Origin of the sequence: Streptomyces sp. NPDC052773 (assembly GCF_044547145.1) — a bacterium.
Classification (GTDB): domain Bacteria; phylum Actinomycetota; class Actinomycetes; order Streptomycetales; family Streptomycetaceae; genus Streptomyces.
In genome coordinates, this window is sequence record NZ_JBITZX010000007.1 from 283,631 (window position 1) to 340,223 (window position 56,593).

Annotated in this window: 45 protein-coding genes and 2 pseudogenes (1 of these 47 only partly in view); 22 read left to right on the top strand and 25 right to left on the bottom strand. The window is 72.6% G+C overall.

Going from position 1 to position 56,593, the window contains the following annotated elements:
* Positions 1-147: 147 nt before the first annotated feature.
* Positions 148-809: pseudogene (locus ACIG0D_RS18625) on the bottom strand (response regulator).
* A gap of 322 nt (positions 810-1,131) precedes the next feature.
* On the opposite strand from ACIG0D_RS18625, the gene pdhA reads away from it, so the two are divergent.
* Genes pdhA through ACIG0D_RS18640 form a run of 3 tightly spaced genes read left to right on the top strand, consistent with a single transcriptional unit; the run spans position 1,132 to position 4,739 of the window.
* Positions 1,132-2,322 (top strand): pyruvate dehydrogenase (acetyl-transferring) E1 component subunit alpha, encoded by a 1,191-nt coding sequence (pdhA, locus tag ACIG0D_RS18630; protein WP_399801792.1) that lies wholly within the window; start codon positions 1,132-1,134, stop codon positions 2,320-2,322.
* A gap of 1 nt (position 2,323) precedes the next feature.
* Positions 2,324-3,304, top strand: coding sequence for an alpha-ketoacid dehydrogenase subunit beta (locus ACIG0D_RS18635; RefSeq protein ID WP_166000567.1), 981 nt, complete (start codon positions 2,324-2,326; stop codon positions 3,302-3,304).
* Between the two features lie 10 nt (positions 3,305-3,314).
* Complete coding sequence (locus ACIG0D_RS18640; RefSeq protein ID WP_399801795.1) at positions 3,315-4,739, top strand: dihydrolipoamide acetyltransferase family protein; 1,425 nt, start codon at positions 3,315-3,317, stop codon at positions 4,737-4,739.
* 63 nt (positions 4,740-4,802) lie between these two features.
* Here the strand turns inward: ACIG0D_RS18640 and ACIG0D_RS18645 are convergent, their stop codons facing one another.
* A complete protein-coding gene (locus tag ACIG0D_RS18645; RefSeq protein WP_399801797.1) occupies positions 4,803-5,360 on the bottom strand; it encodes a hypothetical protein in 558 nt (185 codons plus the stop codon).
* A gap of 95 nt (positions 5,361-5,455) precedes the next feature.
* On the bottom strand, positions 5,456-6,397 hold the full coding sequence (locus ACIG0D_RS18650; RefSeq protein ID WP_399801800.1) for a D-alanyl-D-alanine carboxypeptidase family protein: 942 nt from the start codon (positions 6,395-6,397) through the stop codon (positions 5,456-5,458).
* 184 nt (positions 6,398-6,581) lie between these two features.
* Between ACIG0D_RS18650 and ACIG0D_RS18655 the strand changes: the two genes are divergently transcribed.
* Together ACIG0D_RS18655 and ACIG0D_RS18660 are read left to right on the top strand one after the other, a co-directional pair.
* Positions 6,582-7,235, top strand: a complete 654-nt coding sequence (locus ACIG0D_RS18655; RefSeq protein ID WP_399801803.1) for a GntR family transcriptional regulator — start codon at positions 6,582-6,584, stop codon at positions 7,233-7,235.
* Complete coding sequence (locus tag ACIG0D_RS18660) at positions 7,232-8,533, top strand: nitrate/nitrite transporter (RefSeq protein WP_399801806.1); 1,302 nt, start codon at positions 7,232-7,234, stop codon at positions 8,531-8,533. The genes ACIG0D_RS18655 and ACIG0D_RS18660 overlap by 4 nt, the downstream gene beginning before the upstream one ends.
* A 246-nt stretch (positions 8,534-8,779) precedes the next feature.
* On the opposite strand, the gene ACIG0D_RS18665 is transcribed toward ACIG0D_RS18660, so the two are convergent.
* Entirely contained in the window at positions 8,780-9,604 is an 825-nt protein-coding gene (locus tag ACIG0D_RS18665; protein ID WP_399801809.1) for a maleylpyruvate isomerase family mycothiol-dependent enzyme, read from the bottom strand.
* Positions 9,605-9,809: 205 nt separating this feature from the next.
* Here ACIG0D_RS18665 and ACIG0D_RS18670 point away from each other — a divergent pair, with 205 nt between their 5' ends.
* Positions 9,810-10,604 (top strand): carbon-nitrogen family hydrolase, encoded by a 795-nt coding sequence (locus tag ACIG0D_RS18670; RefSeq protein ID WP_399801812.1) that lies wholly within the window; start codon positions 9,810-9,812, stop codon positions 10,602-10,604.
* A 59-nt stretch (positions 10,605-10,663) separates the two neighbouring features.
* Here the strand turns inward: ACIG0D_RS18670 and ACIG0D_RS18675 are convergent, their stop codons facing one another.
* Positions 10,664-11,158 carry an LURP-one-related/scramblase family protein gene (locus ACIG0D_RS18675; protein WP_399801815.1) on the bottom strand — a complete coding sequence of 165 codons (495 nt, stop codon included), beginning with the start codon at positions 11,156-11,158 and terminating at the stop codon, positions 10,664-10,666.
* Positions 11,155-12,162: a GlxA family transcriptional regulator gene (locus ACIG0D_RS18680; protein WP_399801818.1), complete on the bottom strand. Its 1,008-nt coding sequence runs from the start codon at positions 12,160-12,162 to the stop codon at positions 11,155-11,157. Before ACIG0D_RS18680 ends, ACIG0D_RS18675 begins: the two co-directional genes overlap by 4 nt.
* Positions 12,163-12,214: 52 nt before the next feature.
* Here ACIG0D_RS18680 and ACIG0D_RS18685 point away from each other — a divergent pair, with 52 nt between their 5' ends.
* Positions 12,215-12,601: a cupin domain-containing protein gene (locus ACIG0D_RS18685; protein ID WP_399801821.1), complete on the top strand. Its 387-nt coding sequence runs from the start codon at positions 12,215-12,217 to the stop codon at positions 12,599-12,601.
* Between the two features lie 27 nt (positions 12,602-12,628).
* On the opposite strand, the gene ACIG0D_RS18690 is transcribed toward ACIG0D_RS18685, so the two are convergent.
* The 3 genes from ACIG0D_RS18690 to ACIG0D_RS18700 form a co-directional block, all read right to left on the bottom strand.
* Complete coding sequence (locus ACIG0D_RS18690) at positions 12,629-12,886, bottom strand: DUF6458 family protein (RefSeq protein WP_365756902.1); 258 nt, start codon at positions 12,884-12,886, stop codon at positions 12,629-12,631.
* A gap of 105 nt (positions 12,887-12,991) precedes the next feature.
* Positions 12,992-14,323, bottom strand: a complete 1,332-nt coding sequence (locus tag ACIG0D_RS18695) for a M18 family aminopeptidase (protein WP_399801826.1) — start codon at positions 14,321-14,323, stop codon at positions 12,992-12,994.
* Positions 14,324-14,541: 218 nt separating this feature from the next.
* Positions 14,542-16,368: an acyl-CoA dehydrogenase gene (locus ACIG0D_RS18700; protein WP_399801828.1), complete on the bottom strand. Its 1,827-nt coding sequence runs from the start codon at positions 16,366-16,368 to the stop codon at positions 14,542-14,544.
* 162 nt (positions 16,369-16,530) lie between these two features.
* Between ACIG0D_RS18700 and ACIG0D_RS18705 the strand changes: the two genes are divergently transcribed.
* Together ACIG0D_RS18705 and ACIG0D_RS18710 are read left to right on the top strand one after the other, a co-directional pair.
* The gene (locus ACIG0D_RS18705) at positions 16,531-17,004 is read left to right on the top strand and encodes an SseB family protein (RefSeq protein ID WP_399801831.1); all 474 of its coding nucleotides are present in this window, start codon (positions 16,531-16,533) and stop codon (positions 17,002-17,004) included.
* Positions 17,005-17,140: 136 nt separating this feature from the next.
* The gene (locus tag ACIG0D_RS18710) at positions 17,141-18,067 is read left to right on the top strand and encodes a Bro-N domain-containing protein (protein ID WP_399801834.1); all 927 of its coding nucleotides are present in this window, start codon (positions 17,141-17,143) and stop codon (positions 18,065-18,067) included.
* Positions 18,068-18,149: 82 nt separating this feature from the next.
* On the opposite strand, the gene ACIG0D_RS18715 is transcribed toward ACIG0D_RS18710, so the two are convergent.
* Together ACIG0D_RS18715 and ACIG0D_RS18720 are read right to left on the bottom strand one after the other, a co-directional pair.
* Positions 18,150-19,127: a pirin family protein gene (locus ACIG0D_RS18715; protein WP_399801837.1), complete on the bottom strand. Its 978-nt coding sequence runs from the start codon at positions 19,125-19,127 to the stop codon at positions 18,150-18,152.
* Positions 19,128-19,249: 122 nt separating this feature from the next.
* Positions 19,250-19,684 (bottom strand): hypothetical protein, encoded by a 435-nt coding sequence (locus ACIG0D_RS18720; RefSeq protein ID WP_399801839.1) that lies wholly within the window; start codon positions 19,682-19,684, stop codon positions 19,250-19,252.
* A 231-nt stretch (positions 19,685-19,915) separates the two neighbouring features.
* Here ACIG0D_RS18720 and ACIG0D_RS18725 point away from each other — a divergent pair, with 231 nt between their 5' ends.
* Positions 19,916-20,962 (top strand): AI-2E family transporter, encoded by a 1,047-nt coding sequence (locus ACIG0D_RS18725; protein ID WP_399801842.1) that lies wholly within the window; start codon positions 19,916-19,918, stop codon positions 20,960-20,962.
* Here the strand turns inward: ACIG0D_RS18725 and ACIG0D_RS18730 are convergent.
* Positions 20,932-23,058, bottom strand: a complete 2,127-nt coding sequence (locus ACIG0D_RS18730; protein WP_399801845.1) for a SpoIIE family protein phosphatase — start codon at positions 23,056-23,058, stop codon at positions 20,932-20,934. The two genes, ACIG0D_RS18725 and ACIG0D_RS18730, sit on opposite strands and share 31 nt — an antisense overlap.
* 215 nt (positions 23,059-23,273) lie before the next feature.
* Between ACIG0D_RS18730 and aspS the strand changes: the two genes are divergently transcribed.
* The gene (aspS, locus tag ACIG0D_RS18735; protein ID WP_399801848.1) at positions 23,274-25,037 is read left to right on the top strand and encodes an aspartate--tRNA ligase; all 1,764 of its coding nucleotides are present in this window, start codon (positions 23,274-23,276) and stop codon (positions 25,035-25,037) included.
* A gap of 62 nt (positions 25,038-25,099) precedes the next feature.
* Here aspS and ACIG0D_RS18740 read toward each other — a convergent pair whose 3' ends face one another.
* Together ACIG0D_RS18740 and ACIG0D_RS18745 are read right to left on the bottom strand one after the other, a co-directional pair.
* On the bottom strand, positions 25,100-25,465 hold the full coding sequence (locus tag ACIG0D_RS18740; RefSeq protein WP_365756885.1) for a PH domain-containing protein: 366 nt from the start codon (positions 25,463-25,465) through the stop codon (positions 25,100-25,102).
* A gap of 82 nt (positions 25,466-25,547) precedes the next feature.
* The gene (locus ACIG0D_RS18745) at positions 25,548-26,246 is read right to left on the bottom strand and encodes a hypothetical protein (RefSeq protein ID WP_399801851.1); all 699 of its coding nucleotides are present in this window, start codon (positions 26,244-26,246) and stop codon (positions 25,548-25,550) included.
* Positions 26,247-26,472: 226 nt separating this feature from the next.
* Here ACIG0D_RS18745 and ACIG0D_RS18750 point away from each other — a divergent pair, with 226 nt between their 5' ends.
* Together ACIG0D_RS18750 and ACIG0D_RS18755 are read left to right on the top strand one after the other, a co-directional pair.
* Positions 26,473-27,189, top strand: a complete 717-nt coding sequence (locus ACIG0D_RS18750) for a hypothetical protein (protein ID WP_399801854.1) — start codon at positions 26,473-26,475, stop codon at positions 27,187-27,189.
* A 6-nt stretch (positions 27,190-27,195) separates the two neighbouring features.
* The gene (locus ACIG0D_RS18755; protein WP_399801857.1) at positions 27,196-30,576 is read left to right on the top strand and encodes a hypothetical protein; all 3,381 of its coding nucleotides are present in this window, start codon (positions 27,196-27,198) and stop codon (positions 30,574-30,576) included.
* Positions 30,577-30,662: 86 nt separating this feature from the next.
* Here ACIG0D_RS18755 and metG read toward each other — a convergent pair whose 3' ends face one another.
* Positions 30,663-32,378 carry a methionine--tRNA ligase gene (metG, locus tag ACIG0D_RS18760; RefSeq protein ID WP_399801860.1) on the bottom strand — a complete coding sequence of 572 codons (1,716 nt, stop codon included), beginning with the start codon at positions 32,376-32,378 and terminating at the stop codon, positions 30,663-30,665.
* Between the two features lie 120 nt (positions 32,379-32,498).
* Complete coding sequence (locus ACIG0D_RS18765; RefSeq protein WP_399801863.1) at positions 32,499-34,325, bottom strand: VWA domain-containing protein; 1,827 nt, start codon at positions 34,323-34,325, stop codon at positions 32,499-32,501.
* 242 nt (positions 34,326-34,567) lie between these two features.
* Here ACIG0D_RS18765 and ACIG0D_RS18770 point away from each other — a divergent pair, with 242 nt between their 5' ends.
* The gene (locus ACIG0D_RS18770) at positions 34,568-36,643 is read left to right on the top strand and encodes a PhoX family protein (protein ID WP_399801866.1); all 2,076 of its coding nucleotides are present in this window, start codon (positions 34,568-34,570) and stop codon (positions 36,641-36,643) included.
* A gap of 295 nt (positions 36,644-36,938) precedes the next feature.
* Here ACIG0D_RS18770 and ACIG0D_RS18775 read toward each other — a convergent pair whose 3' ends face one another.
* The gene (locus ACIG0D_RS18775; RefSeq protein ID WP_399801868.1) at positions 36,939-38,888 is read right to left on the bottom strand and encodes an FUSC family protein; all 1,950 of its coding nucleotides are present in this window, start codon (positions 38,886-38,888) and stop codon (positions 36,939-36,941) included.
* A gap of 309 nt (positions 38,889-39,197) precedes the next feature.
* A complete protein-coding gene (locus ACIG0D_RS18780; protein ID WP_399801871.1) occupies positions 39,198-39,974 on the bottom strand; it encodes an alpha/beta fold hydrolase in 777 nt (258 codons plus the stop codon).
* A 79-nt stretch (positions 39,975-40,053) separates the two neighbouring features.
* On the opposite strand from ACIG0D_RS18780, the gene ACIG0D_RS18785 reads away from it, so the two are divergent.
* Entirely contained in the window at positions 40,054-41,538 is a 1,485-nt protein-coding gene (locus tag ACIG0D_RS18785) for a PLP-dependent aminotransferase family protein (protein WP_399801873.1), read from the top strand.
* Positions 41,539-41,561: 23 nt separating this feature from the next.
* Here the strand turns inward: ACIG0D_RS18785 and ACIG0D_RS18790 are convergent, their stop codons facing one another.
* The gene (locus ACIG0D_RS18790) at positions 41,562-42,509 is read right to left on the bottom strand and encodes a hypothetical protein (RefSeq protein WP_399801875.1); all 948 of its coding nucleotides are present in this window, start codon (positions 42,507-42,509) and stop codon (positions 41,562-41,564) included.
* Positions 42,510-42,731: 222 nt separating this feature from the next.
* A pseudogene (locus tag ACIG0D_RS18795) lies at positions 42,732-43,190 on the bottom strand (hypothetical protein); the annotation flags it as partial.
* A gap of 149 nt (positions 43,191-43,339) precedes the next feature.
* Here ACIG0D_RS18795 and ACIG0D_RS18800 point away from each other — a divergent pair.
* Positions 43,340-44,557, top strand: coding sequence for a PP2C family protein-serine/threonine phosphatase (locus ACIG0D_RS18800; RefSeq protein WP_399801878.1), 1,218 nt, complete (start codon positions 43,340-43,342; stop codon positions 44,555-44,557).
* Between the two features lie 96 nt (positions 44,558-44,653).
* Complete coding sequence (locus ACIG0D_RS18805; protein WP_399801881.1) at positions 44,654-45,721, top strand: hypothetical protein; 1,068 nt, start codon at positions 44,654-44,656, stop codon at positions 45,719-45,721.
* Between the two features lie 36 nt (positions 45,722-45,757).
* Here ACIG0D_RS18805 and ACIG0D_RS18810 read toward each other — a convergent pair whose 3' ends face one another.
* Complete coding sequence (locus tag ACIG0D_RS18810) at positions 45,758-47,107, bottom strand: helix-turn-helix domain-containing protein (protein WP_399801884.1); 1,350 nt, start codon at positions 47,105-47,107, stop codon at positions 45,758-45,760.
* A 140-nt stretch (positions 47,108-47,247) separates the two neighbouring features.
* Between ACIG0D_RS18810 and ACIG0D_RS18815 the strand changes: the two genes are divergently transcribed.
* Both ACIG0D_RS18815 and ACIG0D_RS18820 read left to right on the top strand, forming a co-directional pair.
* Positions 47,248-47,424, top strand: coding sequence for a hypothetical protein (locus ACIG0D_RS18815; RefSeq protein ID WP_399801886.1), 177 nt, complete (start codon positions 47,248-47,250; stop codon positions 47,422-47,424).
* Between the two features lie 149 nt (positions 47,425-47,573).
* Positions 47,574-48,299: a GAF and ANTAR domain-containing protein gene (locus tag ACIG0D_RS18820; RefSeq protein ID WP_399801889.1), complete on the top strand. Its 726-nt coding sequence runs from the start codon at positions 47,574-47,576 to the stop codon at positions 48,297-48,299.
* Positions 48,300-48,321: 22 nt separating this feature from the next.
* Here the strand turns inward: ACIG0D_RS18820 and ACIG0D_RS18825 are convergent, their stop codons facing one another.
* On the bottom strand, positions 48,322-49,110 hold the full coding sequence (locus ACIG0D_RS18825) for a hypothetical protein (protein ID WP_399801892.1): 789 nt from the start codon (positions 49,108-49,110) through the stop codon (positions 48,322-48,324).
* A gap of 305 nt (positions 49,111-49,415) precedes the next feature.
* Here ACIG0D_RS18825 and thrS point away from each other — a divergent pair, with 305 nt between their 5' ends.
* Positions 49,416-50,924 (top strand): threonine--tRNA ligase, encoded by a 1,509-nt coding sequence (thrS, locus tag ACIG0D_RS18830; RefSeq protein ID WP_399801894.1) that lies wholly within the window; start codon positions 49,416-49,418, stop codon positions 50,922-50,924.
* Positions 50,925-50,955: 31 nt separating this feature from the next.
* Entirely contained in the window at positions 50,956-51,921 is a 966-nt protein-coding gene (locus ACIG0D_RS18835) for a nucleoside hydrolase (RefSeq protein WP_399801896.1), read from the top strand.
* 135 nt (positions 51,922-52,056) lie between these two features.
* Here the strand turns inward: ACIG0D_RS18835 and ACIG0D_RS18840 are convergent, their stop codons facing one another.
* Positions 52,057-53,004, bottom strand: a complete 948-nt coding sequence (locus ACIG0D_RS18840) for an LAETG motif-containing sortase-dependent surface protein (RefSeq protein ID WP_399801898.1) — start codon at positions 53,002-53,004, stop codon at positions 52,057-52,059.
* Between the two features lie 273 nt (positions 53,005-53,277).
* On the opposite strand from ACIG0D_RS18840, the gene ACIG0D_RS18845 reads away from it, so the two are divergent.
* A complete protein-coding gene (locus tag ACIG0D_RS18845; protein WP_399801901.1) occupies positions 53,278-54,924 on the top strand; it encodes a glycoside hydrolase family 13 protein in 1,647 nt (548 codons plus the stop codon).
* 22 nt (positions 54,925-54,946) lie between these two features.
* On the opposite strand, the gene ACIG0D_RS18850 is transcribed toward ACIG0D_RS18845, so the two are convergent.
* Together ACIG0D_RS18850 and ACIG0D_RS18855 are read right to left on the bottom strand one after the other, a co-directional pair.
* Positions 54,947-56,074 carry an aminopeptidase P family protein gene (locus ACIG0D_RS18850; RefSeq protein WP_399801904.1) on the bottom strand — a complete coding sequence of 376 codons (1,128 nt, stop codon included), beginning with the start codon at positions 56,072-56,074 and terminating at the stop codon, positions 54,947-54,949.
* A 127-nt stretch (positions 56,075-56,201) separates the two neighbouring features.
* Positions 56,202-56,593: the 3' portion of an FxLYD domain-containing protein gene (locus tag ACIG0D_RS18855; protein WP_399801906.1), read on the bottom strand. It continues 85 nt past the right edge of the window; 392 of the gene's 477 nt are visible here — the last part of the coding sequence; the start codon falls outside the window, past its right edge; the stop codon is at positions 56,202-56,204.

Below are 56,593 nucleotides of genomic sequence, written 5' to 3' on the forward strand. Positions count from 1 at the left end.
GGCAGATGCTAGGGCACCGGACGGGGCCCATGAGCTGGGCGTTGTCACAGGAAGTCGCCGATGATCGCTTTCGGTCAGGTCCTGAATAAGGTGCGCGGTCCTTTATAAGGACGCCTTAAACCACTCGGATGTCCTGAACCACTCGGTTCAGTGTTTTCCCGCCTGCATCCGGGCTACGTAAGCCGCCGCCTGCGCACGCCGCTGCATACCGGGTTTCGCCAGCAGGCCGGAGACGTAATTCTTGATCGTCTTCTCGGCGAGATGCAGGTGGGCGCCGATCTGCCGGTTGGTCAGTCCCTCACCGATCAGTTCCAGGATCCGGCGTTCCTGGTCCGTCAGGTGCGCGAGTTTGTCGTCGCCCTGTCCCCCGCTGTCACCGTGCCGCAGCCGCTCCAGCACGCGCGCGGTCGCCACCGGGTCCAGCGGCGACTTCCCCGCGGCCACCGCGCGGACGGCGGTCAGCAGCTCGCTGCCCCGGATGGCCTTCAGCACATAGCCCGCCGTGCCCGCCATGATCGCGTCGAACAGCGCCTCGTCGTCGGCGAAGGAGGTCGGCATCAGGCACTTGACGCCCTCGTCGGCCGAGCGCACCTCCCGGCACACCTCGACCCCGCTGCCGTCCGGCAGCCGTACGTCCAGCACGGCCACGTCGGGCCGGGTGGCCGGAATCCGCACCAGCGCGCGGCCGCCGTGCCCGCCTCGCCGACCACCTCGATGTCGTCCGCTCCGGACAGCAGTTCGTGCACCCCACGGCGGACGATCTCGTGATCGTCCAGCAGAAATACTCTGATTTTTCCGTCTTCGCGCACGCGATCAGTCTCACACAGAACTCTTCCCGTGACCTGGGTGGCCGGGATAACGTGCCCGTGTTCCGGCCCCCTGCAAGGCTGTGACCAGGGTTCCTTCCCGGCTTTTCGATTTACTTGGATTTCCAAGCAAAATCGCAGGTCAGGAGGGGTTTCACAGAAATGTGGAGCACTGGGTAACGTGATGGTTGCAGGGCGCTCGCCGGGGCACCTGTCACGCCTGTTCCCGGCCGAGTGGCACCCACCCCGTGCCCGGTGGTCGAAACAGGTGAGCCGCACTGGCCTTACCGGCGAACCCGGGGGCCGGACCGACGGAGGAGCACACGTGACCGTGGAGAGCACTGCCGCGCGCACACCGCGACGCAGCGCCAGTACGAAGAGCACGGCCGGCAAGCGCACGACGGCGAAGAAGGGCACCGGCGCCGACAAGGGCACCGACCCCCAGCTCGTGCAGCTGCTGACACCCGAAGGCAAGCGCGTCAAGAACGCCGAGTACGACGCGTACGTCGCCGGCATCACCCCCGAGGAGCTGCGCGGGCTGTACCGCGACATGGTGCTCACCCGCCGCTTCGACGCCGAGGCGACCTCGCTCCAGCGCCAGGGCGAGCTGGGCCTGTGGGCCTCGCTGCTCGGCCAGGAGGCCGCCCAGATCGGCTCCGGCCGGGCCCTGCGCGACGACGACTACGTCTTCCCCACCTACCGCGAGCACGGCGTCGCCTGGTGCCGCGGGGTCGACCCGACCAACCTGCTCGGCATGTTCCGCGGCGTGAACAACGGCGGCTGGGACCCGAACGGCAACAACTTCCACCTGTACACGATCGTCATCGGCTCCCAGACGCTGCACGCCACCGGCTACGCCATGGGCATCGCCAAGGACGGCGCGGACAGCGCGGTCATCGCCTACTTCGGCGACGGCGCCTCCAGCCAGGGCGACGTGGCCGAGTCCTTCACCTTCTCCGCGGTCTACAACGCCCCCGTGGTGTTCTTCTGCCAGAACAACCAGTGGGCCATCTCCGAGCCCACCGAGAAGCAGACCCGCGTCCCGCTCTACCAGCGCGCCCAGGGCTACGGCTTCCCCGGCGTCCGCGTCGACGGCAACGACGTGCTGGCCTGCCTCGCGGTGACGAAGTGGGCCCTGGAGCGGGCCCGCGCCGGCGAGGGCCCGACCCTCGTCGAGGCGTACACCTACCGCATGGGCGCCCACACCACCTCCGACGACCCCACCCGCTACCGGGGCGACGAGGAGCGCCTGGCCTGGGAGGCCAAGGACCCGATCCTGCGCCTTCGCCGCTATCTGGAGGCCTCAAACCACGCGGACGAGGGATTCTTCGCGGAACTGGAGGCCGAGAGCGAGGCGTTGGGCAAACGAGTGCGCGAGGCGGTCCGCGCCATGCCGGACCCGGACCACTTCGCCATCTTCGAGAACGTGTACGCGGACGGGCACGCGCTCGTCGACGAGGAACGAGCCCAGTTCGCCGCCTACCAGGCGTCGTTCGCGGACGCAGAGGGGGTCTGACATGGCAGCGGAGAAGATGGCCCTGGCCAAGGCGATCAACGAGTCGCTGCGCCGTGCCCTGGAGTCCGACCCCAAGGTCCTGATCATGGGCGAGGACGTCGGCAAGCTCGGCGGTGTCTTCCGGGTCACCGACGGCCTGCAGAAGGACTTCGGCGAGAGCCGCGTCATCGACACCCCCCTCGCCGAGTCCGGCATCGTCGGCACGGCGATCGGCCTCGCCCTGCGCGGGTACCGCCCGGTGGTGGAGATCCAGTTCGACGGCTTCGTCTTCCCGGCGTACGACCAGATCGTCACGCAGCTCGCGAAGATGCACGCCCGCTCGCTGGGCAAGGTCAAGCTGCCCGTCGTCGTGCGCATCCCCTACGGCGGCGGTATCGGCGCGGTCGAGCACCACTCCGAGTCCCCGGAGGCGCTGTTCGCCCACGTGGCCGGCCTGAAGATCGTCAGCCCCTCCAACGCGTCGGACGCCTACTGGATGATGCAGCAGGCCATCCAGAGCGACGACCCGGTGATCTTCTTCGAGCCCAAGCGGCGGTACTGGGACAAGGGCGAGGTCAACACCGAGGCCATCCCCGGCCCGCTGCACAGCGCCCGCGTGGTCCGCGAGGGCACCGACCTGACGCTGGCCGCCTACGGCCCGATGGTCAAGACCTGCCTGGAGGTCGCCGCCGCGGCCGCCGAGGAGGGCAAGTCCCTCGAGGTCCTGGACCTGCGCTCGGTCTCCCCGCTCGACTTCGACGCCATCCAGGCGTCGGTGGAGAAGACCCGCCGTCTGGTCGTCGTCCACGAGGCGCCGGTGTTCTTCGGCTCCGGCGCGGAGATCGCCGCCCGGATCACCGAGCGCTGCTTCTACCACCTGGAGGCCCCCGTGCTCCGGGTCGGCGGCTACCACGCGCCGTACCCGCCCGCGCGGCTGGAGGAGGAGTACCTCCCGGGCCTGGACCGGGTGCTCGACGCCGTCGACCGTGCCCTGGCGTACTGAGGAGAGGGTCGTGACGACGATGACGGAAGCGTCCGTACGCGAGTTCAAGATGCCGGACGTGGGCGAGGGGCTCACCGAGGCGGAGATCCTCAAGTGGTACGTCCAGCCGGGTGACACGGTCACCGACGGCCAGATCGTGTGCGAGGTGGAGACGGCGAAGGCCGCCGTCGAGCTTCCCATCCCGTACGACGGTGTGGTCCGCGCGCTGCACTTCCCCGAGGGCACCACGGTCGACGTGGGCACGTCGATCATCGCGGTCGAGGTCGCGGGCGCCGCCCCGGCGGCCGAGGCGCCCCAGCCGGCCCCCGTGCCCCAGGCGGAGGCCCCCCAGGCCGAGGAGCCGCAGCCGGAGGGCCGCCAGCCGGTCCTCGTCGGTTACGGCGTGGCCACCACCTCGACCAAGCGCCGCCCCCGCAAGGGCCCCGAGGTCGCGGTCGCGCCGGCCTCGACGGTGATCCAGGCGGAGCTGAACGGCCACGGCCGGGCGCCCGCGGCGGAGAAGCCGCGCCCTCTGGCCAAGCCCCCGGTCCGCAAGCTGGCCAAGGACCTGGGCGTGGACCTGACGACGGTCGTCCCGACCGGCCCGGACGGCATCATCACCCGCGAGGACGTCCACGCGGCGGCGGCCCCGCCGCAGCGGGCCCCCGAGCAGGTCCCGGCCCAGGCCCCCGCCCCGACGGCCGCGCCGACCGCCCCGGTCGCCCCGGCCACCGCCCCGGTCGGCCACGACGCGGCGCGCGAGACCCGTATCCCGGTCAAGGGCGTCCGCAAGGCCACGGCCGCCGCGATGGTCGGCTCGGCGTTCACCGCGCCGCATGTCACGGAGTTCGTGACGGTCGACGTCACGCGCACCATGAAGCTGGTCGAGGAGCTGAAGCAGGACAAGGAGTTCACCGGCCTGCGGGTGAACCCGCTGCTGCTGATCGCCAAGGCCCTGCTCGTCGCGGTCAAGCGCAACCCGGACATCAACGCGTCCTGGGACGAGGCCGCCCAGGAGATCGTGGTCAAGCACTACGTCAACCTGGGCATCGCGGCGGCCACCCCGCGCGGCCTGATCGTGCCGAACATCAAGGACGCCCACGCCAAGACCCTGCCGCAGCTGGCCCAGTCCCTGGGCGAGCTGGTGAGCACGGCCCGCGAGGGCAAGACGTCCCCCGCGGCCATGCAGGGCGGCACGATCACCATCACCAACGTCGGCGTCTTCGGCGTCGACACCGGCACGCCGATCCTCAACCCCGGCGAGTCCGCGATCCTCGCGGTCGGCGCGATCAAGCCCCAGCCCTGGGTCCACAAGGGCAAGGTCAAGCCCCGCCAGGTCACCACCCTCGCCCTCTCCTTCGACCACCGCCTGGTCGACGGCGAACTGGGCTCCAAGGTGCTGGCCGACGTGGCGGCGATCCTGGAACAGCCGAAGCGGCTGATCACCTGGGCGTGACACCCGGGGAGCCGCGCCCCTCCGGGGTGCGCGGCTCCCGCTCCAGGGCCGGCGCGGGGCGCGTCAGTCCTCCCAGAAGGCCCAGAAGACACCGACCTCCGTGTCGGACACGGCGACCAGACCGCAGTCGGTGGTGAACACGGACAGGCACTCCCACGCGGTGTCCGCGTCGAGGAGGCAGGCGTCCGGATGGCCCCGCGCCTCCGAGGCGTTGGTGAAGTACCGCGCCCGCGGGCCGAAGCGGGACAGCACCTGCCGGGCACTGCGGAACAGACCGTCCCTGCGGCGGTCGAAGTCCGGGATGCGGGAGGCCTGGTACAGCTCGCCCTGGAGGGCGACGAGCATCTGCTCGGCCGACGCCCGGCGTACCTCGTACAGACAGGCGCCGAGCTGGTCCAGGGGCCAGCGGACGAACGGGGCGCCGATGCCGGAGCGGTCCTCGCCGACCTCCGGGGCGTAGTCGAAGCCGTGCCAGCGGCGCGGATCCTCGGCGCGGAGCGTCATGACCGCCACCACGTCCCGCCGCCAGTCCTCGTGGCGGCGCGGACCGACCCGGGCGAAGGTCCAGCCGCTGCCGAGGACGTCGAGGAGGGCGGACTTCCAGGAGGCGGAGTCAAGCATGGGCCCATCCTCTCCGGACACCGCCCGTCGGCGCGGGCGGATGCACGCGAAAGGCCCGCCGCTGGGTGCGGCGGGCCCTGCGTGGACGGTGTGCGTCAGTCGCGCTGGGCGCCCTGCGGGAGGGTGCGCAGCTGCATCGTGCTGGCCGAGCTGGAGCCGAAGGCGTAGTCCATCAGCTTGGCGGCGTCGGTGAAGCGGTTCGTGTCGTTGAGGAGCACGCCGACGACGGTCTTGCCGTCCCGGGTCCCGGCGAAGACGAGGCACGGCCCGGCCGGGGTGTTGGTGCCGGTCTTCACACCGATCGCGCCGCTGTAGGAGCCCAGCAGCTTGTTGGTGTTGTACCAGGTGTAGGTGCGGGTGCCGCCGGTGCTCGTCGACGCGTACTGCACGGTCTTCTGCTTCTTCACGATGCCCGCGAAGGTGGAGTACTTCATCGCGCTGCGGGTGAGCTTCGCGAGGTCGCGCGGCGTCGTGTAGTTGGTGTTCTGCGTCGAGTTGCCGTCGAACGAGTCGAAGTGAGTGTTCGTCAGGCCGAGGTCCTTGGCCTTGGTGTTCATCTTGCTGATGAACGACTTGGTGCGCGCCGAGACCGACGTGCCGGTGCCGAAGGTGTCCGCGAGGGCCATCGCGGCGTCACAGCCGGACGGCAGCATCAGCGCGTGCAGCAGCTGGCGGACGGTGACCTTGTCGCCGGTCTTCAGGTCGGCGGTGCTCGCGCCCTTGGCGGCCACGTAGTCGCGGTACGCCTGCTTGATGGTGACCTTGCGGTCCAGGTTCAGGTCGGGCGTGCTCAGCACCACCCGAGCCGTCATGATCTTCGTGGTGCTGGCCATGGGCCGCTTGGTGTCGGCGTACTTGCTGTAGAGCGTGGACCCCGTCGCGCTGTTGAGCATGAAGGCGCCCTTGGCGGAGACGGAAGGCGCGGTGGCGGCCTGCGCGGGCGCCGCGGTGAGGGCTCCGGTCGCGAACACGGCGCCGGCGGTGAAGGTCACGGCGACGGCTTTGCGGAGACGGATGCCCTTGATGCCGGTTGTCAACTGATGTACCCCGAATACGTCTGAATGCCCCTGGTGCGCGGCCGAGTTGGTGACTGAGGGGCAGGGGAGGCCGCATACGTGTGACGCGTGACGGGTGGCAAGGGTTGTACGCGCATCGAGAATTCACCGGTCCGCATGCTGGACGACTCCGCTCATGCGTACGTGTTGTATCTATCCTGTCGGCATGACCCTGGCCGCCGTGAAGCAACCGCCCGCCGCCGACCGCGTCTACACCCACGTCAAACAAGGCGTCCTGGACCGCAGCTACGAAGGCGGGACGCTGCTCACCGAAGGCGAGCTGGCCGAGGCCGTGGGGGTCTCGCGCACCCCGGTGCGCGAGGCGCTGCTGCGGCTGGAGGCCGAAGGGCTCATCAAGCTCTACCCGAAGAAGGGCGCCCTCGTCCTGCCGGTCTCCGCGCAGGAGATCGCCGACGTCGTCGAGACCCGCCTGCTGGTCGAGGAGCACGCCGCCCGCAAGGCCGTCCCCGCCTCGCCCGCGCTGATCGCGCGCCTGGAGCAGCTGCTCGCCCAGCAGCAGGAGCAGGCCGCGGCCGGGGACCTGGCCGCCGTCGCGGTCACCGACCGCTGCTTCCACGCCGAGATCGTCCGCAGCGGCGGCAACGACATCCTCTCCCGCCTCTACGACCAGCTCCGCGACCGCCAGCTGCGCATGGGCGTCGCCGTGATGCATTCCCACCCCGACCGCATCGCCAAGAACCTCGACGAGCACGAGGAGATCCTGAACGCGCTGCGCTCCGGCGACGCCGAGACCGCCGTCGCGGTCGTCCACCGGCACGTCGGCTGGTTCTCGCACCTGGCACGGGGGGAGGTCCGGTGAGCGCGCCGTCGATATCCCTGCCGGGCGATCCACCGGGCGGCCGGCGCGCGGTCGCCGTCTGGTCGATCGGCGTCGCCGTCTACTTCGTCGCCGTCATCTTCCGCACGTCCCTGGGCGTGGCCGGTCTCGACGCCGCCGACCGCTTCCACGTCAACGCCTCCGCCCTGTCGACGTTCTCCATCCTCCAGCTGCTGGTCTACGCCGGGATGCAGATCCCCGTCGGCCTGCTGGTCGACCGGCTCGGCACCAAGAAGGTGCTGGCCATCGGCGTCGTCCTGTTCACGGCCGGCCAGCTCGGCTTCGCCTTCTCCCCGTCGTACGGCATGGCGCTCGCCTCGCGCGCGCTGCTCGGCTGCGGTGACGCCATGACGTTCATCAGCGTGCTGCGGCTCGGCACCCGCTGGTTCCCGGCCCGCCGCGGGCCGCTGATCGCGCAGCTCGCCGGGCTCGTCGGCATGGCGGGCAACCTGGTCTCCACCCTGGTCCTCGCCCGGCTGCTGCACGGCATCGGCTGGACCCAGGCGTTCGCGGGCAGCGCGCTCGCCGGTGTCGTCGTCCTCGTCCTGCTGCTGCTCTTCCTGAAGGACCACCCCGAGGGCCACGAGCCGGAGCCGGTCCGGCACCAGGGAGCGACTTACGTCCGCCGCCAGATCGCCGCCTCCTGGCGGGAGCCGGGCACCCGGCTCGGGCTGTGGGTGCACTTCACCACCCAGTTCCCGGCGATGGTGTTCCTGCTGCTGTGGGGCATGCCGTTCCTGGTCGAGGCGCAGGGCCTGTCCCGCGCGGCGGCCGGTGAACTGCTGACCCTGGTCGTGCTGTCCAACATGGCGGTCGGCCTGGTCTACGGCCAGATCGTCGCCCGCCACCACGGGGCGCGGCTGCCCCTCGCGCTCGGCACGGTCGGCGCCACCGCGGTGCTGTGGGCGACGACCCTCTCCTGGCCCGGCGAGCGCGCGCCGATGTGGCTGCTCGTGGTGTTGTGCGCGGTGCTCGGCGCCTGCGGACCCGCCTCGATGATCGGGTTCGACTTCGCCCGCCCGGCGAACCCGCCGGAGCGTCAGGGCACGGCGTCCGGCATCACCAACATGGGCGGTTTCACCGCCTCCATGGCGACCCTGTTCGCGATCGGTGTGCTCCTGGACGCGACCGGCGACGACTACACCGTCGCCTTCTCCGCGGTCTTCGTGCTCCAGGCCCTCGGCGTCAGCCAGATCCTGCGCCTGCGCGGCCGCGCGGCACGGCGCGAGCGGGAGCGGCTGGTGGCGAGCAGAGTGGAGACGGTGCACGTACCGGCGTGAGGGTGCGCGTACAGGCGTGACGGCGCGCGCCCCGCGCGGGAGCGGCAGTGGCGCGACCTCTGGGGCAGCCACGGGGACGGGCGGCGGTCGCCCCTCGCCGTGCACGGTCAGCAGCCACCGCGAACGGTCACGGAGTCACCGCGAATGGTCACGGAGTCACCGCGAACGGTCACGGAGTCACCGCGAACGGTCACGGAGTCGCCGCGAACGGTCACGGAGTCACCGTGAACGGCCGCGGCCACCGGCTCACAGAGTCACCGTGAAGTGCCGCAGGATCGCCGCCGCCAGGTCCTGGTCGCCCTCCGTCTTCACCCGGTCCGCGACCGCCGCCGGGGTCACCCGGCCGCAGGCCAGACGGACGTACGTCTCCCAGTCCAGGGTGAGCGACGCGGCCGGGCCCAGCGCGGGCGCCGTCTCCAGGGTGCCGCGGCCGTGGATGTCGACCCGCACCGTGCGCAGGAACTCCACCGGGCCGTGCACGTCGAAGACGACCGCGGAGCTGCGCGGCGCGTCGGCGCGCTCGGCGACCACGTGCGGCAGGGCCTCCAGCAGCACGTCACGGGCGACGTGGGCGCCCGGCGAGTCCAGGTTGCCGGGGCGGCCGAGGGCGGTGCGCAGATCCTGCTCGTGCACCCACACGTCGAACGCGTGCCGGCGCATCGACTCCTCCAGCGTCAGCTCCGCGCCCAGCGGGCCGCGCACCTTCGTACCGGGGTCGCGGGACTCGTTGCGCAGCTGCCGGTTGCGGCGGATGACCGTGTACTCCAGCTCGGCGGTCATCTCCGGCGCCGTGTGGTGGCGGCGGACGTCGACCTGCATCTCCATGTAGCGCTGGTGGTCGGTGGTCACGTGGAACAGGTCGCGCGGGAGGGTGTGGATGGGGCGCGGGTCGCCCAGCATCTCGCAGTCCAGGCCGATGACATGGGACACGACGTCGCGCACCGACCAGGCCGGGCAGGGCGTACGCCGGTTCCAGTCGGCCTCCACCAGGTGCTGCACCAGCTCGGATATCGCTTCGATGGAGTGGGTCCAGGCGTCGGCGTAGGGCTGGAGGGTGGGATGCAGACTCACGGAACGGGACCCCTCGGCGGTCGGTACACGGGCAGGTGGTGGCGGCGTTGCCAGTGGGAGGTGGCGGCTGTCGGCGGGTGTCTTGCTCGCTAAGTTACGCTGCTGGAAGGCACCCCGGCAGGCCTTTCGTGTGACGATCGTAGGCCTGAGTGGACAGCGGTGTGGACGCCCTTGCGGACGGCTCGATTGCCAGGACGGTGGTACTGTGCGCGCCTCTCTGATCCAGATCGCCGTAGACGAGGGCGAATCGGTCGAAACGCGGCGGCGTCGGGTCGCCTCCCTCATCCGTGAGCAGGCGGGCGCCGACCTGGTCGTCCTGCCGGAGCTGTGGACCACCGGCGCCTTCGCCTACGAGGAGTTCGGCCGGGAGGCCGAGCCGCTGGACGGCCCGACGTACGAGGCCATGGCCAAGGCGGCGAGCGACGCGGGCGTGTGGCTGCACGCCGGGTCCATCCCCGAGCGCGACCCCGAGGGCCCCCTCTACAACACCTCCCTCGTCTTCTCCCCCTCCGGTGAACTGGCCGCCGCCTACCGCAAGATCCATCGCTTCGGCTTCGACAAGGGCGAGGCCGTGCTGATGGGCGCGGGGCGCGATCTGGTGACGGTCCGTCTCCCCGAGACGACTGTGGGCGTGGCCACCTGCTACGACCTCCGTTTCCCCGAACTCTTCCGCGGCCTCGTGGACGCCGGTGCCGAGACCTTCGTGATCCCGGCGGGCTGGCCGGAGCGCCGCCGCTCCCACTGGACGCTGCTCGCCCAGGCCAGGGCGGTGGAGAACCAGGCCTTCGTTCTCGCCTGTGGAACGGCCGGCACGCACGCCCGGGTTCCCCAGGCGGGTCACTCGATCGTGGTCGATCCCTGGGGTGAGGTCCTGGCCGAGGCGGGCCCCGGCGAGCAGGTGCTCACCGTGGAATTCGACCCCGGCCGGGTCGCGGTGACCCGGGATCAGTTCCCGGCCCTCAAGGACCGGGTGCTGGGCGTGGAGCCACCGCTCCGCTGACCGGCCGCCGCGGCCTGGAGCCACCCGCCGCCGACCGGCCGCCGCGCGGGAAGGCGCCCTCAGTCCTCCTCCCCCTCCCGCTCCGCAAGGTGGATGACGCACACCGCCACCGCGATGAGCAGCGCCGGATCGGCGTCCTCGCGGACCACGTCGACGCCGTAGGTGTCGCGCAGGTGCAGCCAGCGGCGGGAGATGACGGCGAGGAGTTCACCGTCGTACTCGATGGCGAACTCGCGGTCGAGGATCTTGCCGCTGACGTCCAGTTCGGTGCCGTCGACCAGGATCACGCGGTAGTGGTTGCGCAGCAGGGACAGCCGTTTGCGGCGGATGCTCGCCAGGGCTTCGCCCTCCCGCTCGATGAGCAGGGTGTCGCGCAGGGCGAGCATCTTCTCCCGGATGTCGATCAGCACCCGCCCCTCGGGATCCTTCAGCTCGAAGGTGTCCCGCAGCCGCATGGCCTTGCCGTCGACGAGGAACGCCCTCTCGCCGTGCTCGTCCTCGATCCAGTAGTCGTCGCCGAAGCCCAGGAGCCGGTCGCGTACGAGGTATCTCATGACACCAGCGCTTCCCCGGCGGCCGTCCCGAAACGCCGCCGATAGGCCGAGGGGCTGAGCCCGGTCTCCCGGCGCAGCCGGGCCCGCAGGTTCGCCGCGGTGCCCAGACCGCTGCGCGCGGCCACCACGTCGAGGCGTTCCTCGCCCCGCTCGATCAGCCGGCAGGCCAGCGCCACCCGCTCCCCGGTGAGCCACGCCAGCGGGGTGGTGCCCAGCTGGGCCCGGAACCGGCGGTGCAGGGTCGCGGGGGACACCGCCGCGCGGGCGGCGAGATCGGCCACGGTCAGCGGCTCGGCCAGCCGCTCCTGCGCCCACGCCAGCAGCGGTCCCAGCGACTCGTCGCGTACGTCCGGCACCGGCCGCTCCACGAACTGCCGCTGCCCGCCGTCGCGGTGGGCGGCGAACACCAGCCGCCGGGACACGGCGTTGGCGATCTCGGCGCCGTGGTCGCGCCGGATCAGGTGCAGGCCCAGGTCGAGCGCCGCGGCGCTGCCGGCGGCGGTCAGGACGTCGCCCTCGTCGACGAACAGCACGTCGGGCTCCAGCAGCACCCCGGGGTGCAGCGCGCGGAAGGAGTCCGCCCACATCCAGTGGGTGGTGGCCCGCCGCCCGTCCAGCAGCCCGGCCTCGGCGAGCGCGAAGGTGCCGGTGCAGAAGCTGACGACCCGGGCGCCGCGCGCGTGCGTACGGCGGATGGCGTCCAGGACGGGGGCCACGCGCGGCACGACGTTGTCCGGCCGCCCGGGCACGACCAGCGTGTCCGCGTCGTCCACCGCGTCCAGCCCGGGCACGCCCGTCATACGGAAGAAGCCGTGGTTCATCCGCACCTCGGGCGTGGGCGTGCACAGCGTCACCTCGTACAGCGGCGCCGGAAGCCCCAGTTCGGGCCGGGGCAGCCCGAACAGCTCGGTAGCGACGCCGACCTCGAAGGGATTCGTGCCCTCGTCGACGATCACGGCGACCCGGTGCGGACGGACGGCCGGCTGAGAGGATCCTTGCGACATATGCGATTCCTAGCACTCGTCGTCGGCCCGTACCACCCCGCACGATGACCGCATGGAACCCATCTCCCTGACCGCCGCGCTCGCCTCCTTCGACGAGCGCTGGAGCCCCCGCATCGTCACGGCCGTCAACGACTACGACGTCCGCGTCGCCAAGGTCGAGGGCGAGCACCTGTGGCACACCCACGACCACACCGACGAGTTCTTCCTCGTCCTCGACGGCGAACTCCACATCGGCCTGCGGGAACCGGCGGGCGAGCGCACGGTCGTCCTGCCCAAGGGCTCGGTGTTCACCGTCCCCCGCGGCGTCGAGCACAAGCCCTACGCGCCGGTCCCCACCCAGATCCTCCTCTTCGAACCCACGGGCACCCTCACCGTCGGCGACCGCCACGACCCGGTACCCGACCACGTCGACGCGACGACGGGGCACGCGCTGTCGTGACGGCCGCGGGGCAGTCGTGAGAGACGTCTACACGCCGTATCCGTCGCTGTACCCGTCCCGCCGGTGATGGTGGTGGTGAGGCTCCTCGTCGACGACCGGGGTCGTGGGGGGTACCACCACCCGCCGGCGGCGGGCGATGCTGCTGAACGTCGACACGCCGATCAGCCCGACGATCATCAGGATGATCCCGACCAGGTCGAGGTTGACGCCCCGCATGTCCCAGTCGGTCGCGAAAGTGAGGATGGCTCCCACGGCGATGAGGATGATGCACCCGCCGAGGCCCATGAGTTGTCGCCTCCTGTCCGGTCCGGTGGTTCCGGTGCTTCCGGTCGGTGACGGGTACCCAGGAGCCCGCTGTGCACGCCCCCTTGTCGCCGTGGGCGGCGGCTGCTAGCCCTCCAGGAACGCGACGAGGGCGTTGGCCAGCAGGTACGGGTCCTTCGCGCCGCACAGTTCGCGGACGCTGTGCATGGAGAGGATGGCCACGCCGATGTCGACCGTGCGGATGCCGTGGCGGGCGGCGGTGATCGGGCCGATGGTGGTGCCGCACGGCATGGAGTTGTTGGAGACGAAGGACTGGAAGGGCACGCCCGCCTTCTCGCAGGCGGCGGCGAACACCGCGCGGCCCGAACCGTCCGTGGCGTAGCGGTTGTTGACGTTCACCTTGAGGAGGGGGCCGCCGTCGACGCGCGGGTGGTGCGTCGGGTCGTGCCGTTCCGCGTAGTTGGGGTGGACGGCGTGGCCGGTGTCCGAGGACAGGCAGACCGTGCCGGCGAAGGCGCGGGCGCGGTCCTCGAGCGAGCCCCCGCGCGCGTACACCGAGCGCTCCAGCACGTTGCCGAGCAGCGGGCCGTCGGCGCCGGTGTCGGACTGGGAGCCGTTCTCCTCGTGGTCGAAGGCGGCCAGCACCGGGATGTACGGCAGAGAGGCCGCGTCCGGTCCGGTCGCCACCGCGGTGAGGGCCGCCGCGCCCGCGTGCACGGACAGCAGGTTGTCCATGCGCGGGCCCGCCACCAGCTCCTGGTCGCGGCCCAGGTACGCCGGTGCCTCCACGGAGTGGGTCATCAGGTCCCAGCCGGTCACCGAGCCCTCCGGCAGCCCCGCCTCCTGCTCCAGGAAGGCGATCAGGTCGCCGTCGCGGACGTCGTCGCCGAGGCCCCAGACCGGCTGCATGTGCCGCTGCTTGTCGAGCTTCAGGCCCTCCGCGGAGACCGAGCGGTCCAGGTGGATGGCCAGCTGGGGGACGCGCAGCAGCGGGCGGTCGACGTTGACCAGGCGGGTCGAGCCGTCCCGCAGGGTGAGCCGGCCGGCCAGGCCCAGGTCGCGGTCGAGCCAGGAGTTCATCAGCGGACCGCCGTAGATCTCCACCGCGATCTGCCGCCAGCCGTGCCCGCCGGTGTCGGGGAGCGGCTTGACGCGCAGGTTGGGGGAGTCGGTGTGCGCGCCGACGATCCGGAACGGCGTGTGCGGCGCGGCGCCCTCGGGGACGTACCAGGCCACGATCGCGCCGCCGCGCAGGACGTACCTGCCGCCGCTCGTCCCGTCCCAGGCGTCCGTCTCCGCGACCTGCCGGAAGCCTGCCTTCTCCAGCCGCTCCGCGGTGTTGGCCACCGCGTGGTACGGCGAGGGGCTGGCCGCGAGGAAGGACATCAGGTCGTCGGTGTGGCCGCGGTCGAACGGGTGGGGGACGGCGGCGGAAGACGGGCGGGAGGGTTCGCTCATGGCAGCCACGATAAGGCTCCGGGGGGCGCGCTCCCCAGGGTTGCCGGGGATGTCCGGTGGTGGGGAGGTGTGGGGTGCGTGAGGCCTTCGGGCGGCCCTCCGCCCCGCCCTCGCCGGCCGTACCGGCCGGGACGCACGGCGGCGGCCCGCCCCATCCGGTGAGGAAGGGGCGGGCCGCCGTTGAGAGCCGGATCAGCCGGCGGAACCGGCGAGCCGGATCAGAACGCGGACTCGTCCAGCTCCATCAGTTCCAGGTCCACGTTCTCGGAGACCTTGCGGGCCAGCGTGACGCCCGGCAGGACGTTGGCCGCGAAGAACTTCGCCGCCGCGATCTTGCCCTCGTAGAACGCCTTGTCCTTGGCGGAGGCCGACTCCAGCTTCTCGGCCGCCACGGCGGCACCCTTGAGCAGCAGGTAGCCGACGATCACGTCACCGGAGGCCATCAGCAGGCGGGTGGTGTTGAGGCCCACCTTGTAGATGTTCTTGACGTCCTGCTCGGTGGCCGCGAGGTCGGTCAGCATCAGACCGACGATCGCCTCCAGCTCGACGGCGGCCTTCGCCAGGTGCTCGCGGGCGCCGGCCAGCGCCTCGCCGCCGGTGCCGAGGGCGAGGAACTTCTTGATGTCCTCGGCGAGCGAGTTCAGCGCGGCGCCCTGGTTGCGGACGATCTTCCGGAAGAAGAAGTCCTGGCCCTGGATCGCCGTGGTGCCCTCGTACAGGGTGTCGATCTTGGAGTCCCGGATGTACTGCTCGATCGGGTACTCCTGGAGGAAGCCGGAGCCGCCGAAGGTCTGCAGCGACTGGGCGAGCTGCTCGTAGCCCTTCTCGGAGCCGTAGCCCTTGACGATCGGCAGGAGCAGGTCGTTGAGCGCGTGCTCGGCCTTGGCGTCCTCGCCCGCGGCCTCCTTGACCTGGATCGCGTCCTGGATCGAGGCCGTGTAGAGGACGAGGGCGCGCATGCCCTCCGCGTACGCCTTCTGCGTGATCAGCGAGCGGCGGACGTCCGGGTGGTGCGTGATGGTGACCTTGGGCGCGGTCTTGTCCATGAAGTTCGCCAGGTCGGGACCCTGGACGCGCTCCTTGGCGTACTCCAGCGCGTTGAGGTAGCCCGTCGACAGCGTCGAGATCGCCTTCGTGCCGACCATCATGCGGGCGAACTCGATGATGCGGAACATCTGGCGGATGCCGTCGTGCTTGTCGCCGATCAGCCAGCCCTTGGCGGGGTGCTGGTCGCCGAACGTCATCTCGCAGGTGTTGGACGCCTTCAGGCCCATCTTGTGCTCGACGTTCGTGGCGTAGACGCCGTTGCGCTCGCCCAGCTCGCCGGTCTCGAAGTCGAAGAGGTACTTCGGGACGAGGAAGAGGGACAGGCCCTTGGTGCCGGGGCCGGCGCCCTCGGGGCGGGCGAGGACGTAGTGGAGGATGTTCTCCGACATGTCGTGCTCACCGGACGTGATGAACCGCTTCACGCCCTCGATGTGCCAGGAGCCGTCCTCCTGCTGGATCGCCTTGGTGCGCCCGGCACCGACGTCGGACCCCGCGTCGGGCTCGGTGAGGACCATGGTGGAGCCCCACTGCTTCTCGACGGCGATCTGCGCGATCTTCTTCTGGACCTCGTTGCCCTCGTCGTAGAGGATCCCGGCGAAGGCCGGGCCGGAGGAGTACATCCACACGGCCGGGTTCGCGCCGAGGATCAGCTCCGCGTACGCCCAGATCAGCGACGGCGGGGCGGTGGTCCCGCCGATCGGCTCGGGCAGGCCGAGGCGCCAGTACTCGGAGTCCATGAAGGCCTGGTAGCTCTTCTTGAAGGACTCGGGGATCGGCGCGGTGTTCGTCTCCGGGTCGAAGACCGGAGGGTTGCGGTCGGCGTCCGCGAAGGACTCGGCCAGCTCGTTCTCGGCGAGGCGCGTCAGCTCCTCCAGAACGCTCTTGGCGGTGTCGACGTCCATCTCCTCGAACGGGCCGGTGCCGTACAGCTTGTCGCGCCCGAGTACTTCGAAGAGGTTGAACTCGATGTCGCGGAGATTCGACTTGTAGTGCCCCATGGCGACGGCTCCGTAGAGAGAGATCGGCGAGGCACTGACTCCTCGCACCTAGTTCACGTACCAACAAGTAGCTACGATGATGCTACCCGTCAGTAATAAGGCGCAACCCCGAACCGGCCATCTGTGACCCAGCCCTCGGCGGCGGTCGATACCCTTGCCTGCATGTACGGCTACGACCAGAGCGCCGGAGCGCAGCAGCAGTACGCCCCGCCGCAGCAGCAGATGCCCGGCACCGGGGGCTACGGGCAGCAGCCGCCGCTGTACCCGGAGCCGTCCCCGCCCTCCCTCGCCGACGCGGTCCGCTCCTTCACCACCGGGCAGATGACCGCCGAGGACTTCCAGCAGATCTTCGCCACGTCCAAGGTCTACTGCCCCCGGGGCGACACCCCCGGCTTCCTCGCCCTGCACAACACCCAGCAGCCGGTGATCCCCATGTTCACCTCGCTGAAGGAGCTGCGCCGCTACGCGGGCAAGGAGTCCAAGTACTTCGTCATCACCGGCGCCGAGGTCATCGACCTCCTCCCCACCGGCTACGGCTTCGTCCTCGACATGGAGGGCGAACACCGGATCGTCTTCGACGCGAAGGCGGTGGAGGAGATGGTGGACTTCGCGATGCGGCGGATGTACGGGGGCTGAGAGGGCATTGCGGGCCGCCTGAGTGCCCCGCAACGGTGCAGAATCGTTGCCTTTGTCCCCTAAGGGGTGAACATCCTTGCTATCGCCGCGTGCCTCCTCGCCCGCTTCCTAGCTTGCGTGGCGGAGGTGATGCTCGATGCACGAGCAGAAGAACATCCCGTCGGACGAGCCGACGGTACGCAAGCGGGACGCGATCGACGTCAACGACTTCGTGTTCGCGGCCACTGGGGCGCGGGTGCGGAGGCTGACGATGCCGGACGGGAGCCACTGGTTCCCGGCGGTGGACGTGTGCAAGCACTTGGGATACGCGAACTCGCGCAAGGCATTGCTCGATCATGTCCCCGAGGAGAACCGAGACCTTCTCGAGACAGTAACTGGAGGTTACGCTCTCAGCATTCCCGCAGGTCGAGAGTGGCGGCGAGACATGAATCTCGTCGATCTGCACGGTCTGATCCGCTTGGTCAACGGCTGCACCAAGCCACAGTGTGAACCCTTCAAGACGTGGGTCTCCGAGGTGATCGCCACCATCCAGCGCGACGGTTCCTACGCCCTCGAACCGGCCGCCGTGCAGCCCGCCCCCACCGGCGGTACCGCCTACGCCATGCCCCAGCAGGTCGCCGACGCGATCGTCCGGCTGGAGGAGCGGAACATCCGGGCGGACGAGGCCCTGCTGGCGTTCCAGCGGGAGCAGACCGGTCTGCTGCGGCAGATGACCCGGAGCCAGGAAAAGATCGCGGAGGTGCTTCAGGGCATCGCCGAGTCGCTCCGGTCGTCGGCCGGCGAGCGCGGCGGGGCCGTCGAGCGGACTCTGACCGCTCAGGAGCTTCTGAGTAAGTGGAGGGCGAAGAACCTCGTCGTCACCGACGACATCCATGCCGTCGCCGCCTACCTGGCTCCGGCGCTGGTCCGCGGTGGGGCGAGTCATCGGGTGGAGGAGATCGCCGCCCGTACGGGTCTGTCGCACGACCGGGTGCACGACTGTCTGCGGATGTTGCTGAAGCGCGGGTGCGTGCGTCAGGCGGGGTGCGCGGAGGACGGGGCGCCGGTGTACGTGCTGCCGTAGCGGAGCAGCCCCGAAGGGAGAAGGCCCGAAGTCGCAAAACGAGGTTGCGGCTTCGGGCCTTGTCGTACCTTAGCGGTTTTTCTCAGGCTCCCGGGCCCGCTTCCGTCATTCCGTGCACCGCGGGGACGGTCCCGAGGCGGCCCTTCTGGAAGTCCTCGAACGCCTGCATCAGCTCGTCCTTGGTGTTCATGACGAACGGGCCGTAGTGGGCCATGGGCTCGCGGATGGGCCGGCCGCCGAGGAGGACGACCTCCAGGTCGGGGGTGTGGGAGTCCTGCCGTTCGTCCGCGCGGACGGTCAGGGAGGAGCCGGTGCCGAAGACGGCGGTCTGGCCCATGTGGACCGGGCGGCGCTCGGCGCCGACCGCTCCCCGGCCCGCGAGGACGTACGCCAGGCCGTTGAAGTCCTCCCGCCAGGGGAGGGTGATCTCCGCGCCCGGGGCGAGCGTCGCGTGGATCATGGTGATGGGGGTGTGGGTGATGCCGGGGCCCTCGTGGCCGTCCAGCTCGCCCGCGATGACGCGGAGCAGCGCGCCGCCGTCGGGGGAGGTGAGCAGCTGGACGCTGCCCGCGCGGATGTCCTGGTAGCGCGGGGCCATCATCTTGTCCTTGGCCGGGAGGTTCACCCACAGCTGGAGGCCGTGGAAGAGGCCGCCCGAGACGACCAGGTGCTCCGGCGGCGCCTCGATGTGGAGCAGGCCGGAGCCGGCCGTCATCCACTGGGTGTCGCCGTTGGTGATGGTGCCGCCGCCGCCGTGGCTGTCCTGGTGGTCGAAGATCCCGTCGATGATGTAGGTGACGGTCTCGAAGCCGCGGTGGGGGTGCCAGGGGGTGCCCTTGGGCTCGCCCGGCGCGTACTCCACCTCGCCCATCTGGTCCATCATGATGAACGGGTCGAGGTGGCGGTAGTTGATCCCGGCGAACGCGCGGCGCACCGGGAAGCCCTCGCCCTCGAAACCGCTGGGCGCGGTGGTGACGGCGAGCACGGGACGTGCCACGGCGTCGGCGGGTGCGCTCACTCGGGGCAGCGTCAACGGGTTCTCGACGGTCACAGCGGGCATGGTCGGTTCCTCCTCGGGCGACGTGCGTCCCACTTTAGTTGAGCGTTGAACTTTCTGCCAGCTGTAACAGGAGAAGCCCGGAGGGCATTCCCTCCGGGCTTTCGGGGCGGCGCGGCCGGGGCTTAGAACCGCTGGTTGGTGAGGACCGCGTTGCCGAAGACGTCATAGACCGAGGCGTACCCCTGCTCGGAGTCCTTCCACTCGGCGAAGGCGTCGGCTATGGCGGCGGCGGCCGCCCGCGGGTCCTTCACCGGGGTCTTGCCGCCGTTGATGTCGGTGGAGATGTAGGCGTTGCCGGTGTGTTCGTTCCACTCGCCCAGGATGCGGTCGACGCGCCCGGCGGCCTGCTTCTGCTGGGCGGTCCCGTGCTCGGCGACCCAGGAGCGGAATTCCTGGGCGTTCTTCTTCGACTGCGCTTCGTTCGTGTCCTCGGGCAGCTTCTCGACCACGCCGATCTTGTCGGGCTCGGCGGCCTTCTCGGTGCTGCACGCTGCCGTGCCGGCCAGCAGGACGGCACCTAGAGCCAGGGCAGCGGCGGTGTGGGGGGTGCGCTTCACGGGTGTCTCCGTCGCGTGCGTGGACCAGAGCGGGATGTCACGGTAGCGGTACCGGAGCGATCGGTACCGCCGCCGTGACGTTCCTGGGATGGAACCGGTCAGAACTTGATGGCGTCGGCCTTGTCGTTCCAGATCATTCTCGGGTGCGGTCGTCCCGCCTGGTCTGACGCCGTGTCACCCGGCCGGCGCTCCGGGCGGGACAGGGCGGGGCGGGTGTGATCGGCTGGGAGGGTGCAGCTGCTTCCCCTTCCCGTTCGCCGGCTCGCCGCCTGGTGTGCCGTCGCGCTGCTCGTCTCGGGGGTGGTGTACGTCGGGATCCGGTTGTGTGTGGAGTTCCGTACGGCCGTCGTGCCCGTGCTGCTCGCGCTGCTCGGGACCGCGCTGCTGGGGCCGCTGCACCGGCGGCTGGTCAAGGCGCGGGTGCAGCGGTCGGTGGCGGCCGGGCTGACCTGTGTCGCCGTCGTCGCCGTGGTCGGCGGGGCGGTCTACATCGTCGTCGCCGCGCTCATCGACAGCGGGGACCAGATCGTCTCCTCGCTGCGGCGGGCCGCGCAGGACCTCGCCCGGCACTTCGGGGCCGCCGGGACCTCGCTGGACGATCTCGCCGCCAACGCCCGGGAGCTGCTGAGCAAGTTCGGCGGGACGGCCGCCTCCGGGGTGATCAGCGGGGTGAGCGTGGTCGGCGAGACCATCGCCATGGCCGTGCTCGCGCTGCTGCTGGTCTTCTTCTTCCTGCGCGACTCCCACCTCGCCGCCGGCACCCTGCGCTCCCTCTCCCCGCACACCACCGCCGACACCGTCGTCGCCATCGCCCGCCGCGCCTACCAGGCCGTCGAGGGGTTCATGCGGGGCACCACCCTCATCGCGCTGATCGACGCGATCCTCATCACCGTGGGCCTGCTCGTCCTCGACGTCCCCGGCGCCGTCGGACTCGGCGCCCTGGTCTTCGTCGGCGCCTACATCCCCTACCTCGGCGCCTTCATCTCCGGCGCGGTCGCCGTGCTGGTCGCCCTCGCCGACCGCGGGTTCGTGATCGCGCTGTGGGCGCTGGGCGTGGTCCTCGCCGTACAGGTGCTGGAGGGACATGTGCTCCAGCCGATGGTCCAGAGCCGTACGGTCCAGATGCACCCGGCGGTGGTGATGGTGACGATCACGGCGGGCGCGTCGGTCGCCGGGATCCTCGGGATGCTGCTCGCCGTCCCCCTCACCGCCGCCGCGTTCGGTGTCGTCCACGAGCTGCGCGGCCGTTACGCGGCCTCGGCGCCCTCGGACTCGTAGAGCTCGAACCAGATGCTCTTGCCCTCGCCGCGCGGGTCGACGCCCCAGGCGTGCGCCAGCAGCTCGATCAGCATCAGACCGCGCCCGGAGGACGCCAGCTCCCCGGGCCGGCGCTTGTGCGGCAGGTCGTCGCCGGCGTCGGTCACCTCGACCCGCATCCGCCGGTCGTCGCCCTCCCCGGTGACCTCGGCGACCAGCAGCGCGTCGGTGTCGGTGTGCACGAGGACGTTGGTCAGCATCTCGGACAGCAGCAGCACCGCCGAGTCGACCTGGTCGGCCGACGCCCAGTCGTGCAGCAGCTCGCGCAGCAGCCGGCGGGCGACCGCGATCCGCTCCGGCTCGGCCTGCGCGACGGTCAGCATGGTCCGCCGCACCGACGGCCGTACGCCGACCGAGGCGCCGTGTCCGCAGCCGTCGCCGTGCCGGCACAGCAGCAGCACGGCGATGTCGTCCTCGCGGCGGTCGGCGAACGGGCCGGTGGTGTGGTGGGAGGACGGGCCGTGCACCGCCTGCACCAGCGCGTCGGCCAGCTCCTCCAGACCGCCGGCGTGCTGCTCCAGGATGGCCCGGATGCGTTTCCAGCCCGTCTCCAGGTCGTGGCCGCCGGTCTCGATCAGACCGTCGGTGCAGATCATCATGGTCTCGCCGGGCTCCAGGGCGAGCCGCGTGGTGGGGTAGTCGGCGTCCGGGTCGATGCCGAGCGGCAGCCCGCCGGCCGTGGGCCGGGTCAGGACCGTGCCGTCGGCCATCCGGATCACCGGGTCGGGGTGTCCGGCGCGGGCGATCTCCAGCACCCCGGACGGCGGGTCCACCTCGACGTACAGACAGGTCGCGAAGCGCAGCTCGCCGGGGTCCTCGGCGCCCGCGCACATGCCGTGCAGGAACCGGGAGGCCCGGGAGAGCACCGCGTCGGGGCGGTGGCCCTCGGAGGCGTAGGCGCGCAGGGCTATGCGCAGCTGGCCCATCAGCCCGGCCGCCCGCACGTCGTGCCCCTGCACATCCCCGATGACCAGCGCGAACCGCCCCGACGGCAGCGGGATCATGTCGTACCAGTCGCCGCCGACCTGGAGCCCGCCGCCGGTCGGCACATAGCGGGCGGCCACGCTCATGCCGGGGATGTCCGGGCCGAGCGTCGGCAGCATCGAGCGCTGGAGGCCGTCGGTCAGCTCCCGCTGGGTCTCGGCGGCGCCCGCGCGGGACAGCGCCTGGGCGAGCATCCGGGCGACGGTGGTCAGCACCGACCGCTCGTCCGGGGTGAACCGCACCGGGTAGGAGAACGCCGCCATCCAGGCGCCCATCGTCCGCCCGGCCACGATCAGCGGCAGGAACGCCCACGAGCGGCGGCCGAACTGCTGGGCGAGCGGCCAGGTGACGGGGTAGCGCTCCTTGTACTGCTCGGGGGAGGACAGATACACCGCCCGGCCGGTGCGCACGACCTCCGCCGCCGGATAGTCGGTGGCCAGCGCCATGTGCGTGAAGGGACCCTCGTCGCCGGGCCGGTGCCCGTGGTGGCCGATGATCGTCAGCCGGTCGCCCTCCACGCCGAACACGGCCAGCCCGTCCGGCGAGAACCCCGGCATCGCCAGCCCGGCCGCGACCCGCAGCACCTCCTCCGTGGACCGCGCCTCGGCCAGCGCCCGGCCCGCGTCCAGCAGGAACGCCTCCCGGGAGCGCCGCCAGTCGCCCGTGACCGCGTTGCGCCCGGCCGGGGTGCCCGGCGAGGGCTCGGTGACCTCCTGGAGGGTGCCGATCAGCTCGTAGGCCCGGCGTACCGGGTCGAAGGAGGGTTTCATCCGGCTGCGGGTCATACGGACGACCCGCCCGCGGTCGTCCATGATCCGCACCCGCACCTCGGCCAGGGTGCCCTCGGCGGCGGCCAGGCCGACGACGCTGACGATCTCGTTCCAGTCGACCGGGTGCAGCCGGGAGCGCACCTGGGCCTCGGTGAGGGTGGCCGGTTCCGGGGGCAGCCCGAGCAGTCGAGCGGCCTCGGCGTCCACCGTGACCAGGCTTGTGTCCGTGTCCCACTGCCACGTGCCGGTCGCGAGGGCGGCGAGGACCTGCCCCACGGCGGGCAGGGGCTCACCAGTGCGCATTGCCCCACTTTAAGAACAGAGGATCGAACGACGCCACCGATGGAGGACGCCGATGCCCGCCGGGCGATCACCGATCCCCCGCCGGGCGAGCACCGTTCCCCCGCCGGTGATCGCGTGGTAATCCGTCGGGGCGATCTTGGTATGGCCGGTACCCTGGGAAAGTCCGGGCACCGGGCCCCGGAGATTCCCGATCCGCGAAGACTGGATGAACGACGATGCATCGGTACAGGTCCCACACCTGCGGCGAGCTCCGCGCCTCTGACGTCGGCACCGACGTCCGGCTGAGTGGCTGGCTGCACAATCGGCGCGACCTGGGCGGCATCCTCTTCATCGATCTGCGCGACCACTACGGCATCACGCAGCTCGTCGCCCGTCCCGGCACGGCCGCCTACGAGGCGCTGGACAAGGTCTCCAAGGAGTCCACGGTCCGTGTCGACGGCACCGTTGTTTCACGTGGAACCGAGAACGTGAACCCGGACCTGCCCACCGGTGAGATCGAGGTCGAGGTCCGCGAGGTCGAGCTGCTCGGTGCCGCCGCCCCGCTGCCCTTCACCATCAACACCGAGGACGGCGTCAACGAGGAGCGCCGCCTGGAGTACCGCTTCCTCGACCTGCGCCGCGAGCGCATGCACCGCAACATCATGCTGCGTACGGCGGTCATCTCCGCCATCCGGCACAAGATGACGGCGCTGGGCTTCAACGAGATGGCGACGCCGATCCTGTCCGCGACCTCCCCCGAGGGCGCCCGCGACTTCGTCGTCCCCTCCCGTCTGCACCCGGGCAAGTTCTACGCCCTGCCGCAGGCCCCGCAGCAGTTCAAGCAGCTGCTGATGATCTCCGGCTTCGACCGCTACTTCCAGATCGCGCCCTGCTTCCGCGACGAGGACGCCCGCGCCGACCGCTCGCCGGGCGAGTTCTACCAGCTCGACGTCGAGATGAGCTTCGTCGAGCAGGAGGACGTCTTCCAGCCGATCGAGCAGCTGATGACCGAGCTGTTCGAGGAGTTCGGCGGTGGCCGCCACGTCACCTCGCCGTTCCCGCGGATCCCGTTCCGCGAGGCGATGCTGAAGTACGGCTCCGACAAGCCGGACCTGCGCGCCCAGCTCGAACTCGTCGACATCACCGACATCTTCGAGGGTTCGGAGTTCAAGGCGTTCGCCGGCAAGCACGTGCGCGCCCTGCCCGTCCCGGCCGTCCAGGACCAGCCCCGCAAGTTCTTCGACCAGCTCGGCGAGTTCGCGATCTCGCTGGGCGCCAAGGGCCTGGCCTGGGTGCGCGTCGGCGAGGACGGCAAGCTGTCCGGTCCGATCGCCAAGTTCCTCACCGAGGAGAACGTCAAGGTCCTCACCGAGCGCCTCGGCCTGGAGGCCGGTCACGCCGTGTTCTTCGGCGCGGGCGAGTTCGACGAGGTCTCGAAGATCATGGGCGCCGTGCGCGTCGAGGCCGCCAAGCGCGCCGGCCACTTCGAGGAGAACGTCTTCCGCTTCTGCTGGATCGTCGACTTCCCGATGTACGAGAAGGACGAGGAGACCGGCCGGATCGACTTCTCGCACAACCCGTTCTCCATGCCGCAGGGCGGCCTGGAGGCCCTTGAGACCCAGGACCCGCTGGACGTCCTGGGCTGGCAGTACGACATCGTCTGCAACGGTGTCGAGCTGTCCTCCGGCGCGATCCGGAACCACGACCCGGAGATCATGCTCAAGGCCTTCGAGATCGCGGGCTACGACCGGGAGACCGTCGAGGAGAAGTTCGCCGGCATGCTGCGCGCCTTCCGCTTCGGCGCCCCGCCGCACGGTGGTATCGCCCCCGGCGTCGACCGCATCGTGATGCTCCTCGCCGACGAGCCGAACATCCGCGAGACCATCGCCTTCCCGCTCAACGGCAACGCCCAGGACCTGATGATGGGCGCGCCGACCGAGCTGGAGGAGGCCCGGCTGAAGGAGCTGCACCTGACGGTGCGCAAGCCCCAGCCGAAGTAGGCGGTACGTGCGCGAAGGGCGCCCGGGGTCTCCCGGGCGCCCTTCGTCGTCCTGCGAGTGGCTCAGCGGGCCACGAACTGGGTGAGGATGGCCTGCACCTCGTAGATGTCGACGCCCTTGGTGAAGGTCTTGGTGATCGGCATCTGGCTGCCGGACAGCCAGATCTTCAGCTCGGCGTCGAGGTCGAACGTGCCGGCGGTCTCCACCGCGAAGTGGGTGATGCTGCGGTACGGGACGGAGTGGTACTCCACCTTCTTGCCGGTGATGCCCTGCTTGTCGACCAGGATCAGACGGCGGTCGGTGAACAGGATGGTGTCGCGGATCAGCAGGTACGCGGCGTGCACCTGCTCCCCCTGACCCAGCAGCCGGGCGTAGTCCTGTGCCGCCTGGGCCGGGTCGATGGCGTGCGCGTTGCCGAAAAGAGCCATGTCAGTGGTCCCCCCACTTGGTAGTGATCTTCGGGCAATCTACCTGGCGGGTGGCTCGTTCGCACCGGTTGGAACGTCCGGATTACGTACCGGTCGTGTCACCGTCGATCGTGTCCGGGGAGGCGCCGTCCTCCAGCAGGCGTTCCGCGATGTCGTCGGACCACGACTGGGCCCAGGCCCGCAGGGCGCCGATCTCCGGTTCCGGCAGGCCGTACGCGGTGAAGGCGCCGTCCGGATACCAGTCGGTGCCGGTCAGCCGGGACTGGAGGGTCGGCAGGTCGAACGGGTCGTGGGCGTGGCGGCGGCCCAGTTCCTCCAGGTCGGGGAAGCTGTAGCGGGCCGCGGCGGCGCGGGCGTCGAGCAGGTCCACGGCCGCGCCCCGGTCGTACAGGGCGCGGATCTTGGTGCCCACGGCGTCGTCCATGGAGAGCGTCGGGCCGTACTCCGTGGGGACCGGCGGCTGCCAGAACGCCTCCTTGTGGAGGGCGAGTTCACACGGCTCGTCGGTCTCCGGGGCGGTGGCCGTGAGCTGCGCCGACAGCGGCGCGACGGTGCGGACGACGACCTCCCGGCCCAGGGAGCGCAGGGCCGCGGCGACCTCGTCGGCGACGCGCTCCATGGGCTCGGGGCTCTCCGTCGCGACGTCGACGTTGGCGTGCGGGCGGTGCAGCAGGCCGTGCGCCTGAAGGGCGTACCCGCCCGCCAGGACGAGTCCGAAGGGACCGCCTGCGGCGACGACGTCGGCGATGAGCCCGCGGTGCGGGGCGGAGAGGTTCCTCACGGGTGCAGCACTCTGCCAGAGTCCGGGACGAGGCGGGCTCAGCCGCGCCGCTGCCAGGGCGGGGGCGCGGCCGAGGGCCGGTCGAGAGTTCGGCCGGTGGCCTGACAGTCGGGCCTTCGGGCGCGGTGGTGACCGCACCACAACTGCACACCAATGCGCGGGAGTTGGGTAATCACGGCTTCCGCGGCGTTTATGATGCTCATCCGATCAGTGCAACGGGGGCAGGATGACAGCGCAATCCCTTCCTGAGCACGGCCCTGCCGACGAGCGCGAACGGGTGCTGGATGCGGTGCTGGCCCCGGCCAGCGAGGCGTACTACTCCGAGCGGGTCCGGTCGGGCAGCGGTGCGCGCCTGCGGGCCCAGGCTGCCCAGTCCACAGTCACCTTGTTCGCGGGCGGCCTCGTGGCCGCGCTGACGTTCACTCAACTGGCCGACCGGCCCCTGATTACCCGCTGGGCGGGTCTCGCGGCCGTGGCGCTGTGGCTGTCCGCAGCCGTGCTGTATCTGCGGGCCGTGGCGTTGCCGGTGTCCGCCCTGACCGGGCCGAGCCACGCCCGCGATCGCCTGGACTTGCTCAACGCCGTGCTCAAACGAGCCGATGACGAGGCCGCCGAGGTCGACAAGAGGCAGAAGCGGGCCAACGGGGTGGTCATGGGCGCACTCGTCGTCAGTCTGCTCACGGTCGGCCTCGCTGCCCTGCTCGGCCCGGAGAAGGAAATGGTCCCCGGCACGGTGGTCCTCGCCCCTTCGTACGCCAAGAGCACGCGCGCCGTGTGCGGCAAGCAGGTCGAGCGGGTCGAAGGGGAGATCGACAAGAAGTCGCTCGGCACTCCGTTCGTGCGCGTCACGGTCGACGCCAAGGACTGCGGAAACGGAACCGGCAAGACGGAGCTGGTGGTGCCCAGGAGCGCGGTCCGGGCCATCGCCATGAAGGGAGCCTGATCACTCATGAGCGCGGCCTTCCACTTCTTGTGTCTGACGCCTCTCGCCCAGCACGACGCCGTTCTGTCCGGTGTGCGCGCCCTGTACGCCGAGGGCCGGCACCTCGACGGCGTCTTTGTCCTCGGCCTCGGCGCTGACGCGCCCCGGCCGGTCACGCCAGAGCAGACTGCGGACTTCCTGGACCGGGTGATGCTGGAGTGCCTGGAGTCCGGTGCCGACCAGCTGCCCCCGGTGGTGCTCGTGCCGTGGAGCCACGACGTCCGACCCATCGACCCCGGCCAGGGCGGGCTGATCAAAGCGCTCACCCGTTACTGGGACGACACCCAGCAGGGCCTGTGGCAGGGCAAGGAGGATGATGTCGTCGAAGCGATACGCAGAGTGCCGTTCGACGGCTTCACGGACGCGCCGGAAGGGCTCACCGGGTTCCCGGACTGGCGGCAGGGCGTTCTGCCGGGCGAAGGGGCCGTTCGGCTCGAGGCGGACGGCTTCTCCGTGGGCGTCGTCGCGGTGAACACCGTATTCCGCATGGCCGTCCCCGAGCCCACCGCCGACGTCGCGACCTGCACGGTCCACCAGCTGGACGCCGCGGTCGGCGAGGCCTACATCCGGTGGGCGAGCGGGAACGACCTGTCCCTCGTCCTGGCTGGGCACACCGCGGCACTGCCGGAATCGGCCCTGCCCGTCCTGGAGCGAACGTTACCGCTCGCTGCCGAGGGCTCGCCCTCTCCGCCCGGACCGGGCGAGCGCTGGAGTGTCCCGTCGCTTGGTGAGACCCGGCAGCACAGACTGCTGAGGGTGGAGTTCACCGCGGCCCGGGTGCCCAAGGTGCGGGATCTCGCGGCGCCGTCGGCCCAGCAGCCGGTCGCACTGCCCCGCCCCCGACGCGCGGGCGGCGGCACGACCGCAGTGGTGCCCCGTCAGCCCCAGGCGGGCGCCTACGACGAACAGGCCGCGCTCGACGAGTTCTACCAGCAGATCGGCACGGGGAACGCGGTTGTGGTGGCCGTCTCCGGCATTCACGACAAGGACCGGCCCATCGACACGGACACCCTCACCAGACGGCTGACGGAGGCTGTTTACGGCGAGATCCCCGACCCGCCTCCGACCACGCCCGAGATCTGGTCGACCGCGCGGGACCGCCTGGGGACACGTGTGATCGAGCGGTTCGTCGAGGAACTACGCATTGACCCGCCGGTCTTCGCCGCCGCCGCGCACCGCATCCTGCACGCACCGTGGTGGCGCATCTACGACTTTACCGCCACGGACCTCTTCACCTCCGTGCTCGAGCACGAGCCGAGGGCCGCGGAGACCACTACGTTCGTCAACGCGTTGCTGCGCAAGCCCGTCGCGGGCAGCAGTACCGTCGAGACCGTCGCGATGTACGGCAACCCGGACGCGGTCGGCTCGCTCGACTTCGGCGTTCCCGCGGACGACGACGTCTCCTCGCGGGGGCTGTGGTTCCGCAGGCTCAAGGCCGAGCTGCTGTGCCATCCCACCGTCTTCATGGCCGCCTCCCCCAGCAGCCGCGCACTCTGGCAGGCGCTGACGCTGGTACAGCCGCAGAGCGACGCGGAGCGGTACCCCCGCTTCGTCGTCACCGGACCGGGGACCGCCGCGGACCGCGACCGGCTCCGGCAGGCGGGACTGACGCACATTCAGGCAGTGCCACATGACTTCGCCGTGGAGCGGCTGCGGCCAGGTCTGGAGATCCTTCAGCAGGGCAGGAGACGGCTCGCGGACGTCCGGGTCGGCGCGCGGCGCGGATCGGGCATCAAGCTCGTCTCGTCGCTCGTGGACAGTGCACCCGCCGGCAGCGTCGAGTACCTCAAGGGGCAGGACCCCACTTGGGGCGACATCAAGGACGGGTTTGCGCCGAAGCTGTCGATCATCGACCGGATCCGCGAGAGCGCGGCCCGCGCGGAGGACGAACGGCACGGCATCGTCCTGGTGGAGGGCCGCGCCGGCTCTGGCAAGACGACCGCGTTGATGCAGTACGCGTATGAGCTGCACCAGAGCGGCCGGACCGTGGCCTGGATCGACCGCGAGGCGACGGATCCGCTGGCCAACCTGAAGATGCAGGCCCGCAGCATGGCCGCCGAGGCTGTCTTCGTGGACGACGTCGACATCTTCGGCAGCATGGCCGCGTCGTTGCTCAAGGATCTGAGCAACGGTGGCAGAACGCTGGTCGTCGCGGCGATCCGCACCACCCGCACCGACGAACTGGATGTCACCTTCCGGCCCCGGCCGGTGTCCGCTGACGAACCCCTGCGGGATGACGACCTCGGCGCGATCGTGGATGTCCTGCACGAGCACGGACTGCCGGGAATACTGAAGAAACACGGGCCACGGCAGCAGAAGATCGACAAGCTGCGAGAGCTGTGCGACCGGAGCCTGCTCGCGGCGATGATCCAGGTCGTCACGGGCAAGCGGTTCGAGGACAAGGTCGCCAGCGAGTACCACGAGCTGAACCGCGAGCAGACGGCCGTGTACTCGACGGTGTGCGTGTTCGAGTCCGCCATCGTCTTCAAGAAGCGCGGCATCGAGCAGGAGGATCTTCTCCAGATCGTCTCCGGGCGCGCGGCACCGAACCCGTCGATGCAGAGAGCGATCAACCGGCTCGTGGCCACGCGGGTCCTGACCCGGGCCGCGGACGGCACCGTTCGCTGCCGGCAGCGCACCATCGCGGACACCGTGGTGGAGACGGTCCTCAAGAAGAACCCTGATCAGCTGGGCAGTGTCATCGAGTTCCTGATGCGGTTCTACGCCCAGTACGCCGCCGGGATCCGCGACAACGACGATCCGTACCGCCGGATCATGATCAGGCTGCTGAACCATTCCCTGATGGTGTCGCTCCGGCTCGCTCCGGCCAGGGTCCGGGAGATCTACGACACCGTCCACGAGCTGCTGCGTGACAACTTCCACTACTGGCTGCAACGCGGCGAGTACGAGCTGGAGCGCGGAGACCTCGGTATCGCCGAGAACCATCTGGAGACCGCTCAGGGCTGTGAGGGCGGTGCCACCGACCACTTTGTACTGACCGCGTGGAGCGCCATCCGGTTGAGGCGGTCCACCGTCGACCCGGCCGACGCGAATCTGCGCGAACGGGCGCTGGAAGCCATCGGTGTGCTAGAGGACGTGGCCCGGCGTCACGGCGGGGCCTCTCCGCACTCCTTCTCGGTGATCGCCCGACGTGGCGCTGAGTGGGTGGAGGCATGCGAGACGGCATTGTCCGGGGACCAGCTCGACGACATCCTCCGGCGGATTCTCGCCGTCGTCGACTCCGGCCGCCGGTTCTGCAAGGACAACCACGAGTTCATGCGCATCGCCGACGAGTTCGAACCCCAGCTCAAGAGGTTGCTGGAACGCAGCAAGGGGATACCGCTGTAGAGACGCCGAAGCTCCCCCCGGCTAGAGGCCGGGGGGAGCCGAGATCCGGGAGCACGCCCGGAGCCCACCCGGGCTAGGTCCGGGCGCTACTGCGGCTCGCCGCCGAAGCGCTCCTTGTAGGCCGCCAGGTCGTCGTCCGTCAGCTTGGCGAAGAGGACCGGGGGCACGGTGAAGGGGGTGCCGGCGGGGACGGAGGCCAGGGCCTTCGCCTCGTCCTCGGTGACCCAGGTGGCCGTGTCGTCGGCGAGGTCGAAAGCGGCGCGCATGGCGGCCGAGGTGGCCGGGATGAACGGCTCGGAGACCACCGCGTACAGGTGGATGAGGTTCATCGCGGTGCGCAGGGTCAGCGCGGCGCCGTCCTTGTTCGTCTTGATCTCCAGCCAGGGGGCCTTCTCCTCCAGGTAGGAGTTGCCCGCGGACCACAGGGCGCGCAGCGCCGCGGCGGCCTTGCGGAACTGGAGGGCCTCCATCTGCTGCTCGTACTCGGCGAGCAGGCGGGCGATCTCCTCGCCCAGGCGGGCCTCCGCCTCGCCGGGCTCGCCGCCCGCGGGGACCGCCTCGCCGAAGCGCTTCTTGGAGAAGGACAGGACGCGGTTGACGAAGTTGCCGAGGGTGTCGGCGAGGTCCTTGTTGACCGTGGCGGTGAAGTGCTCCCAGGTGAACGACGAGTCGTCCGACTCGGGGGCGTTGGCGATGAGGAAGTAGCGCCAGTAGTCCGCGGGGAGGATCTCCAGGGCCTGGTCGGTGAAGACGCCGCGCTTCTGGCTGGTGGAGAACTTGCCGCCGTAGTACGTCAGCCAGTTGAAGGCCTTGACGTAGTCGACCTTCTTCCACGGCTCCCGCACGCCCAGCTCGGTGGCCGGGAACATCACGGTGTGGAAGGGGACGTTGTCCTTGGCCATGAACTCGGTGTAGCGGACGGTGTCGTCCGCCTCGTACCACCAGGACTTCCAGTCGCGGTTCTCCGGGTCCTGGTCCGCCCACTCCTTCGTAGCGCCGATGTACTCGATCGGGGCGTCGAACCAGACGTAGAAGACCTTGCCCTCGGCGGCCAGCTCCGGCCAGGTGTCCGCGGGGACCGGGACGCCCCAGTCCAGGTCGCGGGTGATGGCGCGGTCGTGCAGGCCCTCGTTCAGCCACTTGCGGGCGATGGAGGAGGCCAGCTGGGGCCAGTCGTCCTCGTGGCGGGCGACCCAGGCCTCGACCTCGTGCTGGAGCTTGGACTGGAGGAGGAAGAGGTGCTTGGTCTCGCGCACCTCGAGGTCGGTGCTGCCGGAGATCGCCGAGCGCGGGTTCAGCAGGTCCGTGGGGTCGAGGACGCGGGTGCAGTTCTCGCACTGGTCGCCGCGGGCCTTGTCGTAGCCGCAGTGGGGGCAGGTGCCCTCGACGTAGCGGTCCGGGAGGAAGCGGCCGTCGGCCGGGCTGTAGACCTGGCGGATCGCCCGCTCCTCGATGAAGCCGTTCTCGTTCAGCTTGCGGGCGAAGTGCTGGGTGATCTCGACGTTCTGCGGGCTGGAGCTGCGGCCGAAGTAGTCGAACGCGAGTGCGAAGCCGTCGTAGACGGCCTTCTGGGCGTCGTGGGCCTGGGCGCAGAAGTCGGCGACCGGGAGGCCCTGCTCCTTGGCCGCCAGCTCGGCCGGGGTGCCGTGCTCGTCCGTAGCGCAGATGTAGAGGACGTCGTGACCGCGCTGGCGGAGGTACCGGGAGTACACGTCCGCCGGGAGCATGGACCCCACCATGTTGCCCAGGTGCTTGATCCCGTTGATGTAGGGAAGGGCGCTGGTGATGAGGTGTCGAGCCATGGCTTGGCTGCTCCCAGGTCGGTTGTTTACGAACCTTGAAATCGTAGCCGAGATGGGTGGGCCGCCCGCTTCCCGTTCTGAGAGGTGGGAAGGGGCGGCCGGGGCGGGGTGTCGGCGTGCTTACGGGCGCGGGCGCCAGTTCGCGAGTACACCCTGGTACAGCTCGGTGTCCGTCAGCTCGCGCGGGGCCGGGCCCGCGTGGAAGAAGGACGTGTTGTCCGTCTTCAGCTTGCGGAGGTAGTCGAAGGCCTTGTTGTCGTGCTCACCGAAGGCGACGAAGGCGAAGTGGATGTGGGGGTGGGTTTGCGCGGCGGTGGTGAGGGCCTGGGTGGCGGGGGTCTTCGCGTCCGGGGCGCCGTCGGTCTGGAAGATCACCAGGGCGGGCGTGTCGGGCCCGGCGGTCTTGTCGTGGTGGGCGAGGACGTCCTCCACGGCGACGTGGTAGCTCGTACGGCCCATGCGGCCCAGGGCGGCGTGCAGCTCGTCGATCTTGTTCTCGTGGTCGGAGAGGGTCAGCTCGCCGGTGCCGTCGAGGTCCGTGGAGAAGAAGGTGACGTGGACCGTGGCCTCGGGGTCGAGGTGGGCGGCGAGGGCGAGGGTCTGCTCCGCGAGGGCCTGGGCGGAGCCGTCCTTGTAGTACGGGCGCATGGAGGCGGAGCGGTCGAGGACGAGGTAGAGCTTCGCTCGGGTGCCGGTGAGGTGGGTGTTCTTGAGGGTTTTCGCCGCGGCCTTGTAGGCGGTGGTGAGGGTGGGGGCGTGGGATTTGATGTGGGGGAGGGAGAGGGCGGGGCCCTGCGGGGCGGGGTCGGTGTTCGCGGCCTCGGCTTCGCCTTCGGCCGTGGTGTTCCCACCCGCACCACCCGTGCGGGAGTCGTCGTCGGGTGCGGGTGGCCCCTGCGGGGCGGTCTCGCCGTCGGCGGCCGCGGGCTCCGGGGTGGCGTCCGCCTGCGGCTCCGCCGCGGCATCCGTCTCTGCCTGCGCCTCGGGCTCCGGCGTCGGCTCAGCCGCCACGTGCGGCTGGCGCTCCGCCTCGCCCTCGCCGCCGGCCTCGGGCGTCGGCTCCGCCTCCGCCTCCGCTTCGGCCGCCGGTTCCGGGTCGGTATCCGCCTTCGGCTGGGGCTCCTCGGCCTGCTCCGGCTTCTCGGCGGGCTCCGCCTCGGCCTCGGCTTCCGCGGCCGGTGCGGCCTCCACCGTCGGCTCGGCTTCCGCCTCGGGCTCGGCCTGCTCGGCCGACTCGGTCTCCGTCACGGGTTCGGCTGCCGCCGGCAGGCTCTCCTCGGCCTTGGGCTCGGACTCGGCCGTCTGCTCCGGCTCCGCCTGCACCTCGGACTCGGCCGTCTGCTCCGGCTCCGCCTGCACCTCGGATTCCGCCTGCGGCTCGGGCTCAGCCGGCAGGCTCTCCTCCGCCTTCGGCTCGGGCTCGGACTCGGCCTCCGACTCCGCCTTCGGCTCGGGCTCCGCCGTCTGCTTCGGCTCCGGCTCCGCCACAGCCTCGGAATGCCCCGCCTGCTCCGGCTCCGCCGGCAGGCTCTGCTCCGGCTTGGCCGGGGGCTCCTCCGGCAGCGGGGTTTCCTGGGAACGGGTCGGGCGGGGGACCGTCACGTTGTCGAAGGCGGCGGCGACCAGGTCGTGTGCTTCGGGGGTCGCGGAGCGGGGTTCCGGGACGGTGGGGGTGTCCTCGGCCGGGGTGTGCCGGGGGGAGGCGTCCCCGGGCGTGGCCTGGCGGGGGGAGGCGTCCCCGGGCGTGGCCTGGCGGGGGGAGGCGTCCCCGGGCGTGGCCTGGCGGGGGGAGGTGGCCTCGGGGGCGGTCTGGCGGGGGGAGGTGGCCTCGGGGGCCGTATGGCCGGTGGGGGGCTCTTGCGTGGGGGTGGGGGCATCCTCCGGGGTGGCCTTGGGTGGCTTGCGGGATCGGCCGAACGCGTTCCGCAGGAGAGTGAGAATGCCCATGTGCGCAACCCTTCGATGTGAGTTGGAGCCCGTCAATCCCTGGCCAGGACGGACACGTAAGGTTAGCGGGCCCGGAGGGCGATCTTGAGGGGTGTCAAGGGCTGTTCGGGACAGAGCGGGCAACTTCGGGACAGCTACCGTGGGTTCACTCCGCGTTCACGTGCAGGCCCCACTCCCGAACGGACGTGCGCTTAGCGTCCCTGGCGCTGGACATATGGGGAAGCCAGGGGAGAAAAATCATCGTGCGTCGCATCACGCTGCCCATCATCAGAAGCTCGTCCGACTCGCACCCGGGCGGCCGGTCCGCGCTGACCTGCCGTTTCCGGTGTGGTGACGCCTGCTTCCACGAGGTCCCGAACACCACCTCCAACCCGTACGTCGGCGATGTCATCGCCGGCGCCCTCAGCCGCCGTACCGTGATGCGCGCCGCCGCCGTCGTGACCGCGACCGCCGCGGCCGGTGCCTCCGCCGTCGCCGGCGGCGCCGCGCCGGCCGCCGCGGCGCCCGCGGACAAGGCTGCCGAGGCCGCCAAGGGCAAGGGGGCTCGCGGGCTGCGGTTCGCGCCCGTCGCCCCGAACACCGACGACGTCGTGACCGTCCCGGACGGGTACGCGCAGAACGTCGTGATCCGCTGGGGCGAGCCCATCCTGCGCGGTGCGCCCGCCTTCGACCCGGAGAAGCAGACGGCGAAGGCGCAGGCCGGGCAGTTCGGGTACAACAACGACTTCCTGGCGCTGCTGCCGCTGCCGGGCGAGCGCGGGCGGCAGATCCTCGTCGCCAACCACGAGTACACCGACGAGGTGCTGATGTTCCGGGGCTACGACCCCGAGAACCCCACCCGTGAGCAGGTCGAGATCGCGTGGGCCGCGCACGGCCTGTCCGCCGTCGTCGTGGAGGGCGAGCGGCGCACCGGCAAGCTCGTCGCCGTGCCGCGGCACCCGCTGAACCGGCGGGTCACCGCCACCACCGAGTTCCGGCTGACCGGCCCCGTCGCCGGGTCGGACCTGGTCAAGACCTCCGCCGACCCGTCCGGCACCAAGGTGCTCGGCACGCTCAACAACTGCTCCGGCGGCACCACCCCGTGGGGCACGACGCTGCACGGCGAGGAGAACTTCAACCAGTACTTCGCCAACGCCACCCGCGCCACCGACAAGCGGTACGGGCTCGGCTCCGGCGCCACCGAGCGCAAGTGGGAGCGTTTCGACAAGCGGTTCGACGTCGCGCAGGAGCCGAACGAGCCGCACCGGTTCGGGTACGTCGTCGAGCTGGACCCGTACGACCCCACCTCCACGCCGCGCAAGCACACCGCGCTCGGCCGGTTCAAGCACGAGGGCGCCACTGTCCGCCTGACGGAGGACGGGCGGCCCGTCGTCTACTCCGGTGACGACGAGCGGTTCGACTACTTCTACAAGTTCGTCGGCTCCAAGCGGATGAAGAAGGGGACGAGCCGGGCCGTACGCGAGCACAATCTGTCGCTGCTCGACGAGGGCACGCTCTACGTCGCCAAGCTCACCGGCGACTCCCCCGCCTTCGAGATCGACGGCACCGGCAAGCTGCCGTCCGACGGCGAGTTCGACGGCAGCGGCGAGTGGATCCCGCTGGCCACCGCCACCGCGGACGGCGCCGTGTCGCACGTCGAGGGCATGACCGCGGAGGAGGTCTTCGTCTTCACGCGGCTCGCCGGTGACAAGGTCGGCGCCACGAAGATGGACCGGCCGGAGGACATCGAGCCGAACCCGCACACCGGCAAGGTGTACGTCGCGCTCACCAACAACAGCAACCGTGGCAAGACCGGGTACGCCGGTGCCGACGAGGCCAACCCGCGCAACCTCAACAAGCACGGCCAGGTGCTGGAGCTGACCGAGCGCTGGAACCGGGCCGACAGCAAGAGGTTCGCCTGGTCGCTGTTCCTCGTCGCCGGTGACCCGAACGACCCCGCCACCTACTTCGCCGGGTTCCCGAAGGACCAGGTCAGCCCGATCTCCTGCCCGGACAACGTGGCCTTCGACCCGTACGGCAACCTGTGGATCTCCACGGACGGCAACCAGCTCGGCTCGCACGACGGCCTGTTCGGCGTGGCCACGCGCGGCGAGCGGCGCGGTGAGCTGAAGCAGTTCGCCACCATGCCGACGGGTGCGGAGACCTGCGGTCCCGTGATCCAGGACCGGCGGGTGCTCGTGGCCGTGCAGCACCCCGGTGAGGTCGACGGGGCGAGCGTCGAGAAGCCGGCGTCCGCCTGGCCCGACGGTCCCGGCCGGATCGTCCGCCCGGCCGTGGTGGCGATCTGGCGCAAGGACGGCCGCGACATCGGCGTCTGAGGGGCGCTCGGGGGGCGCCCGGCCGGTGTCCCGCGGGCCTCGGCGCGGCGAGGCGGTCGCCCAGGGGTGTCTCGCCGATCATGCCGGGCTCCCGGCGCTAGGGGGTGTCTCGTCGATCATGCCGGGCTCCCGGCGTCTGGCACCGCGCCTCGCCGCGTTGTCGTCGGTCGCCGATTCCCCCACGCTCGGCTGCGCTCGCGCGGGGGCACCCCCATCGCATCGACTCCCTCCTCCGCCTTGCGATGCACGGCACCAGACGCCGCTCGCTGATCCGGCCTGATCGACGAGACACCCCCTAGTGCGGTGAGGCGATCGCCCTCGCCGCCGCCACCTCCTGGCGCAGGGGCTCGAGGACGCTGCCCGCGGGGCCGGTGAGGTCGGTGCGGACGGCCACCAGGGTGTCCGCCCGGCGGACGCCCTCGGCCAGTTCCCGCAGTTGCAGGATCACCTGGGACACCTCGGCCGACGACGGCGGGGCCGCGCCCTGCCTCACGCGGACGCGCGCCGCCGTCGTCGCGTCGACGATCCGTTCCACCGCCACCACCAGCGGCCACCACGCCGCCGCCCGGCGGCCCGTCGGCGGCGGCTCGGTCAGGGCGCGCTGGAACTCGGTGCGGATCGCGGAGAGGTCCCGGTAGAGGCGGCGGCGCATCCGGGCGCGGGCCGCGGGATCGGTGGCCTGCGCGCCGCTGCCGAAGGCGCACTCCACATAGCGGGCCGTGTCGGCGACGGCGTCCGCGAGCCGGTCGCCGACCCGGGTGTGCCAGCTCTCCGGCCACAGCAGATAGCCCGCGACGAGGGCGATCGCGCAGCCGATGAGGGAGTCCACCAGGCGGGGCAGGAGCAGGGCGGTGCCCTGGCGGTTGAGGATGTCGGACAGCAGCAGGATCACGGGGGTGATGGCGGCCGTCTGGTGGCCGTAGCCCCGGGGCGTGAGGGCGGGGATCAGCGGGGCGAGGAGGAGCAGGACCGCCACGTCCCACCAGCCGCGCGGCACCTGGGAGAGCACCGCCGCCGCGACGACCAGGCCCGCGACCGTGCCGAGGGCGCGCAGCAGGGCGCGGGAGAAGACCGAGCCGAAGTCGGGCTTGAGGACGAACGTGATGGTCAGGGCGACCCAGTAGGAGCGCGGAACCGCGACGGTCGACACCAGGACCTGGGCGAGGCCGATGCACAGGGCGAGGCGCAGGCCGTAGCGCCATGAGGCGGCGGACAGCAGCACGTTGCGGGCGGCCAGGGCGGCGCGGGTGCGCAGCGCGGCAGGGCGGCCGAGGTGGTCGAGGATGCCGGTGGGGTCGATGTCGGGGGCGGTGACGACGTCGGCGGCGTGCCGCAGTGCCTGGTCCACGGCGCGGCCGGTCTCCGTCAGCGGCAGGGGCAGGCGCAGCCCTATCGGGCCGGTGTAGCCGGTGTCGACGGCTTCGGCGAGGTGCCGGACGGCCTGCGGGACCTCCGGCGGGAGCGGCCGGCCCGCGAGGTGCGCGGCGGGGGCGGCCTCGATGACCGGGATGACCGCGTTGAGCTGGGCGAGCAGCCGGGTGAGGTCGCGGCTGCGGCTGTGGTAGCGGGAGCGGCGGGCGAGGACGACGTCGTACGACTGGTTGAGGGCCTGGGTGGCGGCGTGCCGGGCGGTGTCGTACGTCTCGGTGTCCGCGCCGCACGCGGCGAGCAGGTCGGCGACGGCCCGGTAGGCGGCGGCGACGGCGGTGCGCTCGGGCACGCCGGAGCGCAGCGGCCAGGACAGCAGGGCGAGGACCAGGACGAGCAGTCCGCCGCCGGTCATCAGCAGCGGCGCGAGCCACCAGTCGCCGGGCATCGGCAGGCCCGCGCCGACCACGGCGTTCAGCAGCAGGAGCAGGCCGGACACGGAGGAGACCGCGCCGATCGTCGAGATCATCCCGGACACGAGGGCGATGACGGTGAGGACGGCCACCGCCGCCCAGCCGTGGCCGTACGCGAGGGAGCCGAGGGTGACGCCGACCGCGCCGAGCAGCTGCGGGACGGCGATGTTCAGGATGCGCAGGCGGTAGGCGTCGGCGGTGTCGCCGATGACGCCGGACAGGGCGCCCATGGCGGCGAGGGCGCCGTACTCGGGGCGCCCGGCCGCGAGTCCGACCGCCGGCGGGAGGGCCATCGCGACCGCGGCGCGGACGACGGCCGCCCGGTTGACCGGGGCCTGCTGGGGTCGGAGGTTCCGGACCAGCCAGTCGGGAGGGGTGAGGCCGGTCGGGAACTCTCGGGACATGCGCCCATTATGGGCGCCTTGCCCTGCGGGGCGGGTGGATGGCTGAGCGGCCGGGGGGGAGGGGGGACGGCTGAGGCGGGCCGTGGGCTGGGCGCCCCGGAAGATCAGGGTGGCCGGATGATCGGGGTGGCCCGGAAGGTCGGGGCGCCGGAAGGTGAGGGCGCCGGAAGGTCGGGAGCCGGAAGGCGGGGATCGGGGCGGCCGGACGGCCAGGGAGCCGGAAGGCGGGGATCGGGGCGGCCGGACGGCCAGGGAGCCGGAAGGCGGGGATCGGGGCGGCCGGACGGCCAGGGAGCCGGAAGGCCGGGTTCAGCCGGGGATACGGGCCAGGAAGTCCGCCAGTGCCGCGTTGAACTCCTCCGGGCGCTCCAGGTTCGGCATGTGGGCGGCGCCCTTGACGACGTGCAGGGTGGAGTCGGGCAGGAGGGCGTGCAGGGACTCGGCGACCGGGACCGGGGTGAACTCGTCGTCCTCGCCGACGACGACCAGGGCCGGGACGGTGACGCGGGTGAGGAGCGGCCGGTAGTCGGGGCGTTCGGCGCGTCCGCGGAGGGCCGCGGCGGCGCCCTCGGGCGGGGTGGCCGTCATCATGCGGTGGACGTGGGACTGCACGGCCGGGTCGGCGTAGGGGGCGACCATCTTGTGCAGGACCTCGTCCGCGTAGCCCCGCATCCCCTCGCGCAGCAGGCGGTCGGCCATGGCGTTGCGGGTGCGCTTGCCCTCCTCGGTCTCGGGCGCGGCGAAGGTGTCGGCGAGGACCAGGCCGTGGACGCGGTCGCCGAGGCGGGCGACGCACTCCATGGCGATCTGGCCGCCCATGGACAGGCCGGCGAGGACGACGGACTCCACCTCCAGGTCGTCCAGCACGGCCTCCAGGTCGGCGGCGAAGGCGGAGAGCGGGGTGATGCCCGGGACCACCGGGGAGGCGCCGTAGCCGCGCAGGTCGGGGGCGACGACCCGGCGGTGCGGGGCGAACGCCTCGATCTGCGGAGCCCACATGGAGCGGTCGAAGGGGTGGCCGTGGATGAGGAGCAGGGGTACGCCGTTTCCGGCGCCTTTGTCCTCGTATGCGAGGGAGACGGTCATGGCCTCGACCGTACGGTGCCCCAACTCCTCGGTGCAATAAGATCTTTGCTCTCGGTGCAATCCCAACGAGGGGGCCCACGTGGACGATTACCTTCGCCTCGCCGACCGCATAGCCGCCGACATCGCCTCCGGACGGCTGCGGCCCGGCCAGCGCCTCCTTCCGCAGCGGACCTTCGCGCGACGCCAGGGGATCGCCGCCTCCACGGCCGGGCGGGTCTACGGCGAACTCGTCCGCCGGGGTCTGGTCGTCGGCGAGGTCGGGCGGGGCACGTTCGTCCGCGCCACCCCGCCGACGGCGGGCGCCGGCCGCGCGCTCACCGAGCCGGCGGACCCGAGCCCGGACCCGTCCCCGAACCCGGACCTGGGTCCGAACCCGGACCTGGGTCCGAACCCGGACCTGGGCCCGAACCCGGACCTGGGCCCGGCCCTGGCCTCGGCCCCATCTCCGTCCCCGGCCCTGGCCTCATGCCCGCCTCCGACCCCGGTTCCGGAGCCACCGGTCAACCTGGAGCTGAACTACCCCTCCGCCCCCGGCCAGTCCGAGCTCCTCGCCTCCGCCCTCACCCGCCTCCTCGACCCCGCGGCCCTCACGGAGGCGCTGCGCCCGGCCCCCGCCACCGGCACCGGACCGGCCCGCGCGGCGGCGGCCGGGCTGCTCACCGCGCCCGGCTGGCGGCCCGCGCCCGAGGGGGTCCTGTTCACCGGCAACGCCCGCCAGGCCATCGCCGCCGCGCTGGCCTCCCTGGTCCGCCCCGGCGGCCGGGTCGGCGTGGAGCCGCTGACGTATCCGCTGGTCAAGGAGATCGCGGCGCGACTCGCCCTCACCCTCGTCCCGCTCGCCACCGACGACGAGGGGGTGCTCCCCGAGTCGGTCACCGCCGCCCACCGCACGGCCCCGCTCTCCGCGCTCTACCTCCAGCCCGCCCTGCACAACCCGACCTCGTTCACCACCCCCGAGCCGCGCCGCCGCGCCCTCGCCCGGACCGTCACCGACCTCGGCCTCCCGGTGGTCGAGGACCGCATCTGGTCCTTCCTGCGCCCCGAACCCCCGTTCGCCGCCCTCGCCCCCGGCCTCACCCACGTGGTCGACGGTCTGTCCAAGCGGGTCGCGCCGGGCCTGACCGTGGGCTTTCTCGTCGTACCGCGGGAGCGGGTCCCGGCCGTGGCCGCCGCGATCCGCTCCGGCGGCTGGAGCGCGGGCCGGTTCGCCGTGGAGGCCGCGGTGCGCTGGATCGAGGACGGCACCGTGACCCGGCTGGTCACCGCCAAACGCGCGGACGCCGCCCGCCGGCAGCGCCTGCTCACCGCCCGGCTGCCCGGCCTCACCGTGCGCTCCGACCCGCACGCCTACTACGCCTGGTGGGAACTGCCCTCCCCCTGGCGAGCCGACACCTTCACCGCCGCCGCGGCGGCGCGGGGCATCGCGGTGACGCCGGGGCCGTCGTTCGCCGTGGACCCGGCGCGTACGCCGAACGCGGTGCGGCTGGGGCTGGCCTCGGCGGGGATGAGGGAGCTGGGGCGGGCGCTGGGGGTGCTGGGGGAGTTGGCGCGCAAGAGGGCGTGAGGGCGCGGGCCGCCCGCCGGTCCTCAGGCCCGGGCCTCGGTGGGCCCGGGGACGGGGTCCGGTGGGATCGGGGTGCGGGGGCGGGCGGCGGGGCCGAAGCGGGTGGTCAGCCAGGTGGCGGCGGCGACCGCCAGACCGAGGGCGAGCAGGAGCCAGGAGGTCGTGCGCAGGGTGGCGGTGAGGGCGTCGTAGACCGCGCCCGCGGCCGGGCGGTGCGGGGCGGCGGGCAGTCCGGCGAGGGTCAGATGGCGGCCCGCGGCGATGGCGAGGCCGAGGAGTGCGCCGCCGAGGGCGGTGCCGAGCGCGGTGGCGGTGACCGCGCGGCGGCGGCAGCCGGCGAGCGTGATCCCGGCGACGGCGAGCAGGACCGCCGCCAGCGGCAGCCAGAACGCGGCGACCTCCAGGACGTCGTAGCCCTTGCGCAGCCGGTCCGCGTCCGCCGCCGGCAGCACCGCGACCTCGGTGTGCGGGACCGGGATGCGGTCCGCCAGCGGGACGTTGTCGTCCGCGAGCCGGCGTTTCACCTCGGCGGCGACCGGGGCGATGTCGACGGTGACGGGCCTGCCCTCGTCGCCCTGCCGTACGGCGTGCAGGACGGCGGTGTGGGTGGCCCGGTTCGCGGCGTCCCAGCCCGCGCGGAAGGCGTCCGTCCGGGTGAACGAGCGCGCCGCGTCCTGCACGAACGGGCCCATCACACCACGCAGCGGCAGCCCCAGCTCGCGTGTCAGCTCCGCCCCCATGGTGTCCGCGACGGCGTTCCGCACGGCCGGATCGGTGGCGAGCGGCGCCATCGTGCGCACGTACCGCCCGGTGTCCGTGAGTCCGTACGCCGCCCAGGCCGCCAGTGCGCCGAACGGCAGCAGCAGGCAGGCCAGGGCGATCAGCGCGGCCGACAGCCCGTCACGGACCCGCGGGGGGCGGTCCGGCGGGCGGCGGAGGCGCTGGGATCGGGGCGTCGTACGGGGGGACACGCTCTCAGGCAACGGCGTGCGCGCGGACGGCGCGACAACTGGGCCGCCGTACGGGTGGATCCGCGGGCGGCAGACGCCCGCGCACGTCCCGGGCCGCGCTTCCCCCTCGTGTCAGGCCGTCCGACCCGCTCCGCTGTCGGTACGGCTCTCCGCGGCAGGGCTCTTTGCGGCAGGGCTCTCCGCGGTACGGCCCTCTCCGGTACGGCCCTCTCCGGTACGGCCCCGCGCCGGGCGGCCCTCCGCGTCCTCGTGGGTGTAGTAGCGGTAGAACAGCAGCGCGAACACACCCGCCGCGACCGGCAGCGACCGGGCGACGGCGCCCAGCACGGAACCGCTCGGGCTGTTCACGTACAGGAAGCCGACCGCGCTGCCCACGAACGCCGCCCACAGCCCCGCGTGCAGCTCCCGCCGCGACCGCCGGCCGAGCGCGCGCACGGCCAGGTACAGCACGACGAACGCCAGCGCCGTCACAAAGCCGAACAGCAGGTTCCAGCCGGTGATGGGGCCGCCCTCGCGCCGCATGGCGGCGGCCCAGTAGCCGTACACGAGCCCGGCGGCGACGGGCCACACCCAGCTCGCCATCCGGTGCGTACGCGCCGAGAAGAAGTCGGGTGTGCGGGTGCCGCGGGTGTCGCGGGTGCCGCCGCGGTTTCGGCGGGACACCGGTGCCGCGTGAGCCATGGGAGAACTCCTCTCTCCTCGCCCCCGCCTTCCAGGGCACACCGCCCCGCGATCCCCGGCAAGTCGGCAGGTCACGGACCGTGTCCGGGCGGCCGGGCGGTGGTCCGGAGCGGATGCGGCCCGCTCGGCCCCGTGTTTCGCTGGGGGCCATGGAGTCCGTGAGCGCGCGCGACGGCCGACGCGGCGGCCGGGGCCTGCGCGAGCGGTACCCCCGTGCCTCGTGGCCCGTCGGCGCCCACCGGCAGCAGCCGCTGCGGGTGCGCGGGCGCAGCGTCGCCTGGGTGCCGCCGCTGCTGCTGCTGGCGGCCATCGCGCTGGTCGACGTGAACACCGGCGCGGACTTCCGGATCGTCTCGTGGATCGTGCTGGTGCCCGGTATCGCCGCCGCGATCTGCGGGGTGTGGGGGACGGCGGGGTACGCGGTGCTGTCCGTCGTCACCTACGGCGTCGTGGACGGGCTGTGGCCGGACGCGTACCGGGCCGGGCTGCCCGACTTCATCCTGGTCGCCCTCGGCGGCATCCTCGCCGTCCTGGCCTGCGCGGTCCGGGTGCGCGCCCAGGAGCGGATGCTGCGCATGCAGTACATCGCCGAGACCATCCGCCGTACCGTGCTGCGCCCGCTGCCCCCGGCGTGGGGAGGCCTGGAGCATGCGGAGGTCTATCTGCCCGCCGACGTCGAGGCCCGCGTAGGGGGCGACTTCTACGACATCCAGCCCGGCCCGCACGGCACCCGCGTCCTGGTGGGCGACGTACAGGGCAAGGGGCTCGGCGCGGTGGAGATGGCGGCGGCGCTGCTCGGCACCTTCCGCGAGGCCGGGTACCACGTGCCGGATCTGGCGACGGTCGCCGAGCGGCTGGAGACCCGGGTGCGCCGGCACCGCGGCCACCTCGGCGACCTGGGCCGGGGCGGCGAGGACACCGACCGGTTCGCGACCGCCGTCCTCCTCGACTTCCCCGCGGACGCGCCGGACGCCGTCGACGTGGTCAACTTCGGCCACGAGCCGCCGCTGGTCGTGGGCCCGGCGGGGGTCCGTGCCCTGCCGCCCGGCGACCGCCTGCCCCTCGGCCTCGGCGACCTCACCCGGGACAGCTCCCCGCCCGAGGTGCGCCGCTGTGTGCTCGCGCCCGGCGAGACCCTGCTGGTCACCACCGACGGCGTGACCGAGGCGCGGGACGGTGACGGGGCGTTCTACCCGCTGGCGGACGCGGTGGCCCACGCGCTCGCCGCCGACCCGCGCACGGCCCGGCCGCCGCGGCTGGTGGCGCTGGTCCGGGACGGGGTGCTGCGGCACAGCGGAGGGCATCTCGACGACGACACCACCGTGTTCGCGGTCCGCCGGGTCCTGGGCAGCGGGCTTCCCGGCTGACCCGCGCGCGGCCCCGGCACCGGTTACGGTGCTTTGCGTACGTGATCGACGACGTACGGGATGCGTCGACGTACGTGACCGACAGGGGAGGGACCGATGCCCGGAACCGTGCTGCTACTCGCCGCCTCGCCCGTGGGCAGGGGCCGGCTGGTGGACGCCGCGGCCGTGCTTCCGGTGCTCGCGGCCGTCGACCCCGCCGTGCTGGCCGGTACCGACACCGCGAACGTCGTCGAGCTGGCCGACCCGCTGGACCCCCAGGCCGTCCTGACCCGCCTGCGCGCCGCCGCGTCCGCGCCCGGCCCGCTCACCGTCTACGTCACCGGGCAGCTCCAGCTCGACCGCCGCCAGCGCCTGCCCCACCTGGCCCTCGCCCGCACCACGCCGGCCACCGTCCGCTACACCGCCTTCCCCTGGCACTGGTTCCGCGAGGAACTGCGGCTGCGCGCCCCCGGCGCCACCACCCTCTTCCTCGACCTGCACGCCGACCCGGAGGCCTGGGGGCTGCTGCGCACCACCCCCCTCGACACGGGCCGCACCGCCGCGGTCTACGGCCGTATCGCCCCGCCCCCGGGCCGCCGCGCCACCCCCGCCGCGCCCGCCTACATGAAGGCCCTGGCGACCCTGCTGCGCAGCGGTCACAGACCCCCGCTCGGCCAGTTGCACGAGCTGGCCCTGGCCCGCACCGAGGGCGCGTCCGCCGGTCTCGTCCTGGCGGCGGCGCCCCCGCGGACCGCGAACGACCCGCACGCCGCCATCACCGCCGCCGTGCAGGCGGGCCGCCACAACCACGCCGACCACCTGGCCGCCCAGTGGGAACAGGCCGCCGTACGGGCCCACGGGCCGGGCTCCGATGAGGCGCTGCACTGGGCGGAGGTCCGCGCCGACCTCGCGATGTTCGCCGGGGACCCGGCGCGCAGCTGCCGCACCTGGCTGACGGTCGCCGCCGCCCGGCTCGCCGCCGGGCAGCCCGTGGACGCGCCCGCCGTCGAGGCGGCCGTCGACCGCGCCCACCACCAGTGGAGCGAGATCACCGAACCCGCCCGCGCCCGCGAACTCGGCTCCGCCCTCGCCGACCTGCGCACCCGCGTCCCCGGCCGCCGCGCCGGCGCCCTGGAACACGTCCACCGCGAGCTGCGCCGCCTGGAACTCCAGACGCAGAGCTGAGCACACGCCACCCGGGGACGGGCGGAGTGGGGGGCCTCAGAGCGGTGGCCCTGCCGGGGCCGGGCCCAGGGTCGTGGTGCCGGGGGTCGTGCGGTGGCCGAGTCCGGTGCGGTAGGCGTCGAGGGCGGCCTCGACGCGGCCGGTGCGGCGCAGGAGGTCGCCGAGGAGGCGGCAGAGGTCGGCGAGGTCGCCGGCCGCGCCCGCGCGTTCCAGGAGGCTGAGGGCGCGGACGTAGTGCTCCTCGGCGGCCTCGGTGTCGCGGGCCGCCTCGGCGATCCGGCCGAGGAGGCGGTGCGCGGCGGCGGCGTGGACGGCGCCGCGTTCGGAGGACAGGTCCCCGAGGACGTCCCTCAGGAGCGCCGCGGCCTCCTCGGACTTGCCGCGGCGGTGCAGCACGTCGGCGAGTTCGACGGTGACCTGGCTGCTGTAGAGGGCGGCGCGGTGCGCGGAGAGCATGGTCTGGGCGGAGCGCAGCTCGGACTCGGCGCGTTCCAGGTCGCCGTTCTGGGCGTGGACGTAGCCGCGCATCCAGTGGCAGTTGGCGAGTTCGGTGCGGAGCTGGAGCTGGCGGTACATCTCGGCGGCCTTGGCGAGGGAGGCGTCCGCCTCGGCGAGACGGCCCTCGGCGAGCAGGGTGCGGGCGACCGAGCGGTGCATCCGGGCGACCAGCGCGGGGTCGGCGGCGCGCGGGGCGAGGGCGAGGGCGAACTCGGCGGCCTGCGCGGCGCGGGCGTGGGCGCCCATGTCCATGTACGGGCCGATGACGCTGGCGTAGAGCAGCAGCAGGGCGTCCGGGTCGTGGAGGCCGCCGCGGTTGAGTTCGTCGAGGGCGGTCTCCAGGAGGTAGACGGCGTAGCGGAGTTCCCCGGCGAGGTAGTGGGCGACGGCCCGGCCGCGCAGGGCGGGGACGCGGGCGGGCAGCGGGGCGTCGGCGAGGCTCTGCTCGGCGCGTTCGAAGAACCGCCGGGCGGTGGCGAGGTCGCCGGTCTCCAGACCGCACTCGCCGAGGCCGAGCAGGGCGGTGTGCCGGGCGTCGGCGAGGCCGTGGCTCTCGGCTTCGGCGAGCAGGGCGGCGTACTGGCGGGCGGCCTCCTCGGCCTCCCCGGTGGCGAGGGTGCGCTGTGCCTCGGTCAGCCGCAGCCGCAGGTCGGTGGCGAGGCGGGCGGGGCGGCCGGTGGCCAGTTCGTCGAAGGCGACGCCGAGGCGGTCGGCGAGGTGGCGCAGGGCGTCGTCGGAGGGGCGGACCCGGCCGGACTCCAGGGTGGAGATGTAGGCGGGGGTGTAGGCGGGTTCCGCCAGCTGCCGCTGGGTGAGTCCGCGTTCCCGCCGCAGCTGCTGCACCCTGCGCCCGATGGTCTCCGGGTCGTCACGCTCCGCCGTCGCCATGCGCACATGATGCCAGCGTCAACTGGCGGGCTCGGTCTTCCCGTTGAAGTCCGTACCCCCTAGCTTGGAGAAAGATAACCCCGGAAGTTAAGCCCGCTTAATCCGCCGCTGTTGCTGCCGCCGTCTGCTGCGAGGTCGCCGTGCCCGGACGCCCCTTCCCCCACCCCGGCCGTCCCTCCACGCGGTACGCCAGAGCGCTCGCCGCCGCCGTCCTCGCCACCACCGCCCTGATCGCCGCGGCGAACGCCGGCCCGGCCCAGGCGACGGAGCCGGGATGCCGCGCGGGAGCGGAACGGGCGGCGGGGGCCGCGCGCTGAGGCGTCCTTCTCGCCGAGGCGGGGCAGCCCGCCGGTCCCGGTCGTCCAGGCGCCCGGAAGGCGGCCCGGGCCCGTGGACACGGCCGTTTCACCGGCCCCCGGCCGGGTAGTCGGGCCTCATTTCCGGGCGGCCGGAGGAGGGAGTGACCGTGCGGCCCAGGCAGGAGCGGGACGGAGCGTGGGCCGCCGACGTGATCGCGGAATCGGTGCGGGGCGTCGGCGCCGGGGAACTGCCGCGCCGGTTGTGCCAGGTCGCGACCAGACTGCTGCCGGTGGACAGCGCCAGCGTCTCGCTGGCCGGCGAGGGGATGCCCGTACCGCTGAGCGCCGGGGACGACCGGGCCGCCGAGCTGATGGAGATCCAGGCGTCGCTGGGCGAGGGCCCGTGTCTGGACGCCGCCCGGATCAGCGCGCCGGTCCTCGTCGACGACCTGGCCACGAAGGCGAACGCCGGGCGCTGGCCCGTCTTCGCCCAGCAGGCCACCGCGGCCGGGGTCCGCGCGGTGTACGCGCTGCCGCTCGGCGACGGCGCCGGCTGCGTCGGCACGCTCGGCCTGTACCGGGAGGCCCCCGGCGTCCTCACCGCGCGCGAGCAGCACATCGCGCACCTCATGGCGCGGGTCATGACCGTCGCGCTGATGTACCTGCCGTGCGACGACGAGTACGGCGACCGCGCGGACGGCACCTGGCTCTCCGAGCTGGCCGACGGGCACGACCGGGTCTTCCAGGCGGTCGGCATGATCATGGCCCGGCTGGGCGTCGGCGCCGACGAGGCGCTGGCCCGCCTGCGCGCCCGGGCCTTCGCCCACGGCCGTACGGTGCTGGACCTGGCGCACGACGTGGTGGCCCAGCGGGAGCCGTTCGACCGGAAGTGAGCCCCACCGGGCCGCACTCGGGTCAGATCTGCACCCTCCCCTGCTTGCGCACCTCCGCCAGCCGCCGCGCGCCCAGTTCCGTCGCCGCCGCCGTGACCTCGGTGTAGACCTCGCCCAGTCCGCCGTTGGTCAGCGCGAACGCGTCCTCGCCCACCCGGACGGCGGCCACGTCCACGGTGAGCGTGACCAGCTCTCCCTCCCAGTCGATGGACGCCGTCACCCGCAGCCCCTGCCGGGCGTCCCCCACCTCGGGCAGCGCGGCCTCGGCCACCTCCACCTGCTCCACGGTCCCGGACACCATCGTGGCGCTGAAGCTCGCGCAGACACGGGGCAGGGTGCGCATCCAGGCGAGCGTGCGGTCCACGTCCGCCGGACGCTGCGGGGAGATCTGGTAACGCAGCTGGGCGTCGTCGTACGTGTCGTCCAGGCCGACGACGGCCTTCGCGGGCGCGCCGAGCAGTTCCTCGGCGTAGAGCAGGTCGAGGAGGCGCTGGCAGTCGGGCGCCGTGCCCTGCTCCGCCCGCGCCTTGAGGAAGGCGTCCCGCCAGGTCGCGGCGCCCTCGGTCGGCGCCCAGGGCTCGCCGAGGTCCGTCCAGGCGAGGAGGGCGGCCCGGGCCTGGGCCTCGGTGAGGGCGGGCGGGGTGGCCGGTCCCGGCGACGGGGACCTGCCGGGAGCGGCGGACGAGGAGGCCGCCGGGGAGGCCGTCCGCGGGTCCGCCGCCTCCATCTCGATGGCGGAGCAGGCGCCGGCGCCGAGCAGGGTGACGGCGGCGAGGGCGGTCAGGCGCGAGCGGGTCGTCGAAAGGGCCATCGGGGGCGACTCCAAACGGACTTGCCGGGCACGGTGGTACGTCCACGGCACCACCGCACCCGTCCGGTCACCAGCGCTCCGGGCCGTCCGGGTGATCAGCCGCCGACCGGTGCCGCGGAAAACCGGTGGCGCCCCCGCCCCGTCCGCCGCTACCGTCCCCGGCATGCAGCGCGCCCGTTCGTCCCGCACGACCACGCCGGAGACCGTCCCGGCGCGCTGACAGCTGAGCAGATGTCCGAAGCCCCGGGGCGAGCGCCCCGGGGCTTCGTCGCGTGGTTCTCGCTCCGCATCGGGAGGAGACCGCCATGACCACCTCGTACGACGCCCACGACCACCCCGTCGGCCCGGACGGCCGCCACGACCACCCCGGTGAGCCGGCCGACCGCCACGGCCACGCCAGCGGACAGGCCGACCGCCACGGCCACGCCAGCGGACAGGTCGACCGCCACGGCCACCCCGCCGGCCCGGACGGCCGCCACGACCACCCCGGTGAGCCGGTGGACCGCCACGGCCACGCCAGCGGACAGGCCGACCGCCACGGCCACCCCAGCGGCCCGGATGCCCATCACGACCACCCCGGCCGGCAGGGCGGCCGTCACGACCACCGCCGCCTCGGCCGCGAGCTGGGCATCTTCGGCACCGATCCGCTGATGGGCGCCGGTCTGCCGTACTGGCTGCCCGACGGGGCCGTCGTCCGGCACACCCTGGAGGAGTACGTCCGGGACGCCGAGCGGGCCGCCGGATACCGACACGTGTACTCGCCGGTGCTCGGCAAACGGGAGCTGTACGAGATCTCCGGGCACTGGGACCACTACAGCGACGACATGTTCCCGCCGATGCGACTCGGCTCCGAGGAGGTCGTGCTGCGCCCCAGCCTGTGCCCCCACCACGCCCTGATCTACCGCTCCCGCCCGCACAGCCACCGCGAACTGCCGCTGCGCATGGCCGAGCTGGGCGGCATGTACCGCTCCGAGCCGTCCGGCGTCCTCGGCGGCCTGACCCGCGTCCGCTCCATCCACCTCAACGACGCGCACATCTTCTGCACCCTCGACCAGGTGGTGGAGGAGGCCCGCGCCGCGCTCGCGCTGATCGCCCGCGCCTACGCCGACCTCGGCATCCGCGCCGCCCGCCACCGGCTCTCGCTGCCCGGCGAGGGCGGCAAGTACGTCGCCGACCCGGAGCTGTGGCGGCGGGCGACCGGGCTGCTGCGGGAGGTGCTGGACGGCGCCGGAGTGGAGTACGAGGCGGCCGAGGGCGAGGCCGCCTTCTACGGCCCGAAGATCGACGTCCAGGTCGTGGACCGCGCGGGGCGCGAGGCCACCCTGTCCACCGTCCAGATCGACTTCCACCAGCCCGAGCGCTTCGACCTGCACTACATCGGCCCCGACGGCGCCCGGCACCGCCCGGTCATGGTGCACCGCAGCGTCATCGGCAGCGTCGAGCGGGCCGTGGCGCACCTGATGGAGGAGCACGGCGGCGCCTTCCCGCCGTGGCTCGCGCCCGTGCAGCTGGTGGTGCTGCCGGTCTCCGAGGAGCAGGAGGAACACGCGCGGGAGGTGGTGGAGCGGGCGCTGCGGCTGGGCCTGCGGGCCGAGCTGCGCGGCCCCGTGGAGGGCAGTCTCGGCGCGCGGATCCGGGCGGCGCGGCTCGTGCCGTACCAGGCGGTGATCGGCGCCCGGGAGGCCGGCGACGGCCTGGCCGCCGTACGCCTGCGGGACGGGCGGCGGCCCGGCGCCCTGCCCGTCGACGACCTGCTGCGCCGCGTCGCGGCGCGGGTCGCCGCGCGCGGTGCCGGACTGTGGGACGCGGCATAGGGTCGACGCAGACGGAAGGAGTGAGTGCCCTGTGACCGGTCAGCCCATCCCCGTGATCATCGACTGCGACACCGGGGTCGACGACGCGCTGGCCCTGCTGTTCGCCGTCCGCCACCCGGGGCTCGACCTGCGCGCCGTCACCTGCGTCGCGGGGAACACCACCGTGGACGGCGTCGTCCGCAACACCCTCACCGTGCTGGAGCGGGCCGGCGCGCCCGACATCCCGGTCGCGCGCGGCGCCGAACGGCCCCTGGTCGAACCGCCGCGCTCGGCCCGCCATGTGCACGGCGAGGACGGGATGGGCGACCTGGGCCTGCCCGCCCCCACCCGCGCCCCCGTCGACCTGGACGCGGTGAGCCTGCTGCGCCGCGAGATCCTCGCCTCGCCGCGCCCGGTGACGCTGATCCCCACCGCGCCCCTCACCAACATCGCCCTGCTGCTGCGCACCCACCCCGACGTGGTCGGCAACATCGAGCGGATCGTGTTCATGGGCGGCGCGGTGGCCTGCGGGAACGCCACGGCGGTCGCCGAGTTCAACGTCTGGCACGACCCGGAGGCGGCGGCGGTCCTGCTCACCGCCGGGGTGCCGACCACCATGTACGGCCTCGACGTGTTCACCCGGGTCGTCGTCCCCGGCCGGGACATCGCCCGCCTGCGCGCGAGCGCCGACCCCGGCACCCGCCTCGCCGGCGACCTCCTCGCCCACCGCCCCGCCACCCCCGACGCGGACCCGGAGGACCCGGGCGGCGGCATCGGCGACGCGGGCGCGGTGTGCGCGGTCGCCGACCCGGCCGGCCTCACCACCCGCCTGCTGCCGGTCGAGGTCTCCCTCGCCCCCGGCCCCACCCGCGGCCAGACCATCGTCGACCGCCGCCCCCGCCCCGGCGAGTCCGAGATCCACGGCGAGGGCCGCGCGCCTGCCCTGGTCGACGTGGGCCTGGACGTGGACGTGGAGCGGTACGTGAAGCTGTGGCTGACGACGGTGGAAGGCGCCTGAGCCGCAGCCGGCGGATCCGGCGGAACCGGCAGATCCGCGTCACCCAGCAGATCCGGCGGCACCCAGCAGGTCCCGTGCACACGGCGAGGCCGCCCGCGGGGAATCGCGGGCGGCCTCGTCACATGGGGTGCTCGGTCAGGAGCGGGTGGCGCGGCGGCGGCGGGACACCACGACGAAGCCCGCGCCGGCGGCCAGCAGGGCGGCGGCACCGATGGCGATCGGGGTGGTGGCGCTGCTGGCACCGGTCTCCGCGAGGTCCTCGCCGCCGCCGTTCGGCGTGGCGGCCGGGGACTCGGTGGACGGCGCCGGCGACTCCGACTCCGCCGGGGCGGAGGCCTCCGGCGAGGTCTCCTCGGCCGGGGCGGACGGCTCGGCCGGGGCCGAGGTCTCCGGGGCCGGGGCGGACGTCGACGGGGCCGGCTCGGAGGCGGACGGGGCGGGCTCCGACGGGGCCGGGGACTCGGTCGTGCAGTCCTTCGTGCCGCCGTTCCAGGCCGCGATCAGCTTGTCCTTGATGACCGGGCGGTCCGGGCCCTTGGGCAGCTCACCGTGTTCGAAGCCGTCGTTGGCGTCCAGCTTGCCGTCGTACTTCACCGCGCCGCGGTAGAGGTCGATCTGCGCGAAGCAGCCGGCGTCCGGCACGGCGATGTCGAGGGTGTCGGTGGCGCCCGGCTTGACCGTCACCGTGTCGAAGTCCACGAAGACCTGCTCGCCGGAGGTGGCGAACGTCGGCCCGTGGGCGAGGTAGGAGGCGAGGGAGGCGGTGCAGGTGCTCGCGTCGGCGGCGGCGCGGACCGTGATGTGCACCTTGCCGTCGGCGGTCGGCTTCAGGTTCTGGTCGTCGACCTTCACCGAGTCGTGGAAGTTCGTCCCGTCGAGGGAGAACTGGCAGCGGTCGGTGGCGGTCTCCGTGCCGGCGCCGGTACCGGGCTGGTACTGGCCGCCGTGCTTCCAGCCGTCACCGCCGGGCGTGCCGGTCGCCCAGGCCCCGGAGGCGCAGGTGAAGGAGGCGGCGGAGAGGGCGAGGGCCGCGGCGCCCGTCCCCAGCAGGCGTCGCGCGGTGACACGTCTCGCTATGGACATGTGGTTCCCATCTGGGTGTGCATGGGTGCGGGAGGCGGCGAAGGAGCCCCCCGGAAGTGGTCGTGGAAACGCCGTGCTCACTGGTCACACGCGGCACAACGTGAGCACATGTTCGGACTCGCCGGGAAGGCTGTCAATTCCCCTGACAAACTGCTGCCCGCCCCTGACGTGGCGTTACCCGCGGGGCGGCGCAAGGAATGTTCGCTTTTCCGGCGATGTGGACAGTCATCTCCCTGACACCCGCAACACCCGCAATGCCGAGAAGGAGGCCGCGTGCCCGACCTCTCCTCCAGGAACCCCGACTGGTGGCGCCAGGCCGTCATCTACCAGGTCTACCCCCGCAGCTTCGCCGACGCCGACGGCGACGGACTCGGCGACCTCAAGGGCATCACGCAGCGGCTCACCCATCTCGCCGCACTCGGCGTCGACGCCCTGTGGCTGTCCCCCTTCTACCCCTCCGAACTCGCCGACGGCGGCTACGACGTCGCCGACTACCGGGACGTCGACCCCCGCCTCGGCAGCCTCGACGACTTCGCCGCGATGACCGCCGAGGCCCACCGGCTCGGCCTGAAGGTCATCGTCGACCTCGTCCCCAACCACACCTCCCACCAGCACGTGTGGTTCCAGGAGGCGCTGCGCGCCGGACCCGGCTCGGCGGCCCGCGACCGGTACGTGTTCCGCGACGGGCGCGGCCCGGGCGGTGAACACCCGCCCACCGACTGGCAGTCCGTGTTCGGCGGCAGCGCCTGGCAGCGCGTCCCCGACGGCCAGTGGTACCTGCACCTGTTCGCCCCCGAACAGCCCGACCTCAACTGGGAGAACGAGGAGGTCCGCGCCGACTTCCGCACCACCCTGCGGTTCTGGTCCGACCGGGGCGTCGACGGCTTCCGCATCGACGTCGCCCACGCCCTCGCCAAGGACCTCAGCGAACCGCTGCGCGACCTGGGCGCACCCGAGCTGAGCGACGAGGAGTCCCTCGTCCACTTCCCGCCCGGCACCCACCCGTTCTTCGACCGCGACGAGGTCCACGAGATCTACCGCGACTGGCGCAAGATCCTCGACGCCTACTCCCCGCCCCGCATGGCCGTCGCCGAGGCCTGGGTGCCGGGCCCGCGCCGGGTGCTGTACGCCCGCCCGGACGAACTCGGCCAGGCCTTCAACTTCGAGTATCTGAAGACCCGCTGGGACGCCGCCGAGCTGCGCCGCGTCATCACCGCCTCGCTGGCCGACGCCCGCGCCGCCGGGGCCTCCGCCACCTGGGTGCTGTCCAACCACGACGTCGTACGGCACGCCACCCGGCTGATGCTGCCGCCCGGCACCGACGTCGACGCCTGGCTGCTGTCCGGCGGCCACGCGCCGGCCGTCGACACCGCCGCCGGGCTGCGCCGGGCCCGCGCGGCCACACTGCTGATGCTGGCGTTGCCCGGCTCGTCGTACCTCTACCAGGGCGAGGAGCTGGGCCTGCCCGAGGTCGCCGACCTGCCCACCGCGGTCCTCCAGGACCCGATCTGGGAACAGACCGGCCATGTCCGCAAGGGCCGCGACGGCTGCCGGGTGCCGCTGCCGTGGACCACCACCGGACCGTCGTACGGCTTCGGCCCCGGCGGTGCCTGGCTGCCGCAGCCGGAGTCCTTCGCGCGGTACGCCGTCGAGGCGCAGGACGGGGTCGACGGCTCCACCCTGGAGCTGTACCGCAGCGCGCTGAAGCTGCGCCGCAAGCTGCTTCAGGGCGAGGAGCTGACCTGGCTGGAGGACGTCCCGGAGGGCGTGCTGGCGTTCACCCGCACGGACGGCTGGCGGTGCCTGGCCAACCTGTCCGGCGAGCCGGTACCGCTGCCGCCCGGCGAACTGCTGATCAGCAGCGCGCCCCTGACGGAACAGGGGGTGCTGCCGCCGGACACCACGGTCTGGCTCGGCTGACCGGCATGCCCCGCACGGGAGTTCAGGTCACCACGGCCGGCTCGTGCGGGGCCGTGTTCAGCCGCCGCCCGCCGTCCTCCGCGCACACCACGACGTCCCCGATGACCACGCCGAACCGGCCCGGGAGGAGGATCCCGGGCCGGACGGCGAAGCACATCCCGGCGGCCAGCGGGCTCTGCTCGCCCTCGGCGAGGTACGGCGGCTCGTGCGCGGTGAGGCCGACGCCGTGCCCGGTGCGGTGCGTGCCGTACGCCCCGTACCCGGCGTCGGTGATCACCGCGCGGGCCGCCCGGTCGATCTCCTGGCAGGGCACGCCCGGCTTCACCGCCTCGAACGCGGCCCGCCGGGCGGCCCGTACGGCCTCGTGGACCGCGCGCTCCTCGGCGGTCGGCTCGCCGACGTGCACGGTCCGGACGGCGTGGGAGGCGTAGTCGTCCTTCAGACCGCCGAAGCCGAGGACCACCATGTCGCCGTCCTCGATCCGCCGGTCGCCGGCCGTGTGGTGCGGGTCGGCGCCGTGGGGGCCGGACCCGACCACGGTGAGGTCCACCCGGTCGTGCCCGTGCTCCCGCAGCAGCCGGGCCAGGTCACCGGCCACCTCCCGCTCCCGCCGCCCGGCGAACCGCACGCGCAGGAGGTCGCCGTACGCGGCGTCCGCCGCCGCTCCGGCCGCCGCGAGCCGGGCCAGTTCCCGCTCGTCCTTCACCGCGCGCAGCAGGGGCAGCGCGGTGCTCAGCGGCAGGTGGCTGCTGAGCGGCAGGGCGGCCTGGAGGCCCAGCAGATGCACCGCCGGGGTCCCGTCGGAGACGCCGTACCGGCCGTGGGCGCGCAGCAGTCCGGCCGCCGCCGCGTACGGGTCCTGCCCGTCCTGCCACTCGGTGATCCGCACGGCTCCCGCGCCGGGGGCGGCCTCCGCGTCGGCTCGTTCCGGGGTGGGGACCAGCAGATACGGCTCGGAGTCGGCGGTGACGACGAGCAGGGTGAGGCGTTCGCCGACCGCCGCGGGCCGGTGGCCGCACATCCACACCATGTCGGGGCCGGGCGTCACGAGCAGCCCGGACAGCCCGCCGACCGCCGCCTCGCGGGCGGCGCGGTGCATCCGGCCCGCGTAGTCCTGCGCGGTGAAGGGCGCCGGGAGTGAGTCGGTCATGGTGCCGCCGGGGGGCCTGGTGGGGGCTGGTGCATACGGGTGAGGCGTATGGATGGGTCGTACGGGTGGGTCGTACGGGTGGGGCGTACGGGTCGGTGGGTCGGTGTGGCGGACGGCCGGGGCCGGGTCAGTAGCGCACGGCGCGGCCCAGCTCGGCCTTCACGTCACCGCCCAGGTCGCGGTTGCTGCGGGCGGTCGCGGAGCGCTCGGCGCCGGCCGGCACGTCGCGGACCGTGGTGACGACGGTGTCCAGGAGGTCGCCCTTGCCGTCGTTGAAGGTGACCTGGACGGCGAAGGTCTTGGCCGAGTCCGCGGTGTTGCGGACGGTGACCTCGACCGTGGTGCGGCCGTCGCGGTCGGTGGCGGGCTTGCCCAGGGTCACATCGCGCTTGACGTCGACGCCGCCCGCGATGTCGTCGAACCGCCGGCCCGCCTCGGCCGTCGCCGACGACACGGCGTCCCCGGCCCGCGACGCGGCCGACTCGACCGCCGACGCGGCGTCCCGGGCGGGACCGTCCC

What these genes read in the sequence shown, in the direction of transcription:
- ACIG0D_RS18635 (WP_166000567.1), top strand. Translation starts at nt 2,324, where the DNA reads ATGGCAGCGGAGAAGATGGCCCTGGCCAAGGCGATCAACGAGTCGCTG.
- ACIG0D_RS18645 (WP_399801797.1), bottom strand. Translation starts at nt 5,360, where the DNA reads ATGCTTGACTCCGCCTCCTGGAAGTCCGCCCTCCTCGACGTCCTCGGC.
- ACIG0D_RS18655 (WP_399801803.1), top strand. Translation starts at nt 6,582, where the DNA reads ATGACCCTGGCCGCCGTGAAGCAACCGCCCGCCGCCGACCGCGTCTAC.
- ACIG0D_RS18675 (WP_399801815.1), bottom strand. Translation starts at nt 11,158, where the DNA reads ATGAGATACCTCGTACGCGACCGGCTCCTGGGCTTCGGCGACGACTAC.
- ACIG0D_RS18680 (WP_399801818.1), bottom strand. Translation starts at nt 12,162, where the DNA reads ATGTCGCAAGGATCCTCTCAGCCGGCCGTCCGTCCGCACCGGGTCGCC.
- ACIG0D_RS18685 (WP_399801821.1), top strand. Translation starts at nt 12,215, where the DNA reads ATGGAACCCATCTCCCTGACCGCCGCGCTCGCCTCCTTCGACGAGCGC.
- ACIG0D_RS18690 (WP_365756902.1), bottom strand. Translation starts at nt 12,886, where the DNA reads ATGGGCCTCGGCGGGTGCATCATCCTCATCGCCGTGGGAGCCATCCTC.
- ACIG0D_RS18695 (WP_399801826.1), bottom strand. Translation starts at nt 14,323, where the DNA reads ATGAGCGAACCCTCCCGCCCGTCTTCCGCCGCCGTCCCCCACCCGTTC.
- ACIG0D_RS18700 (WP_399801828.1), bottom strand. Translation starts at nt 16,368, where the DNA reads ATGGGGCACTACAAGTCGAATCTCCGCGACATCGAGTTCAACCTCTTC.
- ACIG0D_RS18705 (WP_399801831.1), top strand. Translation starts at nt 16,531, where the DNA reads ATGTACGGCTACGACCAGAGCGCCGGAGCGCAGCAGCAGTACGCCCCG.
- ACIG0D_RS18710 (WP_399801834.1), top strand. Translation starts at nt 17,141, where the DNA reads ATGCACGAGCAGAAGAACATCCCGTCGGACGAGCCGACGGTACGCAAG.
- ACIG0D_RS18715 (WP_399801837.1), bottom strand. Translation starts at nt 19,127, where the DNA reads ATGCCCGCTGTGACCGTCGAGAACCCGTTGACGCTGCCCCGAGTGAGC.
- ACIG0D_RS18730 (WP_399801845.1), bottom strand. Translation starts at nt 23,058, where the DNA reads ATGCGCACTGGTGAGCCCCTGCCCGCCGTGGGGCAGGTCCTCGCCGCC.
- aspS (WP_399801848.1), top strand. Translation starts at nt 23,274, where the DNA reads ATGCATCGGTACAGGTCCCACACCTGCGGCGAGCTCCGCGCCTCTGAC.
- ACIG0D_RS18740 (WP_365756885.1), bottom strand. Translation starts at nt 25,465, where the DNA reads ATGGCTCTTTTCGGCAACGCGCACGCCATCGACCCGGCCCAGGCGGCA.
- ACIG0D_RS18750 (WP_399801854.1), top strand. Translation starts at nt 26,473, where the DNA reads ATGACAGCGCAATCCCTTCCTGAGCACGGCCCTGCCGACGAGCGCGAA.
- ACIG0D_RS18755 (WP_399801857.1), top strand. Translation starts at nt 27,196, where the DNA reads ATGAGCGCGGCCTTCCACTTCTTGTGTCTGACGCCTCTCGCCCAGCAC.
- metG (WP_399801860.1), bottom strand. Translation starts at nt 32,378, where the DNA reads ATGGCTCGACACCTCATCACCAGCGCCCTTCCCTACATCAACGGGATC.
- ACIG0D_RS18765 (WP_399801863.1), bottom strand. Translation starts at nt 34,325, where the DNA reads ATGGGCATTCTCACTCTCCTGCGGAACGCGTTCGGCCGATCCCGCAAG.
- ACIG0D_RS18775 (WP_399801868.1), bottom strand. Translation starts at nt 38,888, where the DNA reads ATGTCCCGAGAGTTCCCGACCGGCCTCACCCCTCCCGACTGGCTGGTC.
- ACIG0D_RS18780 (WP_399801871.1), bottom strand. Translation starts at nt 39,974, where the DNA reads ATGACCGTCTCCCTCGCATACGAGGACAAAGGCGCCGGAAACGGCGTA.
- ACIG0D_RS18800 (WP_399801878.1), top strand. Translation starts at nt 43,340, where the DNA reads ATGGAGTCCGTGAGCGCGCGCGACGGCCGACGCGGCGGCCGGGGCCTG.
- ACIG0D_RS18805 (WP_399801881.1), top strand. Translation starts at nt 44,654, where the DNA reads ATGCCCGGAACCGTGCTGCTACTCGCCGCCTCGCCCGTGGGCAGGGGC.
- ACIG0D_RS18810 (WP_399801884.1), bottom strand. Translation starts at nt 47,107, where the DNA reads ATGGCGACGGCGGAGCGTGACGACCCGGAGACCATCGGGCGCAGGGTG.
- ACIG0D_RS18825 (WP_399801892.1), bottom strand. Translation starts at nt 49,110, where the DNA reads ATGGCCCTTTCGACGACCCGCTCGCGCCTGACCGCCCTCGCCGCCGTC.
- thrS (WP_399801894.1), top strand. Translation starts at nt 49,416, where the DNA reads ATGACCACCTCGTACGACGCCCACGACCACCCCGTCGGCCCGGACGGC.
- ACIG0D_RS18840 (WP_399801898.1), bottom strand. Translation starts at nt 53,004, where the DNA reads ATGTCCATAGCGAGACGTGTCACCGCGCGACGCCTGCTGGGGACGGGC.
- ACIG0D_RS18850 (WP_399801904.1), bottom strand. Translation starts at nt 56,074, where the DNA reads ATGACCGACTCACTCCCGGCGCCCTTCACCGCGCAGGACTACGCGGGC.